This window comes from Bacillus cereus group sp. RP29, from assembly GCF_040459765.1.
Lineage (GTDB): Bacteria > Bacillota > Bacilli > Bacillales > Bacillaceae_G > Bacillus_A > Bacillus_A paranthracis.
On sequence record NZ_JARVHN010000001.1, the window covers coordinates 2,421,682 to 2,479,352 of the forward strand.

Here is a 57,671-nt window from a genome sequence, read left to right on the forward strand (position 1 = left end):
CTATGGATAATCCAAAGGCGGCAAAAGATATACATGAAAATCCAGATGCAGTTTATGGGTTTTCTCCAAATCCAAACTCGGAGAGTATAGGTGGATTTGCTGATGCACTAGACTGGACAAATCCAGAACAAGTGGCTCAGGCAACTGTAAGAAGGCAGAGTTATCATGATAAAAATGATAATATTATAGAACTAATTAATAAAATGAAGAATGAGGGAAATTCAATTGAAGAAATTGCAAGAGCGGTAAATAATCAAAGAAATCAGAATCGATTAAATGATTATATAGATGATCCAAAAGGACTAGAGCGTGTAATGGCTAGAAATGAGGTTAAATATGGTAATCCACATGGTCCAACAGCAGAATTTTCATTTAATAAGTATGGTTCATGGGAAAAAGTGATCGAAAAGTCAATGAGTGCAAACCCAGGAATGGACGCATGTTGTGGTTTATATGATAAATATTATCATTTATATAGAATTGGGAGTAAGTAATAATTTATTGTATGGTTAAAAATGATAATCTAGTAAGTATACTACTTGGGAAGGTGTGCAAGAATGAATGATACTAAAATAAATATTATTTATGAAGACTTTGATAAAGATAACATAATTATTTTTTTTGAAAAAAACGGAAGAAACATGTGCCTTACTTTTGGATTATATGAGTTTGAAAATGAGATGGAGTATTGGGATATGCCAACTAAATTAAAAAAATATAATGGGGAAATAGGATTTATTTTTGATAAAAATATTAATAGAATTGATTTAGAAATGGAAATAGCTCGATTTATAAAACATAATGATTTAAATAAACTAGATTTTTAATGTGTTTTCAGGAGAAAAATAAGGTAACTATTCAGCTGCCAAATTGATTTAGTTATTTAATATTTTTATTTACATCCGACAATAATTATACAAATCGGGATGTCTGTTTGATGAAGCGTAATAGATATGATGTTTTATTTTTAGGGAAATGAGACTCTGAGATTACAACTCATAGTGATTAGTTGATAAATATAAATATCTGGAATGGGCAAAAAACTAACGAACTCGTACAAACTCGTAAGGTTTAATGTAGTAATTGTCATAACATACAGAAGGTGTCATGACAACTACTACAAAACGTACAAATTTAATACTACTTAAAAACATATGAACTTAAAGCACTTGGTTGTCTATTTGAGACAATAAGTGCTTTTTTAATTGAAAGGTAAGCTATAAATTTATCGAAATTATTTTTATGAATTAAAGCTAACAGAATATGCATATAGGCTTCAATTGCAGGTATATAGTTTGTTTTTCAATGTCAAAAAACATTAAAAAAAACAGGGCAATATTATTAAATAGCCGGGTCCATTGTAGAAATATTTGAAGGTATTTCGCTCATAGGCGGATCTAATTTCTTAACTATCGTCGCAGAAGTAGGAACTGGTGGGTTAGCATCACCAATTGTTATTCCATTAGATATAGCAGCAACAGCTGCTGGGGCTAGTCTTTTTGCACATGGTGGATTTGTTTGGGATAAATCGATTCAAAATGCTAAGGATACTCTTCAAAGAATCCAGTCTTCTGGTGGAGGAGTTAAGGGGACTAATAATGTTGGTAAGAGCCTGAGTAAACCTAAGACAATAAATAATGTACAACAAGCTAAAATAAAGCAAAAAGAAATTATAAACGAAGTAGAAAATGGTAACGTTAAACTTAAAACTAATAAACAAAAAGGTAATTATGGAGAAATGAAAATGGATGTTCATTTCGAAAGTAAAGGTTTTGATAGAATTAGTAACGAGTTTAGATGATAAAATAGTTAAAGGAATAGACGGGGTTTATTATAATCAGGGCCCACCTCCGAAATATATAATCGGCGAAGCTAAATATGGTGGTGCTAAACTAAGTAAAACTAAAGATGGAAGACAGATGAGCGATACTTGGATAGAGGGAAAGATTAGGCTAGAGAAAGCAGTAGGAAAAGATGCTGCTGATGATATTTTGTTAGAGGGATATGATGAGATACTAGTTAATATTAAAGAAGACGGCTCTATTATAACCAAAAAGTTAGATGATGCAAGAACTATAAAAAAATAAGAAGGGTTGTTTAGAAATGCTAAGGGATACACTTAAAGACAAAGAATATTTTTTGGAGTATATTTCTGAAGAAGAAGATAGAATAAATAAATTTGAAACAAAATTACGCAATAATGAAGTGCGAGAAGATAGGATTTTAAATGTGAGAAAGAAGGTATATGATTTAGAATATCAAATTTTAATAGCTAAATATTCTATGGGGGAACCAATAGAATCCTTGATAGACGACTATAAATTAATAGCCGGAAAAATGGAGGAATTTTGGGATATTAATCTTTATGAAGATATGTTGTGGATGCTTTCTATAGGTATTATGCTGGAGATTGATAAAAATACATTTGATATTCTTGCAAAATTAGTAGAAAAGCATAAGGTGAATGATTTTTTATATAATTTTATCATTCATTATAGAAATGAAGAAGTGAACTATCAAAACAGTAATTGGTTATTTGAAAAGCCATTTAAAAGTCTAATTAATGTCATGATGTGTAATGATAATACAAAATCTTGTGAATTCATGAAAGAATACTTGTTAGAGCGATGGTATGTGGGGCATAATGATATGGGATGGTATGAATGCCATAAACACCAGGAAAAATTATATTTTGGTTATTGGAGTTTTGAAAGTGGAGCAATCGCAAAGATTTTAAAATTAGATGATTCAAGTTTAAAAAATACTTTATATTACCCTTATGATATGGTGCATTATCAAGAAAAATAAATGTAAGAATCCACAGTGATAAATTTTTTACACTGTGGATTTTTAAGTTTGTGTTAAAGTACCTATTAAGGGTACGGCTAACGGTAAACCTAGCAGTAAAAAAACACAACTGTAGATAATTTTGATGCAAAAACAGCTACAAATAAGCAAAAAGGTAATTATGGTGAAATAAAATCTAGTGACAATTTACTGAATAATCAAAGTTTAAAAGAAGCTGGATTTGATTTAAAGCCAGTCGGAAAAAGTACACCGTCAGGTATAAATGATAAAATAGTAAAAGGAATTGATGGATTATACGAAAATACAAATGCAGAATCAAAGATCAAATACGTTATAGATGAAGCTAAATTTGGTAGTTCACAATTAGGAAAAACTAAAGATGTACGACAAATGTCAAATGATTGGTTGAATGGTGCGAAAACCAAAAAAATAGAATATTTAAAGCTGTTGATGGAGATAAGAAATTGACAGATAAGATTAAAAGAGCGCTGGAAAGAAATCAAGTAGAAAGAGTACTATCACAAGTCGATAGTACCGGAAAAGTAAAAGCATATAGGTTAGATGCAAAGGGAAATATTATTGGAGAATGGCCATAATTTAGAAGCTAGGAGGAATCAAATAGAGTGAGATTTTGACAATGCTCTTATTGATTGGGGGCATATAGGGGAAAGAGAAGTTGGATATTTAAATCTAATTTGGATGATATCTCTAGGAATTTTATTAGAGACGGAGAAAAAGAATCTTGTAAGTTTAACTAAGCTAGTTGAGAAGGAAGATATGAACGACGCAGTAATTGATTTCCTCTTATGCGCTAGTGATATCGGATACACAAATATGACGAACAGATATTATAAAGAAAATCCATATGTAAAAACGAGAGAGATTATAGAACTTGCACAAATAGATAAAAAAGAAGCATCTAAAAGATTACAAACGTACATGGAGAAAGAATGGTTTAAAGGCCATTATGATTATGAATGGAAAAATGCGCATAAAGAACCTGGATATGTAGGGTATTGGAGCTTTGAGACAGCTGCAATAGTAAAGATACTCGGACTTGATGATACAAGTTTAAAAGATAATAATCATTATCCATATGATTTGGCACATTATAAAAATGAAATGAAATTCAAGCATATAGACCTAAGTGAATATCACTATGAAGATGAGACAGAAGAAATAGAGGATATAGTAGAAGGAATTGAAAATAATCCTGCACTGGAAAACATGATTCCGCCAAAATGGCATTCATTGGTCAATGAATTGATTCATGACTATGAGAATATGGATGATAGTAGTTTTTATGAAAAATACAAAAAAACGATAGAAATAGGTCAAGTGTGGTTCTTACCACAAGAGTATGAAGAAGAAAATGAGCAAAAAAATCTATTAGGAAGTTTAATTGTGTTTGCCCTGACGGTAAGAGAGTATATATTACAATTGGACTATAAAGAAGATTTAGAAGACTACATTGATAATCTAAAAAATTTCTGGAATGTTTCAGAAACAAAGTTAGTTCAATTTATGTTAGAGAATGATCAAAATTATTATGCATGGGTACCAAAAGAAGCAAACATCCCAAATATGTATGAAGTGAAGATAGAGAGTGTCGATGTAGAGGAAGTTTTATAACGAGCAAATCAAAATATTGTGCATCATGAGTAACGTTAAAAAACTAATTTATACGGAATGTAATGAATTAAGAGGTTAAAAATAGTGGTAGTTTGGAGAATCCAACTGCCACTATTTTTGTGTTTACGAATGGTTCTGTAAATTAAGTAGAGTATTTCAGAGTATATATATTATGTAGGAGAAGTAAATAAGTTAAAGGTGCTAAATAAAATCGGTCATATCGCAAAGACATCAAGTGGAGTAAGTACATTTGCTAATGCAGTAAAACTAGCAAAAGAATTGAAGCCTACGTTTGAAATGTTACAATCATTTAAGAGAAATGCTTCCTATGCATTCTCTAGTGTTGGTGGAACTATCGTAACCAAAATACCTCAAGGCGAATTGATAGAAGCTTATTATAAGTTTGCGAAGTCTAAAGATGGTAAGACTACAGAACCATACGATATAGTACCGTATAGGCCAAGGAATTCACCACTAGAAAATCATCATGGCGTTATGGATGTATGGGCTAAACATAATGTCCCCGATTATGTTAGTAGAGGGGCGAATGCTCCAACTATAGCTTTAACTAAAGAGCAACACAATGCTACTAAAGCTGTTTATAGACAATGGCTCTTTGAAAAATAGGGAAAAGGTTGGAGGTAAAGTAGATTGGAAATCTGTTTCACCAAAAGAAATACAAGAATTGACGGGAAAAATGTTTGATGCTGCGAATGTACCACGTTTAGCTAGACAAGAGTATTATAGGGCCTTTAATCAATATAATTTTAGGGAGTAATTTAGATGGAAAATATTAATCAGTTGATTAAAAAAGTAAAATCATTACCTAATTGTCGAGTTCAGGAGCCTATAGAATTACCGATAATTGATAAGAATAAGCATATGCTACCAGGTGATTTAAAAGAATTTTATAGTCTTTGTGGTGGTCTAACTTTATTTGAAAATGAGGAATATCCTATTCATATTGTTACCCCAGAGGAGTTTATTTTGGCTAATCCCGTAATTGTAGGAGAGTTATGTGAAGAAGATATTTCATCAAGTTGGTATATTATATGCAATGATGGTAAGGATGAATATTTAACAATAGATCTTAGTGAAGAAAGACTAGGTAGATGTTATGATAGTTTTTTTGATCGACATGGAATAGTTGGGGAGTCGCAAATTATCGCAACTTCATTCACTAACTTACTTGAAAAACTTATTAAGAATAATGGACAATATTGGTATTGGCTAAAGAGTGAATTTGAATCACTTGGAGATGCTTATGATGATCAAGAGTGAAAAAGAGGGCCTTTAAGTGGGATAAGAAAGTGAAAGGGTTTTTGAAAGTATGTACTCTATGATGGTTGTACCATCATGAAGTACTATGTGCAATGATAGAATAAGAAAACGAGGTACGAGCTTAGGCGAAATGACATTTTATTGGGCGATGAATATAAACACATGGAATGGGCATGAAACTAACGAACTCGTACAAACTCGTAAGTTGTAACGTAGTAGTTGGCCCGACATAGAAAAGGTGTCATACTGTTACTACAAAACTTACAAATTTATGCTACTTAAAAACGGATGAATTTAAAGCACTTGGCTGTCTATTTGAGGCAATAAGTGCTTTTTTAATTGAAAGGTAAGCTATAAATTTATAGAAATTATTTTTATGAATTAAAGCTAACAGAATATGCACATAGGCTTCAATTGCAGTTATATAGTATGCTTTTCAATGCCAAAAAACATCAGAAAAAGCAGGGTAATATTATTAAATAGCTGGGTCCATTGTAAAAATGTTTGAAGCTATTTCGCTCATAGGCGGATCTAATTTCTTAACTATCGTGGCAGAAGTAGGAACTGGTGGGTTAGCATCACCAATTGTTATTCCATTAGATATAGCAGCAACAGCTGCTGGGGCTAGTCTTTTTGCACATGGTGGATTTGTTTGGAATAAATCGATTCAAAATATTAAGGATACTATTCAAAAAATCCAGTCTTCTGGTGGGGGTAAGGGTACAGGTGATTTTGTTAAAGTTAATAATGAAACTATAATAAATACTGCAACTTCTCCTAAAAAGGGTGGAGAGACTGTTGTAGGTCATGCTTTACAAAAACATGCAGGAAGAAATCCAGATATTTGGGGGAAAGTTAAAGGTGGCCCTGACCAAATAAACCAAACTGCATTGAAACATCTTAAAGAAATAATGGATGGACCAGGAGGATTTATAAAAATTAAAAGTCCTAAAGGAATAGAGTTTTTGGAGAAAAAACTACCAGATGGACGTGGAGTTCGATTGAACCTTGATGGAACTTTTAAAGGGTTTATTGATCAGTGAAAGAGGGGGATTGTAAGTGGAAAATTTAGAGATTATATTAAGAGATTTTAATAAGAGAAGTATTGATAAGTTAATTTACGACGAACTTAAATTAAATATATTAAAAATTAAATCATCACATTTTTATGATAATATTTTAGAAAAAGATTTGGATTTTTCTCAAGTGAAAAAAATGGAAGAGATTTTAACACCGAAAGGCACAGGAAATGTATGTTTAGAAGAATTACAACTAGGTATTTCATTAAAAAATGTAGTAATAGTATTTTCATTTGATGAACAGGATGGTGATATTGTATTTAACTTTCCTGAAAATGAAATATTAAAGGATGAGAGGAATGATAATAAGTTAAGGTTAAAAAAGTTAGTGCATTATCTAGTTAATTTGAAAAAAGAGTATGATATTCCAAACGTAATAATTGGTTATGAACCTGCAACGGATGAGGATACTTTGCTAATAGAAATTAATGATAAAGTAAAAAATTATGACAAAAAAATAGAGGGAATATTTTCTTGATTTATGAGCCTTAAGGTATATGCCTTGGGGTTTTTTTAGTAACTTTGAATAAATTAGAAAATGAAGGTTTAACTTTACTGAAAGATAATTAACTCGTATGAACTTAAAGCAATTGATTGCTGATAAAAAGAAATAAGTACTTTTTATTTTGAGATTACAATATTTAGTAAGATGAATTATATATCCAAAAATATCAAAACAAAAGTTTCGAATGATGAAGTGCTTCCACAACTCTCTTTCATGATATGAAGAAGTTTTTAATGCCTGGGATTATCGCAAAAGGAGCAAAAGCATCAAGTGGAGTAAGTACAATTGCTAATGCAGTAACACTAGCAAAAGAATTGAAGCCTACGCTTGAAATGTTACAATCATTTAAGAGAGAGGCTTCCTATGCATTCTCTAATGTTGGTGGAAATATTGTAACCACAATACCTAAGGTGAATTGAAGAAGCTTATTATAAGTTTGCGAAGTCTAAAGATGGTGGTAAGGGTGCGGGTGAAACACTATCTAAAAAGAAATCAATACCCGACTTTGTGAAAAAGCAATGGGAAGCAGGGAATAGATTTAATAAGGAAAATCGTCCTCGATATCCTTATAATGAAGTAGAGTTAGAGGCAAAGGAAATCAATGGGAAGAAATATGTTGTGGATTCTTATATTCCGGGTGAAGAAATTGTCTCGAGGAAATTTATCCAATTGGCTGAAGTAAAAGAAAAGATGGCATTAAGTTATTTAAGTGAGTTTACTAAAAAGTATTCTTCCGGTTCAGAAATTTCTTCAGGTAAATTTAATCCTAATGCTTTAAAAGGTGGTCGACTAGATGGAGAATAAATTTTGGAAGTCCCTGTACAAACAAAACCAGTTCCACAAAAAATTATTGAAGAGGCGAATGAGAAAGGGATTATTATTCGTGATATTAATGGGAAGGTGTATAATTAATGGAAATTTATTATTGCGATAAGTGGTCTAATATAAAAAAGAAGCCTTGGAACATAATTGATGAGAATGTAGCGAAAACACTTCATGAAAAACGTCATTCTTATACTGCTGTTCTCAATGATGGAGAGCAGCCAAAGTATTTAGTAAATGTCACTGATAAATGGGTATCGGTAAGTTTTTTGGATGATTTTCTTCGTAAATATTTACACTACGATTTTATTGTTAAAGAAGATAATAGAATATTCCTAAGGACAATAATGTATTGGGAATATGACGGGGATACACAGTTAAAAAGTATGATTTTGGGGTATCAAGAAAATGGTCATATTGCTATGGAGCAAAAAGATTCTAAAACTGGAGAAGTAGAAGAGCGAGAGATAAAAGATGATGTATCTAGAAATTGGGATACATTCCCTGAGTTTGGCCAATACTTATATTTGTGCAAAGAAGAGAGGTAATTCTTTTGAATATAAGAACAATAACTAGGCGAGATAGCTATTAGTGGGCTAAGAATATAGAATATAAATAAATGGAATAAACATGAAACTAATGAATTCGTAAGTTTTAAAGATATTGTAAAGTTAATTGAAAATTCCCTGAAATAATCCTACTTTATAAGCAGATAAACAAAAAGCACTTGATTGCCAACAAAAAGCAACAAGTGCTTTTTGTTTCGGAATTACAATATTTGGTACGGTGAATTATATATCCCAAAATACAAAAACGAAATTTTCAAATGCTGAAGTGCTTCCACAATTCTCTTTCATGATATAAAGAAGTTTTCAACGACTGGATTATCGTAGCAGTTTACTCTACGAGACATGCCAATCAATCGATCGATCGCTAGTATAGAAGCAATCGAAGTACTTACACCAATGCCTGGAGTAGACGCAATTATTGCAGTCTTAATTGCAATGAGAAAAAAACTAGAAGAAAAACTAGAGCGTCTATATGAATTCAATCATTCGTCCAGCAACAACTACAGCACCGCCCTCCAATTAGCAGCTAGCATCACAGCCGGACTCGCTGAAGTACAAAGCGGGAAAGGATTTAGTCCTGTGAGTGGGACGTTTCATAGTGAAAAGTTAAATATGGAATGGGCAAAGCAAATTCAAATAATTATAGAAGAGAAAATACGGAAATCTGACAATGGTATTGGAAAAAGTGTAGATTTAGAGCACAATGTGTATAACGACATTGAAGGAATAAGCAGCGAAAATCAATCTATCAATAATAGATTTACAAAAGAAGAGATACAAGCGACACAAAAATACCTTGAAGGAATTAAAAATGGTACAATAAAAGGGAATATAGGTGAGGATTTCCAAGTTGAAACCGATGATTATGAAATGGAGCATAACATTTTTGGCCAGCCAGTCGGTGGTAGAAGGCCAGTACTCGATCCTTTTTTAATCGGTGTGGCGAAGTTTGGATTCGATTTTCTCTTTGGTGATCTTTTCACACTCTTTGACCCAGAAGCTACCTATGGTGAAAAACTCCTAGCAGTTGGGATGATGACTCCATATGGGAAAGGTGTAAAAATAGTTGATAAACTTCATGATTAAAAAAGGTTGGAGATGTGAAGAAAGCAACGTCTGGGAGTGCGGGTGTTGCTAAGGGTATGGGTGAAACTCCTAAGATAACTGAAATAAAAGAGAAAGATCTTGGGAAGCACATTATTAAAGGGAAAAATGGAAGGAAAGAACTTGCGCCAAACGTGCGTTATATTACTGAGGATGGTTATAAATATACAACAGATGAGCTTGGTAGAATAGTAGATGTTGAGGCAGGAGAATTAATACTTCAAAAAGGAAAACGAAACACAGGAATGCAAGTGGCTGCAGGAAGAGAAGATAGATTACCGGATGATGATGGTGGGCATTTGATAGGGACGCAATTCCATGGATCCGGTGATATTGATAATTTAGTCGCTCAAAATAAACAAATTAATCGTTCGGGTGGAGAATGGTATAACATGGAGAAAGAATGGGCTAATGCATTAGGTGGAAAGCCTCCTAAAAAAGTGACAGTAAAAATTGAACCAGTATACTTAGGTTCATCGCTAAGACCAAACTCATTTAAAATAAAATACCAAATTGAAGGCCAACGTAAGGTAATACGTGAAATACTTAATAAAACAGGAGGTTGATGTAAAAGTGTTCGAATTAGAATTAAATAAAATCTATCAAAATATAGCGCAAAAAATAAATGATACAATTCCCGTAGAATGGGATATCTTTTATTTTAATGCAGAGATTTATAACCAAGAGGGTGGGGTATTATTCTTTTTCAATACCCCAGATAGATCGGATGAATATATATATTCCCATGATATACCAGATGTATTTAATGTGAGTGAAAAAGAATATGATAAGACATATGATGAATTATTTCATTTAAGTGTAGAGTTACAGGAAATATTTATAAAAAATAATCAGGAACCTTGGTATTCTTTTGATATGATTGTGACATCTGAGGGGAAATTAAAAATTCATTATGGGTATACTAAATGGTATCAATCTACTTTTGGACCGAATGACCGAGTGGATTATTTTGAATATAAATATTTAGGGAAGAAACCTAGTAATGAAAATGAGCGAAGAAAATTCGAAGAGATGAAAGAATATGAAGAGCAAAATAAATCTTAAAATATTTTTTTGTTAAATTAAGGAATGTATTATTAGCGAGTAAATATGTAAAATATCCAAATTAACTAGCTTTAGTTGGACTATTGAAAGAAGAATAGTGACGGATTAATGTTACTTATAGAACATATGAAGTTAAAGCACTTGATTGTCGACTACAGGCAATGAGTGCTTTTTTATTGAAAGATATACTATAAATTTAAAGAAATTATTTTTATGAATTAAAGCCAACAAAAATTACTAGTATTATATAACTAGAACTACATTAGCAAAAGGTGCGGACTCCGTATCCCAAATCTTTAAAGGTGTAGAAATACTGCCAGATGGAAGTGTCGCTAGATCTGGAACGAACTATAGCGGGAAATTCCAAGAAGCCCATGATGCCTCAAAGGCGAGTATTCAGAGTAGGATCTCGAATTTGGAGAGTCCGGATCTACAATTCGATTTTATTAGAGTTGAAACAGATATAAAGATTACTGATACTGGATTCGGTGTTGATGAGTTAAAGGTAAAGGACTGGAATAAGAAAATAGATTAATTCATAGGGAGGATGCAATGATGAACCCCAAAAAGTTAGAAATGGCTTTTAAAAGATATAGTAAAAATTTTGTGGATGGAATCAAATTTGAAGATGTGAAAGATAAATATAATGTCAGTAGAAGTAAGGTTGAGAAAATTGTTAAGCAAAATGAAACAGAGAAAGATCACATCCTACTAATAAATTTAAGCAAAATTTTCTCATATCACTTGTCACTATGGAAAAACGATGTATTGATAAGCGGTGGAAACAATGTAGAAGGATTAAAGAACATGCAGAAAGTCTTATTTTACCAGTGCATGGGACAAGATCTTTATAAAATCAGATATCCAAAGATGATTTTGGGGTATACGTTTAGAGAAGTCGTCCTCACATTAGTTCATTTTGCAATGTATGGATGGGAGAAAGAAGAAAATATATTATATGATTTTATGACTCATCACTTCGGTGAACATTTAATAGATGCCAATGAAGAGGATAGACATATTTGGTTTTTGCTAGAGCTGTACTTGCAGTATAGAAATAAAACCATCATGGGAACGAATAAAAAATTGCATCTAGCTGTGAAAAATAAGTTTAAGGAAGCTGAACTGCGGTGCGGCTCAATCCCTGAAGACCTGAATATTTATGATGAAGTGCTGGAACGTTGGTCGACTGGTGATTTAGAAGAAATAGAACATCTAATTTCGATAATGTCACAGTATCATTCTGCATTAGCTTCTGAAATCGGACAGCTAGGTGAATTTGGTGATTTCAGATATGGATTTTATCCTTTTGAAATATTATTTTTAATCCATGTAAGGAAACAACTAGGGTTGCCAGTACCTACTCAAATCGATAATTTCCTGATGAATACTCCAGAAGCTAGAATGGTATTTGGGGAACATGAGTCATATCCTGAATGGGATCCCGTACTTCAGATGATCGATCAATTTTATCGTGAAAACTATCCGGAATATATTCCTAACAAGCATGGAGAATTATTTCAATAAAAGGGAGGAAGCTAAGATGCCTGATCAAGGGATAGCGCAGATTATATTTCCTGATAGCAAGGATTTGGAAACAATTTTGAAGGAACAAGGAAGTTATGACTTACATGAAGACCTATTAAAATATGGATTGACAACGAAACAGTTTTTATACGTTGACTATAAAGGTGAGCAATACCAAGAAATTGTCAATTTTATTCTTGATTACGAATTTGCCCACCAAATTGAATTAGCAACACAAGAAGAACTTGAGAGATTAGAAGCATTTAATTATGAATTTTTACCCGATAAGATCAAGATGGCCAACAAAATACTGTCACCAAAGGGATTTGGTCTGTTTTTATATCCAAATTCGGGCGACTTTTATGCATTATTCATTGGGAAAATAGAGAATATAACAAAAATCCTGCAAGAAGAGGTGTTGCTTGATGATAGAATTCCTTTTCAAGAAAGGTGTATCAAATATTATAGATAGGCCTAAGGTTGTATACCTTCACCCTTGAATCCGATCAAGATTTTTTTATAAGTTAATATCAAGATTGCATAACCACCTAGAATGTGCTATTTTTGGCCACGTACAATTTTAATAACACCATGTGTTACTACAAATGCATTTAAACTTTTCACCTCCTGAATTCGAAATAATAAAAATGTTTTGGATTTGGGAGGGTTGATAATAGAAAAATAAATTGAGAAATGTGCCTATTTTATTGGTTACTTGGACGCTGACAAAGGTACATGCTTAGTAAAGGAATTCAATGGCAACGTTAGGAGAACGTAGTGGCTATTGAATTTTTTATTTTTACAACTGTATTAGAAAGAAAAGCGTGAGAATTAGGTGAGATGATATTTTATTGAAAAGACATGGAAAGGACATAATAATAATGACCTCGTAAGTATTAATGTATTACTTGTTACCATATAAAAGGTGTCATACTGTTACTACAAAACTTACAAATTTATGCTGCTTAAAAACAGATGAATTTAAAGCACTTGATTGTCTACGAAAGGCAACAAGTGCTTTTTTAATAGATAGACATGCTATAAATTTTTAGAAAATATTTTTTATGAATTCAGGCTAACAAAAATTACTAGTATTATATAATTGAAAGTACATTAGCAAAAGTTGCGGACTCCGTATCCCCAATCTTTAAAGGTGTAGAAATACTGCCAGATGGAAGTGTCGTTAGATCTGGAACGAACTATAGCGGGAAATTCCAAGAAGCCCATGATGCCTCGAAGGCGAGTATTCAGAGTAGGATCTCGAATTTGGAGAGTGGTGGGGTTAAGGGTACTGGTAGTAACGCAAACCCAAACAAAATTAAACTAACCCCGGAAAGAGAAAAATACTATCGAATAAAAATAGATGAAGCCAAAGCACGGGGGGATTATAAGGAAGCAGATAACATTAGGTATAATCGTCATTGTGAAGAAACAAAAGAGCCTTTAGAACGTAAAGAGTGGGATGTTAAGCGTGAAAATTTAAAGAAAAGTCAAGAGCGTGGAAGAGAAGAAGAAATAAAAGGAAGAAAAGCTTTGGGAGAACACCTAAATCGTACATTAGAGGACAATAACTCTGGCAAGGTTGTTACGTATACATCCAGTGAAGGGCATCTTACGCGTCCAGATAGTATAGGTCGTAATGCTAAGGATGAAATCGATTTAGTTCATGATCACAAACACAAAATAAGTGACAAAGAACACTTTATTCATAATGACAGCCAAATGCGAGCTGAAAGAGAGATGCTCGAAGATAAAAATGGAAGTCATATTGTGACAATATCAAGCGATAAACCTGATTTGAATGGGATTCCTCCTCATCCAAGACCAAGTGGGCCTTTAGCGAAAGAGAGTGACATTTTCTATACTGATCCAAATAGTGGTAAAGTAACACATAAGTGGGAATCGCACCTAGATATCCCAGGTGGAGGTATATGGATAAAAATATAGATAAGTATGTAACTTTACTTTTTAGTATTAAGGGGGATTTAAATGAAACCTAATTATTTTACAATTGCAATGTATCCTACAGTATCGATTAATCAGGAAGAGATACTAGTTCGTCTTTTGAGCGTGTTTGATTCGAATGAAAAATTTGCTCCTACTCATTGGGGTAACAGTGAAACCGTACGGGTAGAATATAATCGTGAGGAAATTCTTGAAAAGGTGATTTTGGAACGTAAAGTATCAGAAGTACATTTGTATCGTGATAAGGCAGTGCATTATAGAGGAAGCTTTAAAGTTAACTGGAGTCATAGGTCATATCTTGAGTTTGAGTTTCATAAATCAATACCTAAAAGTTTATGGTCTGCTTTTTTTGAGTTATCCGATCAAATCGCAGAAATTGTAAAACCACGTTTTGGGGTGTCGCAAATCTTTTGGAAAGCGTCTTATCCATGGAATACGGAACGTGAACGGTTACATATGTGGATGAATATGTCTGCCTTACCTATACCGGTAAGGTTTCTTCCTAACAGTCCTTTGGGGGCAGGCGCTAAAACATATTTGAGTGGTCATATTTTAGACATGTTTGATAAGGAATTATTACTAAATAGCCCAGCTGTCGTATCAGAGCTGGATTGGGGTGGGATTTGTATAGACCTTTTACAAAAACCATTAGAAGCCGATATAGATATATTACTTGATAGTTGGTTACATGTAATGAAATACTTAGAACCAGCTCAAGTAATGGCCATGCCAAGTTTTCATGAAAGTCGAATGGTTGTAACTTATTCTCCAAATATTGCTTGGAAGGACTATCTGAAAAGCTAAATGAAAGGAGATCGTAATAATGAATGAGAATGGTAATGATAGAATAAGAGTCATGGAAATATTAAATAGATCTCAATACAATGATGAGGTTATAGATGGACTAGATATGAGTGATTTAGATCTTACTTTTTCAGATTTGTCAGAGGTGATGGCAGAGGGTATCATGGCAAAACAAGTCCATTTAAGAGCTTCTTTACTAATGAGAGCATCTTTTTTTGATTGTGATTTTGAGTTGGCTGATTTCAGGAGCTGTAATTTAGAGGAAATACATATTGCAGATTGTAGGTTTGGCGAAGCGGATTTTTCTAAAGCGAATATGAAATATGCAAAGATAAATATAAGTAGTTGTTTTGAAACATGTTTTGATGAAGTTGATTTTTCATATGGAGAATTAGTTGAAACTGTATTAAATGATGTAAATATAAAATAATTGGAAATTGCATGGAATTGTTGGAGGGGTAATGTGAAAGCTAATAAAGCATTTGAATGCGTATGTAATCTAATATCTGAAAAGTATTTAGATAATGGCTGGAAATATTCGAAGTCTGGTCATTGGATGAGTAAAAAAGATAAAAATTTCATTTATAAGGTACTCTTTTATACAAGTTGGAATAATATATCTGATAAAAACGTAGTATTTTATGGTGAATGCGCAATTCTTCCTTTAAAATCTGAAGATAAAATATTTCATATTAATACACGTCAGTGCAATGTACCAAGCGGTCAGTTATATTGGAACATAGCAAATGAGGAAGAGTGGGAGCGGACAGTTAACGAATTCACTAATTGGTTAAATAGTGTATTTATGCCAATTGTAGAAAGGTGTACGAATGATTTGAACAACTTTGTAAAAGAGGTTGTTGAAAGGGGTTTTTATCCTCAAAAGGGTTATATGGTAGATATTAATTTTATATTAACGCACGGGTCGTGTGAATTGGCAGAGGAAGCTATCAAAAGATACTATGACAGTTTGGAAGAGTCAATAAAAAAAGAATTTAAAGATAACTATGAAAGTATGGTGTGTGGTAATGAAGCAGTTAGTGCATATGGTAATAATATGATGAGAAATTACACCAATTTTAGAACTATCATAGATAATAAAATAATTGTTACTTTATAGTACATCAAATGGTTTGACTTAGTAAGCGATAATTGGTAACCCAATTATCGCTTTTGGTTTTAAATAAGGGTACGGGTAAGGATGTTAATACCGGAAGTAACTCTTCAAAATTAGTTGGTAGAGAAGTTAATCTTGATTGGTTGGGAGATAAATATAAGGCTGTTGAACTTGAAGGTAGTGTTAAAGTTGGCGGAAAAGAAATGGATGTTTCAAGGCGTGTATATCAGAGAACTGACATACAGTGGGATTATAAGCCGATGCATCCAAAGGCAAAGGGTTTATCAAATAGGGAACTAGCAGCAAAAGGACGTCCACCTTTTGTAGTTGATAAGAATGGAGTAGAGACACAGATTGAACTTCATCATTTACTTCAAAAAGAACCAGGCGATATGGTAGAAATATTTGCCACTACTCATGATGAGTATAAAAAGATTTTGCATGGTTTAATAAAAGATGGTGATAGTTTTAGAAATAGTGATATTTTAGATAAACAATACAATAATTTTAGAAAAAAATACTGGAAATGGCGTTTTAATAATTTAGATTGAGGTGATTAAGAAATGGATATGGAAATTTTAGAAATGATAAATCAATATACTGAAAAAGGAGATTTTTTTGGAGAAATATCAGACGAAAACATAGTTATGATTGAAAAAAAATTAGGTTGTACTTTTCCGCCACAATATAGAGAGTTTGTTAAAAGGTTTGGTTCAGGAGGTATTTGTGGAGTTGAGGTATTGGGAGTAGAAGGAATGGAGTATGCATCAGTAGTCGATGATACTGAAAGATATAGAAAATTAGGATTACCAGAGAATTATTTGGTTATTGAAAATGTAGATGAATTTGTTTATTGTATTAACACGAAAGGTGATTACTATGTTATAAGATGGGATGATATCAGTAAGGAAGAAATAATTAGATACTCAACTTTTGATGAGTACTTAAAAGATAGCTTTCAAGAAGCAATTGACAATTGGGATTAGAAATTAAAAACAAAAAAGCACATAAGCCAAATGAACGAGGAAGAACTTATTTTTGAAGTGGAAAGAAAAAGAATAGGTTGTTTAAAAGTACATACTCCATGATGGTTGTACCATCATAGAGTGTTATGTGCAATGATAGAATAAAAAATAAAGTACGAGCTTAGGCGAGATGACATTTTACCGGGCGATAAATATAAACACATGGAATGTATATGAAACTAACGAACTCGTACAAACTCGTAAGTTTTAACGTAGTAGTTGTCACGACATATAAAAGGTGTCATACTGTTACCATGAAACTTAAAAATTTAATGATACTTAAAAACATATGAACTTAAAGCACTTGATTGTCAATTAAAGGCAACAAGTGCTTTTTTGCGTTTTAGCGTAGAAATTTAACAGAGCAATATAATTTTATAAGTGCATTAAGTGTTAAATTTTTATTGTTGTTTTATAGATTGTAATGGCTATGTACAGTGTACGACGATAGTAGAGGAAAAAATAAAGGGTTGTATTATTTTTTGAAGTCATCGTAAAGTACGTTTTAACGGATGGACGTTATGCACACGTTATCCGCAAAAAACGGGTAAACGTTACAGGGACTTTAATTGCTGTAACGGGAGAGGACTCAATATGGAAGAGAAAGTTGTTGGTTATGTACGAGTTTCAACAGAAGGGCAAGTACGTGAAGGATACAGTTTAACATATCAAGTAGAAGAAATTCAGCGGTACTGTAACGAGAATGAACTACAACTGCTTCACATATACGAAGATAAAGGAATCAGCGGAGCGAAAGTAGATGAAGATGGATTAACAGTTGAACGTGAAGGTCTACAAGAGCTATTGTCGGATATTGCATATCATCAAGTGGGCAAAGTTATTGTATTAAATACATCTCGGTTATGGCGCTCTGATATGGCAAAAGTATTAATACAACGAGAGCTAAAGAAATACAAGGTAGATGTGAAAGCAATTGAACAACCGAATTACAGTATATATACACATGACCCCAATGACTTTTTAGTAAATGGCATGTTAGAGCTATTAGACCAATACCAACGTCTTGAAATTGCATTAAAACTAAGTAGAGGGAGAAAGAAGAAAGCGGAACAAGGTGGATATGCGGGGGGCGGTGTGATGTTTGGTTATAGAGTAAAGAAAGGGCAAAAAGTGTTAGAAGTAGATGCTAGGAAAGCGGTAGTTGTACGTAAACTATTTGAATTAAGACACTTTTTTAAAGATTGGTCGCTAACTCAATTGGCAGAACGACTGAATAGGGAAGGTTATCGTACTGAGAAAGGAAAGCTGTTTACGAAAGTACAAGTGAAACGCATGTTAGACCGAGAGAACTTTTATCGAGGGGTATATACATACGGGCAAATACAAACAAATGGGAAACATTCAGCAATTTTATAACAGTCGTACTTAAAAAAATCGCTCATTTTACTATATGTACTTATGAAATTATGAAAATGGATAGGCTTGCGTACCTATGCGCATCGAAAGATGAACGCTCGAACTAAGGTTGCCGACATTTTTATATATGACTAAATCATTGAATAGAGGGATGAGTTATGCATAATAGACAGAACTATTTGTATGTAGGAGTAGATTTACATAAGGAGCATCATACGGCTGTTATTATTAATTGTTGGCAAGAGAAATTAGGAGAAATACAATTTGATAATAAACCATCTGCATTTTCGAAGTTTTTATTAGAAGTAGAGACATATGTGTGTGATGGGATAACTGTTGTATTTGGTTTAGAGGATGTTGGTGGTTACGGAAGAGCGTTAGCGAAATATTTAGTAGATCATGAACGAATAGTGAAAGAAGTAAATCCGGCTTTATCATTTTTAGAACGAAAAAGCCAAGTGATGATACAAAAAAATGATAGTTGGGATGCGGAATGTGTAGCACGCATACTGGTAAACAAATTTAATCAATTGCCAGATGCAAAGCCGCACGATTTATTTTGGTCGATACAACAACTAGTTTCAAGAAGGAATGCATTAGTAAAAGCACAAGCAGCTTTGAAAAATCAACTACATATTCAATTGAACCACCATTATCCAAGTTATAAAAAGTTTTTCTCAGAGATAGATGGCAAAACGGCATTGGCATTTTGGCAGCAATATCCGTCACCTTCTTGTTTAGAGGGGACGAATATAAAGCGATTGACAGCTTTTTTATTAGATGTTAGCAACAATACATGCTCAGTAAAGAAAGCAAGTGACATATTAAAGCTTGTAAAAGAAGATGGACAAACAATGAAGGAGTATCAAGAAACACGAGACTTTTTAGTGAGAAGTATTGTTAGGGACATTGTATTTAAAAAACAGGAAATGAAGTACATTGAGAGAGAACTAAAACAGTTAATGAATGTATTAGATTATCAATTAGACACAATGCCGGGAATAGAACTTGTGACGGCATCAGCATTAATCGCAGAAATTGGGGATGTAAGGCGATTTCCAAATGCCAATAAATTAGCACGGTTTGCGGGGATTGCGCCTGTTTACTTTGGTTCTGGTGGGAAAGGTAAGGCACATAAAAGTAAACAAGGAAACAGGGCGCTACACGCTTTATTTTATAACTTAGCAGTACAGCAAGTGCAAGTAGCAAAAGGAAGTAAGATGCCACGAAATCCAGTGTTTCATGCGTACTATCAAAAGAAACTTAAAGAGGGAAAAACAAAAGGACAAGCATTGGTATGTATTATGAGAAGGCTTGTAAACATTGTATATGGCATGATGAAATATAAAACAGCTTATGAGTTGCCGGTAGTGGAAGAAAAAGAAGTAGTTTAATAAGGTTTACATGGTTTGTTTTTTTATTGTGAGGGTTTAAGATTACAACATAGGGTACGGGTAAAACTGGTGTTGGTAAAACGGGTGAGGGAATACCTTTAGAAAAAGTAAAGCCCGATGTACTTAAACAGATACATGCTGATGATAATGGAGCATATGGATATTTACCAAAAGAGGGTACTGCATATAATAAACCAGAATATGACTTTACAAATGTTGAATGGACAAAAGAAATGCAAAATGTAAGAAAAGATTATCTTGAAGCATCTAAACAATTAGAAAATGATATCGAAAAAATGATATCTGAAGGATTTTCTAAAGAAAAAATAGCTGAACATGTTGTAGAAGCACGTAACCAGCAAAAAAATGCAGCGAGGGAAAATATGACTGCTGAGGAGAGAGCCGGTTTAGAGGAAAGAAATATAAAAAAATATGGTAATCCAATAGGACCGACAGCTGAGAGTATGTTTAATAAGATAAGAGATTCGTACATTGATAAAGGAATTTATGAATCAGATGAACAAGTATGGAAAATTATAATTCAAAAATCAATGCAAAAAGATGATGTAATAAACACACTATTAGGATTAGAGCATTAGGAGGGACAGGATAACTTATGATAATAATGAATAATTACTCTAAGACAGGAACGTATATTATATTAGAACCTAGCGGATATTCAGTAGTTGAAAAAAATAAAGTAAAGTTGGTTAGACAAGGCGTCGGAGGATTTAGTGAAGATGGACAGGTAGTTGGTATTTATGTTAAAGATAACAAACTATTTTTTTTCTATAATGGAAAATCATTTGAAACATCTATAGAAGATCTAATTTGTACAAATAGTTATGTTTCAAAATTGAAAAGATGTTTTAGTGTAACAATAGGGGGACAAAATATCTGTAATATAGTTTATGAGCCTTTTATTGATCCAGGAATGATTTATTATGATGCAGACCCTGAAGAGTTCGATGTATTGTTATACTTAAGTGAATTATTGAAGAATGAGGATTCTATTAAGAGATTTATGAATGGGATGGAAATGATTAAAAAGCAGAATAAAGGTTAGTGTTTTAGGGGAAGAAATAAGTGTTTGAAATTACGTACTTCATGATGGTTGGCCCATCATTGGGTACTGTGTCCAATGATAGAATAGAAAAAAAGTACGAGTTTAGGTAAGATGACATTTTACAACATATGAACTTAAAGCACTTGGTTGTCTATTTGAGGCAATAAGTGCTTTTTTAATTGAAAAGTAAGCTATAAATTTATAGAAATTATTTTTATGAATTAAAGCTAACAGAATATGCACATAGGCTTCAATTGCAGGTATATAGTTTGTTTTTCAATGTCAAAAAACATAAAAAAAATAGGGCAATATTATTAAATAGCCGGGTCCATTGTAGAAATATTTGAAGGTATTTCGCTCATAGGCGGATCTAATTTCTTAACTATCGTCGCAGAAGTAGGAACTAGCGGGTTAGCATCACCAATTGTTATCCCATTAGATATAGCAGCAACAGCTGCTGGGGCTAGTCTTTTTGCGCATGGTGGATTTGTTTGGAATAAATCGATTCAAAATGCTAAGGATACTCTTCAAAAAATCCAGTCTTCTGGTGGGGGTAAGGGTGCGAGTAATCGAATACCTTCTTATGGAAAAGATTCAGTACCTAAAGGTCCATACCGTGAAGTAAATGGTTATCCAATAAAAGTGAAAGCAGGAGCTCAAGAGAAGCATATTCCCGATACACCGAACTATAAACAAGAATTAGCAAATGGAAAAAATAAGAGCATTTTCTATGGCGATAATAAAATAGCACAAGAATTGCTTGATAAGTTTGCAGGAAAAGGAACCACTGTTACCAAAAATAAAGAAAGAGTGGACTTTGGTAAACCAATAGGTAAATACTATGACACTGTGACCGGACAATATATAGAGACTAATAGAGGAATGATACATTATGGAAAAGATGGTGCCCATATAGTACCAGCAAAACCATCAGAATAAAATTAAGAAAGAGGATGTCTATGGAAGCAGATTCTTTATTTAAAACATTAACAGAGCATGAAGGTGTAGAAATCATATTAGAGTGGAACAGTGGATTGAGAATTATAGGAAAAACAGACACATTTTATGAGACAGACAATGGATTAGATGATGATGACCCCGCATACGCAGAATATTATGCAACAGCATTTCAAGTAAATCATATTTTATCTCAACCTTCTACTAATGAAGGTATTGTATATAATTGGTTGATACAAGAAAAAAGTTCATTGGTTGAAATTTCTCTCTATGATGATCCGCCAAGTGCAGTGTTTTTAACTGACGGAAAAAAAGTATGGGAAAGTGGAATATATAAATAATAGGTGGTATATAAACTGAGACCTCGATTGGCATATATGCTTTTCAAGGTTTTTCTATGTTTTTAACACCTGTAAAGGGTGTTCATCAGTGGCACGAAATTGGTTGCAAGAATAAGAGGCAGATGAGAGCATGAGTGTACTTAGGATATCTAATAGAAATCAATGTCGACTCTTTAAAGAAACAATGAGACGAACTCAAGAGATTATAGAAGTACAAGCTGGCAAACCAAGATGAAACAATTTACTTTGCAAGAACAACAATTGAACTTACAAGAGCAGGAAGACAATATTGCTGCAGCTAGAGAGGTTGGGATAGAAGTTCAAGCAACTATTAGAAACTATAATGATCCGCTTCCAGCTAATCTGATTGATAGATTTATAACTAAAAAGGGAGTACCTAAAAATTTGGGGGAAGCTCTAGACTTAAGAATTCTAAAGCAAAAGACTAGTTTTAGAATTCATAATCCAATGGGTTCATTTGAGTTAGAAAAAATGAAATAGAAAGAAGTGCTATAGCTATGGAAAAGTATTATGTTGATAAAGATATATATGTATATCCTGAATCTTACCAAAAATTCGTGGAATTGAATTTAGTTGATTTTGATGTATGGTATTTAATTGAATCTGAACAGGCTACTAGAAGGTATCATGATTTAAAGGAAAGATATCCAAAAAGGAATTTAATTCCTTTTGCTAGAAGAGATGACAACGATGATATTGCGTGTTTTGAAATTGGCAAAGGAAGTAAAGTTCAACTTATTCATGATTTTGCTTCTGAAGGTTTTGAACAAAGAAAAGAGTTTGATGATTTTTGGGAGTGGGTCGAAGTTGCTATGAAAGAAATGATTGATTACAATCGGAGTGAAGAAATTGAATAAACAAAAATTCTATATAAATTTAAGTAAAGAAGTATCTTATGCTTTACGTCATGCTCAGTGGAAATACGAATTGGAGTTAGATGAGAATGGCTGGGTGTCTGTTGAGCAACTTTTACACGCACTTCACCAATCCATTGAATGGAGAGATGTGAAGATAGAAGATTTAAAAATAATGATTGAGAAATCTGAGAAAAAAAGGCATGAGCTAAAAGAAAATAAAATTCGTGCCTTGTATGGACATTCTATTCCCATGAAAATAGTAAAGGAAGAAGGAGTTCCACCTGAATTTCTTTATCATGGTACATCTCCTCGCTTTTTAAATTCTATTGAATCAAATGGGCTATCACCTATGTCTAGACAATATGTCCATCTTTCTGAAGATATTATAACTGCTGAATTAGTGGGAAAAAGAAAAGATAAGCATCCTATTATTTTAGAAGTTAATACTGGAAAAGCTAGAGAAGAAGGCGTTAAATTTTATTTAGGAAATGAAAAAGTTTGGTTAGCAGATGAGATTCCTAGTGAGTTTATCGCAATTAATAAGAATTAATTGAATCTATTCTACTAGCTTATGACGGCAGGAAAAATTTTTTCTTTAAGGTATATATTTGAATGAACCATGTTATCTGTCTTAAAATAAACAAATAAATGGCGAGTTACTTATGGAAAATAATCAACAAGAGAGACTTCACATTTGAGGTCTCTTTTGTTGATTTCAATTGAAAATTATTATAATAGAAGTGGAGAATATTGATTTGAAAACAATAATCAAAAATATAGGTAATAAAAATATAAAAGCTAAAGTAGAAGAACCATTAAGTTTTCACGTAAAAACACTTTTTAATTTATTATCTAAAGTAGAAGATAAATTAGTAGATAGATTTTCAATACAAATTGGATGGTCTGTTTATAGTTTATATAAGTATGAAGATTATTATCAAATTATCACCCAGGATTATACTAAAAACCCTTTGAAAGATACGACGGAAGATTTAACAATTGCATTATGGGTACAACTAGAACAATCGCATTGCTTACGTCGATTAAATATAGAGGGGCAATTAATAAAATTTAACGATAAGATTGTGATAGCGAAAAATGTGTTGCAACAAGAAGAGTATTATTTACAAAGATCTAGTGGTTGTGATGAAGATGATTCGGGTTGGTATATAGGCCCTATCAATGAAGAAGTATCAGGAGAATTGGAATTTATATACGCCTATGAATTATTAAAAATAAAACCCGCAATTATTCAAGTGCTAGCCTTACCATATAATTATTTAGTAGTATTTGAGAAGGACGAAATTAAAGCGGTTTTAAATGAATGTGATGTTGATATTTGGAGTGAATTAGAAAAGAAATGAATCTAATGAAAAAGTTTCATGGAGGATTAGAAAATGAATGTTGAAATGAAACCTGAAATTAAAGAAGCTTTGAAAAAAATTAAATTTGTAGATAGATATAAGGAATTGTCTGGAAACTTTAGCTCAAATCTTAATGATTTGAATGATAGACTTGAGGATTATGATATAGAAAAGGTAAATGAAATATTTATAAGGTTGGGATATGCAGCAACTTTTGATAAGAAGGAGAAATTTTTTAAGGTAGGTGTTCTAGATCATTCTCCAAATTATATGATATGGTTTCATATAATTTTAGAACATGGAATGACAGAGTTTGTATGGGTTGTATATCATAATAATGAAGTGAGGCTAGGTAGTCCTTGGAGTGTGTATTCAAGGGTATTGATGAATGCAAGTGAAAGAATAAAAACACCAGTATATCGAAACTATATGGAGTTAGAGGGAATATTAAGAGAGGCATTTTTAATGTATGATGATTTTAAAAGTAAAATAAGTAATGTGTATGGTAAAACCCACAATTGAAAGTAGTAAGTAATAAGATACTGTAAATTATTATACATAAGTAATTCACATGCTCAAAACATTATTAGTTTGTATTGAGTATTTTTTTATTTTGATAAAAAAATACTTTATGTGAATGCAACAATCAAATGAAAATAGGATGTAATAAAAAGTACGAATAGTAATGAAGTGAATGATTCCTATTGGAAGGATGCGATTATATACGGGGCTTTCTAATGAAAATAAAGCGATATTATATGAAATAAATACTTAAACAAATAGAAGTGGATACTGTATCTACAGTTTTCAGAATAGCTGAAGGGCTGCGTATTGAAGATAAATATTTGGATTTTCAATTGACTATTAATGTTCATGATAAGCCTATAAATGGTGACTTACAGTATTTATTTTTAGAATGTGATGAAAAAAGTAGAAAATATACATCTTTTTAAGAGGTTTAGAAGGTAGGGACAATTAACTATGAAAATTTATTATTGTGACGAGTGGTCAGATATTAGAAAGAAACCTTGGAATATGATTGATGAGTGTAAAGCATATTTGTGTCATCAAAATAACGAACCATATACGGCCGTGTTAACTGAAGGTGAAAGGATTAAGTATCTTATAAATGTTACAAAAGATTGGATTTCAGTTGGGTTTTATGATGAATTAGTTCGTAAGTATTTAAATTATGATTTTGAAGTTATAAATGATAATAGAATTTTCTTAAGAACAGCTATGTATTGGGAATATAATGATACGAATGAAAAAGAAAAAACTAGCATGATTTTCAATTTCCAAGAAAATGGTTATACAGTAATGGAAAAGGTGGATGTGAATAGAGGGTTAGTTGAGGAACGAGAGAATCATGATGATCTTGAAAATAAATGGGATGTGTTTCCTGATTTTGGTCATTATATTCATTTGTGCAGAGAGGAAAGATAATGTATTTATATAAGGTGTCAAATACCCAATATGAAAATTACGTGAGTTAAGCACTTCATTGTCAACAGAGGACAATAGGTGCTTTTTTTTTACGTGGAGTAAAGTAAAAATATAAGTTTGCTTGTTGCTCTGTTTCAACTTTGTTTCATATGTTATAATTTAGAAAGTCTATATTCTTAATTTTTAGAAAATTTAAAGGTGGTAGGTTAATATATGAGTACATTAAAGAAAATTACTAACAATATTTCGAAGGTTATTATAGGAAAAGATGAATCGATAGAACTGGCAGCTATAGCTCTTATAGCAAGAGGGCATATTTTATTAGAAGATGTACCGGGGACAGGAAAAACAACATTAGCGAAAAGTTTGGCTAAAAGTGTGGACGCTAAATTTCAAAGAATTCAATTCACAGCGGATACTTTGCCTGGAGATGTTATTGGCCTTGAATATTTTGATGTAAAGGAATCGGAATTTAAAACGAGGTTAGGTCCTATTTTTGCAAATATAGTATTAGTGGATGAAATTAATCGGGCTGTACCGAGAACACAATCTTCGTTATTAGAAGTGATGGAAGAACGTACTGTTACAATTGCGAAACAGACACATTTATTACCAGAACCTTTTTTAGTAATTGCAACGCAAAATCCTCTTGAATCGGCCGGTACATTTCCTTTACCTGATGCTCAGTTAGACCGGTTTTTACTCACAATACGTCAAGGTTATCCTACGAGAGAAGCTGAAAAGGAAATGATGAATCGGTTTCAAATGAATGATCCGTTAGAAACGTTACATTCTATTATTTCAAGTGAAGAAATTATTACGATGCAAAAGCGTGCAAGAGAAGTGTTAGTAGGGAATGATGTGCAAGATTATCTTCTTGAAATTATTGAAGCAACTCGTAAGCATGAGCTAATTGAAATTGGTGTAAGCCCACGGGGAACGTTGGCATTTATGAGAGCGATTCAAGCACGGGCAATATTAAATGAAAGAGATTACTGTACGCCAGATGATATAAAACAACTTGCTGCTTCCATATGTGCTCATCGTTTAACGTTAACGATTGAGGGAGAGATGAAAACGACGAAAGAACAAATTATGAAAGAAATTCTTCATACGATTAATGTGCCAGTGGAGAATGTACGATGAATCAACACCTTGTGTATACACCTTTAGCGGAGCCTTTCGTAATGGGAGTTATGTCAGTTGTAGCCGTTATTTTATGCGTATTTTCAAGCAATCTACTGTTTTTATCTCTCGTATTTTTGTATGTAATTTTAATAGGTGCGATGCATGTATACATACGTAAAGTATCTCGTGTTGAATGGGAATATAGACAAGGGAATTCAAACGTTTTTATAGGTGAAACGAATATGTGCAAAATGAAAATTTCAAATAAGTCGATATTTCCTATTTTCAATATCGTATTTCGATTTAAATGTGAAAATAAGCTAATTTGGAATCATGATGAAATAAACAAAAATACGAATACAGGTTCAAATTATTATATGAATTTTAATTTAAAAGGAGGAGAGTCAGCTTCATTTTATTTACAAGCTGTAGCGTTAAAAAGAGGAATTGCGAAATGGGAAGAAGTTGAAATTGTTATTACGGATCCTTTTGGATTTATAACGAATCATATAACATATAAACAAGTCGATACGCCGTCCTATTTAGTTTTACCAGCTGTTCCAAAAATGCAAGCCCCTGAATTACAAGAATGGTCACGAGGATTTCGAAAAGCGATGTCTTCACCCTTATATGATGAAACGAAAGTAATGGGAGTGAAGTCTTATGAAAATGAAGATTTTCGTTCCATCCACTGGAGTGCAACAGCGAAAACAGGGACGATAACTGCGAAAAAGTATGAGCGAACGCAATCAGATAAATACGCGATTTATCTCAACTTGCAAAATAAAAGTGGCGTTTCATTGCGAAATGATATAGAAGAATTAATTGAATTAACAGCAGGCATATGTAAACAATTGCTCATGCAAAACTGTTCATTTGAAGTATGGATCAATAGTGTAAAAGATAACGGTTTACTACATATAAAAAACGGGGATAATCGGAAACATTTGCAAAATGTATTAAAAATACTTGCCTCAATATCGGATCAAGATACGCCTGTATCTTCTTCTTATTTTTACACAGCTGGATTTCGGCGAAAGGAACTGGATGCGGTTCCTTTAATCCTTGGTACTTCTCCAAAGAAATATAGTAGAACAAATAAATGGATTGTAATGAAAGAATAAGAAGGGGCTTATGTCATGGTGAATAAAGCGCGGCATATGAAAGTGAAGTTGTGGAGTGTAAGAGCTTTAATCATATTTTTCTTTGCGATTAGTGCAATAACGTTATCACAAGGTGTTGTGCATGTGCAAAGCATAGTAAAAGAACGTTTTTTTACTGAAAAGAAATCTGAAAAAGTTTATAAGGAAACTATAAACTATGGTGATACTGAAGATTACGGAACACCTATAGAAGAGAAAAAAGTAGGAGATAATGGTGAGAGAACGACAACGGGTAAAAAATTTAAAGGTTTTGAAAAGGAAAATTCATGGGGAGACGTATTTTCTGTGCTTTCAAATTCATGGATCAGTATAGTTTTTTATGTAATGATTGCAGGGGGAATTATATATTTTCTTTATAAATCCGTTAGGAAAAAGTTAACGAAACCAGAAATAGAACAGGAGAAAAAATCGGTAACAAAAGAAAATACGGTAAGAACCGAAAATAACAAGAAAGTCATTCATCAGTTAAAACAGCCATTACCGACAAATACGATAAGAAAAACGCTAGTTGAATGGGAAAGAACATTACCATTTCATGAACAGAGAAGATCCTATGAAACGATGCAACAGTGGTTAAAAAGAATTAGTAGAACGAGAAATATTACTTCGCTATATGAGTCTGTTCGTTATGGTGAAAAGACGTATACGGAGTTAGATGTGGAAAAAATAATGAAGTGGGTAGAGGGAGATGGGAAGGTGGATACGTAAATATTCACCTTTACTTTTTTGTAGAGAAGTTTGATTATCATGAATCATTTTCATATATATAACAGCCTTCAACTAAGAAAACGAAATTAACTGTAAATTAACTTTATTTACTTATACTTCATTACATGTTAACCTATACTTAATTTTTATAAATTATAATTAATTTTTAAGTTTTTTAAGGGTGTGAAAATGTAATGAAATCGGTATTAAAAAGCATACTTATTTCCTTTGTTTTTTCTGCAGTAAGTATGTGTTGGTTGCTGTTCTTATTATTCAAAGGGGACGGAGACTGGTTATTGTCTTGGGTAGGCGTATTCATGGCATATTTATCTTTGTATACTTTAATAGATTTATATTGTAAAAATACATACGATAAAAAAATAAGTAAATGGCTTATAAAAACAGCGGTGACTAGCTTTAGTTTTGCGGTATTAGGAATCTCATTTTGCATCATACACGAGCTATTAACACCATGGAGTCTCAGTTTAATGGTGTGGTATTGGCTGGTAATGTTAGTGTTATTTTTAACGACCATAATCTCATTAGTCAGTCTCGTATTTGTGAATCGTAAAAATCATAATTTCACCGGTGGATATAGAATACTTATACTTCTAAATGTACTGCTTACGTTAGGACCAGTATTATGGCCACTATTACTTTCTATTATTGGAAATGGAATGAATGCTAGTGCAGGCTGGTAAAAATGAATTTAGATTAGTTGTGTAAAGAATAGGATGAAAAGTTGATATAGAATTTTAAATGTTTATGAGAACATGTTTACATAAAAAATGAAAACATGTTCTCTTTTTATTTGCATGCATAACTCTTCCCCAGTTTACTTTATTTAAATTTAAACGTAAGTATTTCGTAAGGAATGGATAAGAAAAAAGACAGTTTTATCATATAGGATGAAAGTATAGCTTGAATCAATACGATATGAATAGGGGAGAGAAATCCTTATGAAAAAACGTAATTCAATGAAGTTAGCGAGTTTGACAGTTTTATTAGCGGGTACTACTCTATTTACACCTGGCTTCACTGTGAAAGCAGAGTCTACTCAAAGTATTTCGAATTCGTCAAAAGTACATGATCAAAAGAATCGGAATGGATGGAAACAAGTAATGCAGGAAACAATCAAAATTGGAGCACCAGGGGTATTAGCTAAGACATCTAATAAAGGAAAAATTAGTAGTTATACTGCTGGCGTAGCAGATTTAAGTACAAAGAAACCGGTGAAATCGGATTATCGCTTTCGGATTGGTAGTGTGACGAAAACTTTTACCGCCACGACTGTTCTTCAATTAGTAGGAGAAAATCGCGTACAACTGGACGATTCAATTGAAAAGTGGCTACCGGGTCTCATTCAAGGAAATGGGTATGATGGTAATCAAATTACGATACGTCAACTTTTGAAACATACGAGTGGTATCGCTGAATACTTAAAGTCAAAAGATGCTGACATAATGAATTCGAAAAAAACGTATACAGCAGAAGAAATAGTGAAAATAGGACTTGCGCTGCCTTCGGATTTTTCGCCAGGTAAAGGCTGGTCGTATTCAAACACAGGATACGTAATACTAGGAATGCTTATTGAAAAAATAACTGGTAATAGTTATGCGGAAGAAATCGAAAAGCGAATTATTGAACCTTTGGACTTGCCAAATACGTTTTTACCAGGTAATTCACCTGTCATCCCAGGAAAGAATCATGCTCGTGGATATGTGAAAATGGAAGAAACAGGCGAGTTGAAAGACATTACGTATTATAATCCGAGTTTAGCTAATGCAGCTGGAGACATGATTTCTAATGCGGATGATTTAAACAAGTTCTTTTCATCTTTACTCGGTGGTAAGTTACTGAAGGAACGCGAGCTAAAAGAAATGCTTACTACAGTTCCTATAGAAGGAAAAGGGATTGGTGATGGATATGGTCTTGGAATCTATGAGACTAAACTTCCAAATGGTGTCTCAGTATGGGGGCACGGAGGATCAATTCCTGGGTTTATGACTTTTGCTGGTGGAGTAATTGGTGGTAAACATACATTGGCTGTCAGTATTAACTCTTTAGATGAGGTCGATATTGTTTCGCAGTTTAATAAAATGATGCAAATTGAATTTAATAAATAACAGATAAAAAGAGTTCTACTATAGAGGTATATAAGGACTTGTATGTGATTTAATCGTTATTAAAATATAGTCTTAAAAAATCCCGAATCATGAGCAATTTACTTCCCATGATTCGGGGTTTTTATGTGCTGTTACAAGAAAAGTAATGATGGATTTAAATTTTTTCATTTTACTATAAATCTATTATATTTATTTGATATTTCTTATTTATAGTGACTTTTACATTTTTAAAATATTGCAACATACAAAGGTAAGTAGTTCTAGATTTCGGAGTTAATAATAAGTAAATTCTGTTTTTTGTTGAAAAATATTTAAATGTATTTCCGTAATTTACATAATAAGGTACTTTTATCGTATGAATTAATAACAAATAGAATTAAGTATACAAAAATAGATAATTATGATTTGTGCCCAAATGATTGACTATTATGAAATTAGTGATTAATATAGGTTTTATATTTTGGTTCCATTTGCATTACAAATATGTATTTTATTTCAAGTTTAAATTGTGTCTTAAACTATAATTGAATATATTGTGAAAAAGAATGGGGAGCGGGAACAGCAATAGAAAAGGCTATCTTTTCAAATTTTGTAATGAAATCAAAGGGAGGATAAATATGTATAAACAAGTAGTAGAACTTTTAGAAGAAGCGGCTATATCGTATAAATAATATACATATGAGCTAATATTAGATTATGAAACAGATAGAAAAATTAGAGAAAGGTTTAAATGTCCTATTACGGGGGTGAAGAGAAATGATTAGCATGATATTCAGTTATATATTATTAGGGATTTCATTGTCTGCACCAGTCGGTCCGATTAATGTTGCTCAAATAAATAAAGGAATAAAAAATGGTTTTTTGAGTGCATGGTTAGTAGGAGTTGGAGCAATGTCAGCAGATGTTGTAATGATGTTTTTAATTTACTTTGGTATTTCGACTTATTTAACAACTCCAGTTGCCCAGCTCTGCATTTGGATTTTTGGTTTTGTAACGATGATTTATTTAGGCTATGAAAGCATGAAAGAAGCTACTAAACAAGTTCAATATATTTCATCAGGTGAAAAAGAACATCCTTTAAAATCTTTTCTATCGGGGTTTGCTATCGCAATTTCTAATCCATTAAATATTATTTTTTGGATAGGGATATACGGATCAGTTCTAACTAGTGCTATGAATACTATTGGAAAAGAACAAGCTTTATGGTATAGTGCAGCCATTTTTGCTGGGATTATGCTTTGGGATATATTTATGGCTACATCTATTCATTTTGGTAGAAGATTTATTAATCATACAGTAATGAAATGGATTTCTATAGTAGCAGGAATTGTTTTAATTATGTTTGGAATATATTTTGGCTATGAGGCAGTAAGAGGGATTGATAGACTATTATGAAATAATTGATAATTAGAGTCGATAGTTATTTTTTAGAACTTTATTCATAGCGAACCTTTTGGTTTTTGAATTTGTTAATTGATAAGTATAGGTTAATTCCTTATAGTAAAAGACTTATAGAATCATTCTATAAGTCTTTTTATTGCTGTATAGAAAAATATATAGGCACATTCTCTTCTCACAAAGAGAAATAAAATTCTTAACAAGAACGATAAAATAAATATATAAGCAGTAAAGCAAATTTCAATAAAAGTAGCTTGTTTGCATTTGAAAAATCTAGAATGTTTTTAATTGCTATGAATTACTTTCACAACTTTTGTGGGCACTCCTGCAACGACAATGTTTGCAGGTGCATCCTTTGTAACAACTGCACCTGCAGCAATAACTGAATTGTTTCCAAGTGTCACACCAGGAAGTATGGTTGCACTAGACCCGATCCATACATTTTCACCAATTGTAACAGGGGAGGCGTATGTCGTGTTTCTTGTTTCTAAAGTTAGCCCGTGATTAAGTGTGGCAATTGTAGCATTCATACCGATTATACAATTGTCTCCTATTTGAATCCCATCTCTATCTTGAAAAGAACATCCATTGTTAAAAAATACGTTTTTGCCCTTACAAAATATTCATTATTCTTTCAAAGGTTCCAGTAAAACAACTTCACAGAAATGTTCATGTTCAAATGAGGAAGAAGTGAACAATAAAATGATTTATATTCTGAAAATTGTAATTTTTATGATTGTTAAATATAATAGTGATATATATTGAGTGGACTTAAATAGAAAATAGTTTAGTTAATTAATTATTTTTCGTCTTAACTAATATGGCATTGGAGTGAAATACATTGGGACAAAATCAGTTCAGATGGAGTAACGAGCAATTACGAGAACATGTTGAAATAATAGACGGTACAAGAAGTCCTCATAAATTATTAAAGAACGCAACATACTTAAATTCCTATATACGTGAATGGATGGAAGCAAATATTTGGATCTATGATGACAGAATTATATATGTAGGAGAAAAACTACCAGAGCAACTACATGAATGTGAAGTTATTGATTGTGATGGAAAGTATGTCGTTCCTAGTTACATAGAACCGCATGCACATCCATATCAATTATATAATCCAGAGACGTTAGCGAATCATGCGATGCAATTTGGGACAACAACTTTTATTAATGATAATTTAACTCTATTTTTCACATTAAAGCGTGAGGAATCATTTCATTTATTAGATAAATTTAAAAAGCTTCCAGCTAGTATGTATTGGTGGTGCCGTTTTGATGGACAAACTGAATTGCAAAATGGGCAATCTTTATTTAATAGTGAAGAAATAATAGAATGGCTACAGCATGAAGCAGTTCTTCAAGGAGGAGAGCTAACAGCATGGCCAAAATTATTACATGGCGATGATGAAATGCTAACTTGGGTGCAGGAAACAAAGCGATTACAGAAAAAAGTAGAAGGACATTTCCCAGGAGCATCTGAAGCAACGTTAGTAAAATTAAAACTGTTAGGTACAGACTGTGATCATGAAGCAATGACGGGGCAAGAAGTGTTAACTCGTCTTATGCAAGGTTACACTGTTTCTCTTCGAAACTCTTCCATCCGACCAGATTTAGAAGTTTTATTAAAAGAACTACTGGAATTAGGTGTGAAGCAATTTGATAGATTCTTTTTCACAACAGATGGTTCTCATCCGTCCTTTTATGAAAACGGAATGACGAATGTAATGATTACTACTGCTATAAAGCAAGGTGTTCCAGTAATAGATGCATATCATATGGCAAGTTATAATATTGCTCGTTATTATAATATGGAGCATATACATGGTTCGATTGGGACAGGGAGAATTGCAAATATCAATATTTTAGAAAGTAAAGAAAACCCAGTACCAGCGAGCGTTATTGCAAAGGGGAAATGGGTGAAGCGTGACGGTGTAAATACGCATGAAGCATTACATATAGACTGGGGTAAATGTAAAGTAACTCCATTATCATTAGATTGGTCCATAGAAAAAGAGGATATGATTTTCTCTAATAAAACGGGTATACACTTATTAAATAACGTTATTACAAAACCATATACTAGTAAAATCAACATAGAATGTAATGAATTGTCCACAGATCATGATGAATGTTTCCTTATGATGATTGCTCGTGATGGCAGTTGGCGAGTGAATACAGTTGTGAAAGGTTTTGCGAAAGAACTAGGTGGGCTTGCTAGCTCTTATTCTGGTACAGGTGACATCATTCTTATCGGAAAAAGAAAAGAAGATATGCTTATAGCTTTTCATAGAGTAAAAGAGCTTGGCGGGGGAATGGTAATAGCTGAGAAGAATGAAGTATTACATGAAATCGCATTACCATTGCTCGGAATTATGTCTAATTTAAAAATGAGTGAATTAATACAGGAAGAGAAACAGATGGTGAAATTACTACAAGAGCGTGGCTACGCGTATGATGATCCAGCATTTACAATTTTATTCTTTTCTGCGACGCACTTGCCTTTTATACGGGTAACGCCTATAGGGCTATATGATGTGAAAAGTGGAAAGGTAGTTGCTTCGCCGGTGAATTTGATAAAGTAATATTAGAAAGAACTCCTCCGCTACAGTAGTTATGTAAAGTGGGGGAGTTTTATATTTTAGATGTATTGTTATAAATAGGGTTACATATAAATAACCTCAAAAATAACCTTAAACGAGAACAAATAGATAAATTAGGAAAATATATTTTTAAAACACACTTGACGCATAGGAATTAATGGATTAATATGTGGATATTACTTATTTTACCACTCATTATTTTAATGCTAAAACAAATTGAATAGCTGATTGGATAACCAAAGGCACGTATACATTTCATAATTTTGAAATGTGTTCGTGCCTTTTTGTATTATTCATAGAGCAAGGAGCGGAGGAGATATGAATAAAACGATGCCAACATTAATCGAAGAAACAGATTGGTTGTTTCGTAAAATGGTCCGTAAGTTTGTAAAGGAACGTGACAAAATTAAGATTGAAGGTATTATGTTGCCGGGCATCTTAATATTAAACAAAATTATTCGAGATGGTGAGCAGCGTCTAACTGATTTAGCAGAAGAACTGGATTTTACATCAGGAGCGATTACGGCATTATGCGATAAGTTAGAAGAAAGAGGCTTGGCTATTCGGAAACGTCATCAGGAAGATAGACGAATCACTTTACTTGATATTACTGAAGATGGCCTGAAATTTATAAAGCGAAATAATAAAATAAGAACAAGTTTTATGTCTGTTTTATTCGATGGATTTTCAACAGAAGAATTACAAGTGCAGACCGAAATTTTTAAACGCTTAGCCCATAATTTAGAACACCTTTCGGATACAATTATGAAACTAAGCAATGAGAATACAGAGGAATAACAAAGAATACTATTACTCTAGTTATTTGGGTCTGAAAATTCAAATTGTTAAAAGGTGACTTATTAATAATATGAATAGGAGTGGAAAGAATGGGACATCCAACAATTTATCCAACAGGGGCAACAGTATATAATCCCGGGAAAGCTTGGAGTGGTTATACAATTTATCAAGCTGCAGATCATGGTGCGTTATTAATTGATATGAATGGAAAGGAAGTACACTTATGGAAAGGACTGCGTGGATTTCCAAATAAGTTATTACCAGGCGGATATGTTTTTGGTCATACAGCACAAAGAAATCCTGAGTACGGTTTTCAAGATGAAGTAGATTTAGTTCAAGTAGATTGGGAAGGAAACATAGTCTGGAGATTTAACCGTCTGGAACACATTGAAGACCCAGGCCATGATCCGCAGTGGATGGCTAGAGCTCATCATGATTATCAGCGTGAGGGAAATCCCGTGGGTTACTATGCACCAGAATTAGAACCGAAAACAGATGGTGGAAATACGTTAATTTTAGCACACAAAAATGTACATAATCCGAATATATCCGATAAGCCGTTATTAGATGATGTCATTATTGAGGTAGATTGGGAAGGGAATATTATATGGGAGTGGGCTGTCAGTGATCATTTTGAAGAACTTGGATTTGATGAAAGTGCTAAAAATGTACTATTCCGTAATCCTAATATTAGATCCTTTGGTGGTAATTCGGATGGAGATTGGATGCATATAAATTCTATGTCTACAATTGGTCCGAATAAGTTTTATGACCAAGGAGATGAACGTTTTCATCCTGAAAATATTATTTGGGATGCTAGGGAGTCAAATATAATTGCCATTATTGACAAGAAGACAGGAAATATAGTTTGGAAACTCGGTCCTGATTATTCTAGCCCAGATGTTAAGCATTTAGGATGGATCATTGGACAACATCATGCACATATCATTCCGAAAGGATTGCCTGGAGAAGGGAATTTACTTGTATTTGATAATGGTGGTTGGGCAGGATATGGTCTTCCAAACCCTGCATCTCCATACGGTTCCAAAAATGCTGTTCGTGATCACTCGAGGATTCTAGAAATTAATCCAGTAACTTTAGAAATTGAGTGGCAATATACGCCAACTGAAGCTGGATATCAAGCTCCTTTAGATTCGTATCGATTTTACAGTCCATATATTAGTTCTGCCCAAAGGCTACCAAACGGAAATACATTGATTACAGAAGGAGCAGATGGTCGGATTTTTGAAGTTACTCGTGAGCATGAGCTTGTATGGGAATATATTTCACCTTATAAAAATAACAGAAACTCCAATATGGTTTACCGTGCGTATCGTGTACCGTATGAGTGGGTACCTCAACTAGAAAAACCAGAGGAGAAAGAAATTACTCCTCTTGATATAGCAGCATTTAGAGTCCCGAATGCTGCAGAAGCTGGTACGGAATCTGTTGTGACAGTCGAAGGAACAGTATCTTACGGCACCGGAGATTTCTGTGTAGCGACATTGGAAGAAATAAATAAAATACGAGATTAACGTTAGTAATTTAAAGTGTGGGGAGAGTCATTTCCCCCACTTATTAAAATGAACTTGATAGGTTTGTTATATGACAAAACGTTTCCATTTCTTTATTTGTAATAATTTAACGTAATATTTCGGTTAAACAAATCTTACTTCAAGCTTGAACAAATTGTTATGGAGGAATGATAAATGGTGAAACTAAAGCCTTTATTTTTAAGTTTATCAATGGTTACTAGTTTAGCTGTAGCAGGATGCTCAAACTTTTCAAAAGAAAGTGCGGGAACGACAAAAAGTAATGGGAAAGAAACGGCCGCGGTGAAAATGGCTATAGATACAGCTGCTGGCGGATCTTTTCAGTTTAGAGCTGCCGAGAAACAAGGCTATTTTGAGAAAAATAGTATTAAAGCTCAACTATCGAATTTTGCTTATGGAATTGATACAGTTAATGCGGTATTAACGGAACAAGCTGATACAGGTCTTGCTGCTGATTATGCGCTTTTAAATTCGTTAGGAAAAGGAGATATGGTCGTAATTTCAACACTTACGCGAGGAAATGAAAAATCATCAAAAGACAATGAGCTTCTAGTTAGAGAGGGGATTAAAACAGAAAATGATTTAAAAGGTAAAAAGTTAGGCGTACCTAAAGGGACTGTAACGGAGTATGTTTGGGCGAAATATTTGGCAGCGAAACATATTAATGAAAAGGATATTACCTTCGTTCCATATAGTACACCAGACGAAGCTATTGTAGGAATGAAAAATGGTGATATAGATGCTGTTTGGAGTTCTGGTGCATTAAAGGATAAATTTAAAAATATAAAAGGTGTAACAAAATTAGGTGATTTAGAAAGTGCAGGCGTTACAATTGACAGCTATTTACTAGCAAAAAGATCATTCGTCGAGAAGAATCCAAAAGCTGTTGAAAACACACTTAAGGCTTTATCTGAAGGTATTAAATATGTAGATAACAATAAAAAAGAAACCGCTAAGCTTGCTTTTGAGCAATTGAAACTACCAGAGAAAGATGCGTTAAAAGATATTGAAAGACAAAACTATGTTCTTGGATTTACAGAGGAGGACGCAAAACATTTAGAAGATATGAAAGTATGATTAGAAGAGAAAGGGAAACTGAAAGATAAATATGAATTGAAAGATAAAATTAATCTTGAAGCACTTAAAAAAGCTTTCCCTGAATCTGTTACTTATAAATAGAATAGGAGTGAAGTATGGTGAGTACAGTAAGTGAAAAAGAAGTATTGAAATCTCCTGTGGCCATTTCTATTTCTGGGTTATCTAAATCATTTAATAACGAACAATTTGTTTTAGAAGATGTAAATTTAACAATTGGGAATGGTGAATTTTTTATATTACTTGGCCCAAGCGGATGTGGAAAATCTACGTTATTAAGTATGCTTGCTGGATTTGTTGAAAAGACATCAGGGAAACTAATAGTCAATAATGAAGAGGTAATTAAGCCTGATAGAAATCGTGGCGTCGTATTTCAACAAGCAGACGCAGCGCTTTTTCCGTGGCTAACAATTAAAGAAAATATTGAATTTGGTTTAAAAATGAAAAAAATGATAAAGCAGACCCGAAATGATATATCCTCTCACTATATAAAACTTGTTGGACTAGATGGGCATGAAGGAAAATATCCAAGAGAACTTTCTGGAGGAATGAAACAAAGAGTTCAATTAGCACGTGTGTTAGCCAATGACTCGCAATTTTTATTAATGGATGAACCATTTGGAGCACTCGATGCAATGACTAGAAGAACAATGCAAATAGAGTTAATTCGAATTTGGAAAGAAACAAACAAAACGATTATTTTTGTCACTCATGATATTCAAGAAGCTCTATTACTTGGGCAAAGAATAGGGGTAATGTCTAAAGGACCTTCTTCAAAAATTGAAAAGATTTACGATATTCCACTACCGTATCCGAGAACATTTACAGATAAAGAATTTAATTACTATTATCAAATGATTCAATCACACTTTGATTGAAAGGAGGTCCAAATATGAGCGTGTTGAAAGATGAGATTGCAAGAAAAGAGACTATTTATGAAACAAATAATTTCAAGATTGGTTTACAAAAGAAGCTATTACAAAGTGGAATTATCGCTTGGATACTTATCCTTACGATATGGAGTGTTGTAGCGAATTTTTCTGATCCGCAATTTTTGCCAAGTCCGATAGCAGTTTTGTATGGAGCAATTGAACTGAGTCAAAATGGTTCCTTATTTATATATATAGGAGTTAGTTTTTTAAGAGTAATAGCTGGATGGATTTTAGGGAATCTTGTAGCCATTCCGGTAGGATTATTAATTGGCCGAATCCCATGGTTAAGAGCGCTATTTGATCCAGTTATCAATTTTATTCGCTTTATTCCACCTCTTGCCTTTATAACATTATTTATGCTTTGGTTTGGTATTGGAGAGCAATCTAAAATTTTTCTCATTATGTATGCAACTTTCTTTATTGTGACGATTAACACAATTACCGGTGTGCAAGCTGTTGAAGAAGATAAAATTCGCTCAGCGAGAAGTATGGGAGCATCAGAATGGCAAATTATGTTCCATGTCATCATACCAGCAGCACTTCCTTATATTTATACGGGGGCAAAGCTTGCAATGGGATCCTCATTTATGGCCATTGTTGGAGCTGAAATGGTTGCAGCTAATGAAGGAATTGGTTATATGATTTGGAATGCAAGGTTATATTTCAAAACAGATTGGATTTTTGTCGGTCTTGTTATTCTTGGATTGATGGGCTTCTTGATGGATCGGATATTTAATAAATTCGGAAGTGTAGTTCTGAAAAGATATAATGTGGTGAAAAAATAAAAAAGAGCCATTTAGCTGACTAAAAAAGGTTAGATAAATGGCTCTTTTTTATGAAAAAAGTCGATGCGTTCTTACTTCTTATTATTTTTCTATCTTGGTTTCAATCCTCTTCACCAAATCAGCTGACACGTTATGAAAATACTCTAACACTATCTTTCTAATATCATCAGATATAACTTTCAAATCACCAGCTAAGTTTTCTGCAAGATGTTCTTTTTCTATCGGTTTTAACTTCGTATAAAATTCACCAGCCTGCGTAAAGTCATCTTGTTTCGTTATTGAAGTTCTTTCAAGTTCACCTTCAATGTATCTTCCGTCACCGCTCGTTATTTGATTAGCAGGTGTCCAATTTTGCTGTTGGTTAATCGTTAATTTCCGAAATTCGGGACCAATTCTTCTTCTTTGAGAATCACTATAAATGTTAGCTCGCCCTTGCAACATTTTATCATCTGATAATTCAGCACCGTCAAGTAAATTAGAAGGGGAGAAAGCGACTTTTTCTACTTGTTCCATATAATTTTCAGGGTTTTTATTTAATACCATTTTGCCGACTGGTATAAGAGGATACGCTTTTTCATCCCATATTTTTGTATCATCTAAAGGGTCGTAAGAAAGATGCGCTTCATCTTTCGGGTCCATGAGCTGGACATATAAACCATATTCCACTGGTTTACCGTTTGCAATTGCATCATATAAATCTTTGCCGCTATAATCAGGGTTTTCGGCAGCCAGTTTATTTGCTTCCTCGTTAGTAATGAATTGTACACCTTCAAATGGGTACCAATGATACTTTACATACTTTCGATTGCCTTCTGCATTTCTCCAAACATATGTATTTACACTATGTCCTGGGATGTGGCGAAGGCTTTTGGCCGTACCATTATCAGAGTACAAACGGACAACGAAATGTATGGATTCAGGTGCTCTAGCGACAAAGCTCCAAAATCTATTAGAGTCTAATAAGTTATTTTTAGGTGAAGGTGACAACGCTTGAATGGTTTCAGGGAAACGCATCGGATCGCGTACAGAAAAGACAGGAATGTGATTACATAATAGATCGAAAATACCTTCTTTAGTATAAAATTTTGTAGAAAAACCGCGTACATTTCTAGAAGTATCAGGTGTTCCTTTCGTGCTAACAGCTAATGAAAATCGCACCATAACGGGAACTTTCTCATTAGCATTTTGTAGGAAATTTAGTTTAGTATGTTCGGGCATTGGATAGATTGTTTGAAAATAACCGAACGCACCAAATCCTTTTACATGAACAGGTCTTTCTAAAATTTTTTCGTGAATAAATTGTTGTAACGCCTCGTGAAGCACACTATCTTGCTCTAGAACAGGTCCACGTGAACCAACTGTTTGAGAGTGAAGGATTGCTTGTTCATTACGTTCTCCATTTTCATTAAAGTCTTTCCCTAGTAAAGATTGCCTCTGTTTATCATAGTGTTCATTCATCAATATAGCCTCCAAATCTTTTTCGTCCATTGTTACTAAATATGATTTTATAGCCTTGATTATGTATAACACGCTAAGTTCAAACTAGTTACAGACCGCTAGATGAGAAAAACGCGTATGTAGTGGACCTGTTGAAATAGAAGAAATTATGGAAAAATGAATATCGGGAAGAACATTACTATTAAAATTTCAATCTTAAAAATGAATTTATACATGACTTTATAGAAAATGAACATAAATAAAACAGGGAAAATAACTAGGAGGAATGTAACATGTCGGATTGGTTTCAATTAGATAAAGAGTATATGATGTCAACGTACTGTCGTACAAAGCTTGCGATAGAAAGAGGAGCAGGGTGTAAACTGTATGATGTGGATGGTAAAGAGTATATAGACTTATTTTCTGGTGTCGGAGTAAATGTATTAGGATACAATCACCCGAAAATCGTACAAACAACAATGGATCAAGTTACGAAGTCGTTGCATTTACCGTTTCATTTTTTAAATCCAGTTGCGATTGAATATGCAAAGAAATTAGTTGATTGCTCTTTAAAAAACGGAAAGGTCTTTTTTACAAACTCAGGTACGGAAGCGACAGAAACGACGTTAAAATTAATTGATAAATATAGAGCTATTATGCATGAAGAACGTGAAGGAATTGTAGTGTTGAAGAATAGTTTCCACGGGCGTACGTTGGGGGCACTTCATTTTACAAGACAAGAAAGTGTATATCAAAATTTCCCGAAAACATCGATCCCAGTATATGAAGTTGAGCGCGAGAATATAGAGCAATTAGAAGAGACAATAATTCATGAAAATCCAATTGCAATTATGTTAGAACCTGTATTAGGAAGCGGGGGAATTTATCCATTATCGGGTGAATATTTACATGGTGTTCAAAATTTATGTGAGAAATATAATGTACTACTTATCGTTGATGAAGTTCAAAGTGGTATGGGGAGAACGGGAAAACTATTTGCTTATCAAAATTTCAATATTACACCACATATTATTCAAATTGGTAAAGGAGCAGGAGGCGGGATACCACTTGGCGGAATTATTGTAGGTGAAAAGTTATGTGATGTATTTGCGCCAGGAGATCACGGCACCACATTTGCTCATTCATCAATAGGAACGGCTTTAGGTTTAACTGTATTAAATACATTACTTGACGATGGTTTAATGCAAGAAGCATATGAAACGTCACTATATTTGAATGACAAACTGCAAGACATTCAGAAAGAAAATTCTTATTATATTCAGGAAGTGCGTCATGCGGGGATGATGTTTGGGATAAGTGTGAATGACACGAATGAAAATGTGAAGAAATTACAGATTGAGTTAATGAATAAAGGAATGTTGGTCGATGTAACACAAGGGAATATTATTCGATTACTTCCGCCGTATATTATTACGAAAGAGGAAATTGACGCATTCATTTATGAGTTTATTTCTTGTGTTCATAACATAGCTGCTACAGCAAGTATTTAAAAAAATATAAAAAAATATAAAAAGCTGAAGAAGTCTCTATTTTAGCGGCTTCTTCAGCTTTTTAAAATAGTAAATTACTTAACCTAGAGAGCATCTCATTGGACAAATAATTAATTATGTGAAACAATAATAACAGATAAGGAGACGTTAATTTTCCTTAAGTGCTTCGAATTAATTTTATTCAATAAGAGAAGGTGTGCTTAAAGAAGTTAAATTAAATAAGGAGCTGTTTTATTATATGCAACAAAATAATGATTTGAATTTTGAACCTCAAGACGTTAATATTGTCAATCCTAAACAAGCCAGGAAAGCAGTAGTTGCTACTGGTATAGGGAACGCAATGGAGTGGTTTGACTTCGGATTATACGCGTATTTAGCGGTAATTTTAAGTCAATTATTCTTCTCAGGTGTTGATAATAGTGGATTGCAACTTGTACTTACATTCGGTACATTTGCAGCGGCCTTCCTCGTTCGACCAATCGGAGGTGTATTCTTTGGTAGTATAGGAGATAAGTACGGCCGAAAAATCGTGTTAAGTACTACTATTATTTTAATGGCACTTTCTACATTATTCATCGCATTACTACCAACCTATGAACAAATTGGTGTATGGGCACCAATACTACTTTTAGTTGCCCGAATGATTCAAGGCTTCTCTACAGGCGGCGAATATTCAGGAGCAATGGTTTATATCGCAGAATCTTCTCCAGATAAAAAGCGTGGTATACTCGGTAGTGGTCTTGAAATTGGAACACTCTCAGGTTACATTGCTGCATCGGTAATTGTTACCATTTTGACGTTATTGTTAACAGATGAACAAATGCTCAGCTGGGGCTGGCGTATTCCTTTCTTAATAGCTGCACCAATTGGTTTGGTCGGTTTATACTTACGCCGTCATTTAGATGAATCTCCCATCTTTGAAGAGATGGAAAAAGCACAAGAGGAATCTGAAGACAATGAACAATTTTCATTTATGGATATTATGAAATACCACAAAAAAGACTTCTTATTAAGCACAGTAATTGTCGCCTTCTTTAATATTACAAATTATATGATTCTTTCGTATATTCCTTCTTATCTAACTCAAGTACTTAAAGTCGAAGAAACAACAGGCTTACTAATTATTTCTATTACGATGGCACTTATGATTCCACTAGCACTATATTTCGGTAAATTAAGTGATAAAATTGGTAATAAACGCGTCGTGCAAATTGGTTTACTTGGTTTAACTGTATTTGCAATTCCAGCATTTTTACTAATAGGTAACGGGCATATTGCAGCTATATTTGCAGGTATTTTCGTATTAGGTTTCTTCCTAAGTGTATATGAAGGAACATTACCTTCATTATTACCATCACTCTTTTTCACTGATGTACGTTATCGAGCACTTTCAATCTCATTTAATATTTCTGTATCGATATTTGGTGGTACAACACCACTTGTATGTTCATACTTAGTTCATGCAACCGGTAACCCGCTTGCACCGGCATTTTATTTAACAGGTGTAAGTATTATTGGATTAGTTGTATTTAGTGTACTATTCGTTACAACATCAGGACGTGCGCTAAAAGGTTCATATCCTACAGTAGAATCGAAAAAAGAAGCACACCAAATTGCTAAAGAAGATCCTGAAGAAACACTTTGGTGGCATGAAGAGTCATTAGAGATTGAAGCAGGGAAAAACGCCTCAATTTAAAAAGTAAGGTAGAAGTATAAAAAGACTCCTATGAAAATAGGAGTCTTTTTGTTGTATTATTTTTTCCTTTTCTTTAAATCCTTCTGATACATGTAAAGCTTATGAATTTCATCCTTAAATTCCTGCAAAAGTACGATGTTTTCCTCATTTGAATAACGCACTGTATTATAAGCATTACTAATAATATGACTCTGAATATTTACATCTTCTTCACTATTTATTCTATCTAACCATGCCTCAATAGTTTCTCCTCGATTTCTATTTAAAGGGGGAGTTAACTTACTTTCAAGCTTAAAAATCTCTTTTCGAATTTCGTTATGTGGCGGTTTGTTTCGTTTCAAACGTTTTTGGCTCATTCCTTCTTTATCAGTGATGATAGTAGATTCAAAGACAGGTATATTTGGTAAACTTAATTGTTTTCGTTTTTTTATTATTTTCCAAACGACATAAATAGCAATGAGTGTACAAACTAATATGGTAATGCTATTTATAAGAGTTGGATCAAAAGAACGTGGCTCCAAATCATCCTTAATTGTAGGGTCTTTTAGATTTCCTTTATTCGACCAAAAATCATCTGTTTCTTTTAACACGGCTGCTGAAAATAATGGATTGATAGCGTATCCGAACCCTAATGCAACTGCTTCTATGATAAATGAAAAAACAAGCCGAATGAAAGGAAACACTTGAATAAGTACTATACTCATTACACCAATCGTAATAATAGAAGCGAAACGTAATAACTGTTGATTACGATTTGCTCCAGTTAACCAAAATGTAATCATAATGTGTATAACTAATAGTAATAGTTTCCCGAGTGGTGGAAAAGGCGCATAAAATATAGCTGAAACACCAAACCAAACAATACCACCTAACGATTTTTGAACTGGGTATCCTGGTCCAACTACATGTACGATAAAGAAGAAAAGCGGTAACATAATTGTGCCAAATAGAGAGAACGGGAGAAAGATAGAACAACCGATTATTTGAGTCATTAACAGTATGACAAATCCAGTCGTTTTTTTCTTCGTGAATGTATGGATTAGAAATACACCAATATAGCTTAGTGCTAAAAATATAGCAATAGCAACAAGTTCGTCCCTTTCTGTTAATAACGAAAGGAGGAGCAGCAGAATAAAGTCATTAACGTGATAGAGCCAAGTTTTCAAGCTTTTCCACCATCCCTTCGTTATTTATGAGAAACGTAGGTTGCGATAGAAGAGAGAGGTCATTCTTCTGCAAGCCAATGTAAATCATTGTAGATGATCGTTCTCCTTTTCTATTTGTATAATGGAGAAATCCTTGTTTCGGAATTAGTGTGCTATCGTCTGAAATACGTGCCAATTCCTCTAAAGCTTTTGCGTAATGTGTTTGTCCTTCATTTAATGGTAAGTGCAGAGGGCCACCTTCAGCTAATACACTAATAAATAATTCAAACGGTATTTGATGCTTCGTAGCATATTGACAAATGTATGTTGCAAATGAAATAAGGTCTTCTATATTATCTTTCCAACCAAACCCGCGATCAGCAGCTAATGAAAGACAAATTGTCCAACTATAATTTTTAACAGGCTCATATTGCTTTGCTTGTAATTCCTGCATTTTGGCAGATGCTTTCCAATGAATGGAACGGAAAGACTCACGTTCGTACCGTTTCACACCGATAATAGATGTTTCATCATTGTAAAAAGAAAAATTCGTTCGATAAGCTCCATTTAAAAGTTGCTGAAGTTCTTGCAAATCTGCTACTTCTTTAGGTGATGGATACACAATAATTTCAGTTCTTAATTTATCAAATACAGGTAAATGTACAGATAATAAATGAAAAGGATCTTTCAAAACACATTCGAACTGTTCAATTTGAAACACGCCACGCTTCGTTGCAGTTAATGATAAATCCCATTTTTGCGCTGAATGAGCAGGTTGTGAAAATGGGAAAGAGAATAGTGTTTTTGATATTTGTTCAATTCCTTGATCTTTATTCGGTAGTAGGGACGGGTCTAAATGAAAATAACAAACACCGTTAACGAGTGGTATGTTTGCTCCATTTTTTAAATGAATAAAAAACTGTCCAGATTCATTAGGAAATAAACGAGTTGTTTGTTTCTCGTTTAGCACTTGAAACTGTTTCTCTATATATGCGACATATTTATAAATGAAAATCGCAAATAAATAGTAGAAGAAAAAGAAAAACATAATGATTCGTTGCGGCATAAAAAATGTAAATAGTATCGCGCCTGGAACAGATAGTTGAATAATATGAAGTTGAAAAAATAAAGGTACAGTTACAACGCGCTGTCCATTCATGTTTGCTCAATCTCCACTGGTACGTCAACCTCTTTTAAAATCTTTTGCATCATTTCATTTTTTGTCGTACGTAATGCGCCTTCCATTGATAAGATGATACGGTGATTCCAAACAGAAGGAACTAACAATTGTATATCTTCTGGTGTGCAATATTCTCTCCCGCGTAAAAAGGCTAGCGCTTGAACTGCACGTACTAAAGCAAGTGTGGCACGCGGACTTACACCGTTAGCGATATAATCATGATTTCTTGTAGCATGAGCAAGTTTAATAATGTAATGTTCTAACGGTTCTGATACGAAAATCTCTTTTACTCGTTTCTGTGCCTCTAAAATATCATCTAAAGTAATAACAGATGTGACACTTTCTAGTGGTGCATCGTTACGAAAACGTCGCATCATTTGTAGTTCATCTTCAGAATTCGGATAACCTATAGAAATTGTCATTAAAAAGCGATCAAGCTGTGCATCTGGAAGAGGGAACGTTCCTTGTGATTCAATTGGATTTTGCGTCGCAATAACAAAGAACGGTTTTGGAAGAGGAGTTGACTGCTTTTCAAGCGTCACTTGTCGTTCTTCCATCGCTTCTAATAAACTAGACTGTGTTCTCGGCATTGCACGGTTAATTTCATCTGCCAGTAGAATGTTTGCCACGACTGGTCCGAGTCTTAACTCGAATTCGCTCGTTTTCGGATTGAAATATTCAATACCTGTCACATCACTCGGAAGTACATCCGGTGTAAATTGAACGCGAGAAAAATTACCACCAATACTTTTTGAAAGTGTTTTCGCAAGTAACGTTTTCCCAGTACCAGGTACATCCTCAAGAAGTACATGACCGTCAGCAAGCAAGGAAACAATTAATAGATCGATAACATTTTCTTTACCTACAAAAACTGATCCTATATTTTCCTTCAATTTATTTATCATATATATCATTCCTTTCAAAATATAAACGGATATTTCTATATTTTAACAAATTATTCAGAAAATTTATATGATTTTTCAATTCAAAGAAATAAATATTCAATTATTAAATTATAATCTTGCATATTTTGGAATGTGAATATACAATATCGGTATACGATGTATCGCAAGTCGATATATCATGAAGCGATGTATCGGAGGTGGTTATAATGAATACGAAAGCGAGAAAATATATTCCGTTAACTGAGGCGACATATTACATATTGTTATCACTAGTGAAACCAATGCACGGTTATGGAATTATGCAAATGGTAGAAGAGATGACAAATGGAGAAGTAAAACTCGGTCCTGGAACTTTATACGGGAATACGACGAAGTTATTAAAAGAGAAATTAATTATTGAAGTTGCCTCAACAGATAGAAAGAAGTGCTATGAGTTAACGCCACTTGGTAAAGAAGTGTTAGAGCTAGAGTATAACAGGTTGCAGAGATCTGTAAGGAATGGGAATAGTATATTAGGGGAGTGAATGGAAGATGGAGACAAAAAGGGTATTCAAATTTTTTATGGCATGGAATTTAGAAAAAGAAGAAGCTTTTTTACGAAAGATGCATCAGCAAGGTTGGGCATTACAAAAATATAATTTAATGTATACGTTTCAGAAAACGGAGCCAAAAGATGTAATGTACAAAGCTGATTTTAGATTGGTTTATAGAGATTCGAAAGAACAACAACAAGAATATTTCGAAATATACGAAATGTCAGGTTGGAAACGCGTAACAAGTTTCACAAGATGGAATTATTTTTGTAAAGAAGTAGAAGAAGTAAATGAATTGCCTGATATTTACTCAGAAAAGGAGACGAGGATACAAAAACTAAATGAATTATTGTTATTCCTTGTTATTATATCAGCAAGTTTATTACCATCAATGTATAATCTGTTTTTTAAGCCCGATGGAATCAAGAGTGCCAATGTGGGCGAAAGTTATGACCGGTCTTACAGGTGGTATGTGGATGTACTTCTTTATAAGACTTTCTTGGAAAATCAAGAAATTAAAAAGTGAAATATTATAATAAAAAGTGGAGTTGAAAAGAAGTTGATTTTGTAAAGAGGTAATTAAATATGGGAATCAACTTCTTTTGTTTCTATATAATCGTATTTTTGCTCACTCTTTTTTATATAATAAAAATCTATATGAAGGCATAAAATTAACAATATCAAAGCCGCAATAATTTACCCTGAAAATAATAAATGAAGAAAAAAGATTCATATTGAGGATCAAAAAATAAAAGATGACTAAAAAGATGTGGGGTGTAACTTATAATAAGGAAGAAACACGTTTTTTATTAAAGTATAAAACGAAAAAATCCCTTATAGAAAAATCTATTTCTACAAGGGATAATCATGTTTTTATTAGAAAGACTGATTTTGAGCAGGTTTAATAAATTGTTCAGGATTTTCAACAAGCCCACATACAGCGCATTGGACTCTGTAAGTAGGTCCTTGATAGGCCATATGAAAAGCGTTCATCGTTTCATTTGTATATTCTTCTTCTACTTGACCAGTTTGTGGATTTAATTTGACTGGTTTTACTTGTTGCTCAAGAATATTAAAGCGAGTGCGGTTCGTTTTACAACTTGGACATAGCATTGGTTCCATATGTATACACCTCCATTTGTAGCATTTCTTAAACTCATTAATTTTATGCAAGCGAAAAAACTTTCTCAATATAAATAGGTGTTTAATGTATTTAAAATTCAGAAAAAATAAAATATAATAAGAGTACGAACTGGTTATGTCCAAACCAAATCTCCTGTTTTATGCCAATAAGCTGGGAGGCCGAGAAATCGGCCTCATTTTTTTGTGCTCGTTACTATAGGAAACAAGGTTTTTATGAGACTTTTGTCGAAATTTTAAGGATGGATATAAAGGGGGATGTAAAATGAATTTGAAAATGAAGTACATCATTTTATATGTAGAAAAGTTTGAGGAATGTTTAAAATTCTATAAAGATATTTTACAGTTACCTATAAAATCAGAGCACGGTACATATATTGAATTTAATACGGGATCTACAATATTAGCAATGAATACGCGGCAAGATGTGAAAGAATTAACAGGATTACCACTTACAGAAGGCGAGTTACAATCTTCTCATTTTGAATTAGGATTCGTTGTCAAAAATGTACAAGAAACGATTGAGCAACTTAGAGAACAAGGTATTACGGTTTTAGTTGAACCAATTGTAAAGCCGTGGGGCAAACCATTGCATATATTGCTGATCCAGATGGAAATTATATTGAAATTTGCAGTTCATTAGAATAGAAGGAGAAAAAGAGATGGGATTTCCGAAACTAGAAACAGAACGTTTACAATTAAGAGAACTAACACTGTTAGATGCAGAAACGATGTTCCATTATTTTTCAAAAGAATCTGTAATACGTTATTTCGGAATGGATTCTTTCGAAAATATTGAGCAAGCGAAAACAACGATTCAAACGTTTAAAAATCGTTATGAAGAGGGAAGTGTATTTCGCTGGGGAATAGAGAAAAAGGGGACGGGCCAATTAATCGGAACGTGCGGTTTTCATTTAATTAACCATCATCATAAGCGAGCTGAAATTGGTTATGAATTAGACGATACATATTGGGGACAAGGATACGCCTCGGAAGCGTTACAGGCGATTTTAGCTTACGGGTTTGAAACGTTGCAACTTATAAGAATTGCTGCTGTTGTATATGTAGAGAATAAAGCTTCTCAAAAATTATTAAGTAAAGCAGGATTTCAAGAAGAAGGATTACTTCGAAAACATATGATTCAAAATGGAGTTGCGCATGATACGATTTTATATTCTTTATTAAAAGAAGAGTGGAAGAAATAATGAGTACGAGTGAATTGATAAATGTTATGAAGAAGCATAAAGAAAATAGGTTCATTTTAGGTATAGATGGTTTAAGTCGTTCAGGAAAAACAACATTTGTTGCAAATTTAAAGGAAAATATGAAACAGGAAAGCATTCCGTTTCATATTTTTCATATTGATGATCATATAGTGGAGCGTAATAAACGCTATGATACCGGATTTGAAGAATGGTATGAGTATTATTATTTGCAATGGGATATTGAGTGGCTTCGGCAAAAGTTTTTTCAAAAGTTACAAAATGAAACGAGACTGAAATTACCGTTCTATAATGATGAGGTAGACTCATGTGAAATGAAGAAAGTACAGATTCCCATAGTAGGCGTAATTGTAATTGAAGGTGTTTTTCTACAGCGAAAAGAATGGAGAGATTTCTTTCATTATATGGTGTACTTGGATTGTCCAAGAGAGACAAGATTTCTACGCGAGAGTAAGAAAACACAGAAAAACCTTTCAAAGTTTGAGAATAGGTATTGGAAAGCAGAGGATTATTACTTAGAAACGGAATTGCCGAAGGATTGGGCGGATTTAATCATCAAATGATTTGAAAATAGAAGGTGGGCATAATGAATATTTTATGGGATTTTGATGGTACGTTATTTGATACGTATCCAGTTTATACAAAACTTCTTTCTGAAATATTAGGTGATACAGTAGATAAACAAGAAATATACAAAAACTTAAAAACATCCTATTCTCATGCAATTCAGTATTATAATATTTCATGCGAACAGGAAGAACAGATTAAAATTTTGAAGGGGAAAATCACTCCAAAAGATATGAAACCTTTTGGAGGTGTTGAAGAGATTTTGAAATATGCGGATAAAAATGTGATTATGACTCATAAACATAGGGCGGGGGTTATGGAAATTTTAGAATATTACGGCTGGGACAAATACTTCGTCGACATGGTTACAATTGACGATGGATTCCCCCGAAAACCGAATTCGTTAGCTTATGATCATCTGCATAAAAAGCATAATATTGATTTAGCTACTGGAGACAGGGAGTTAGATTTAATACCTGCAAAAGAGTTAGGTATTTCAACATGTGTGTTTCAAGGGAGTTGTGATGTAGCAGATTATTCTTTATCGCATTACTCGGAATTTTTTCAGGTAGTGATTGATAGAGAGTTTTTTTTAAAAATAAGTGATTATTAAAGACTGTATCTTTCCATTTGAAGATACAGTCTTAATTTTTTAGAGTATTGCATCTTTATTTTCTATACACTTCAATACGTTCGTTCTCCCATGTATTCAACAAGCTTTCTATATGTACCAATTGCCATGGATTAAAAAATGATTGTCCATTTTTATTAAAGAAATAGCCGCCGCCTAGATGAAAAGAGGCATGTAGTACTTTGTTCTTTTCATTTTTCCAAACAAGGATATCGCTAGGTTGTAAAGAATCGATAGAAGCTGATTTTAATCGATACTGTTTTATTTGTAAACCTTTTAGAAAGCTATTATCATGTACCCATTTCGTAATAATCCATTTTGCCTCAGATTTTTCACTACAAATACTCGCTAAAGTAGCTGCAAGACAATTTGCTCCGTTTACACTTGAAAAACTATTAAAATAGGGAGCGATATGGGGGAAACTATTTTCGAATTTTTTGATTTGCTCTTTACTTAATGAAGTTTGATAAACAAATTGTTTTGTTAATAAAAGTAAAAATTTATATTGAAACTCTTTATGTAAGTTATCCCATAGTGATTTTTGCATACTTATATAACGCTTCGAATCATATGTAAATGAATAAGGAGATACATGTTGTAATATGGCCGTTTTACTTGAAGGAGATGGTATATCCTCTAGTACACATTCAATCATATCCCATTCATAAATAGAGCCTCTATTAACTTCAAATTGAATTCGGAAAATACTTTCGCGTGTTTCTTTGTCCCATTGCATAATCAAACTAGGGTTTGCTACACAAACAAATTGAATGTCCTTATGAATATTCCATACTTGATAACTATTTCTGCTATTAATATTGTTAAAAATGGTATGGTTAGAAAATTCCTCTTTAGGCATTAGTAAAGTATTAGAAGTGAAATGTTTTACTACTGCTCCATACTTTTTAGGGAAAAAGAATAAATCATATTCAGGTAGAAATTGTTTAATCCATTTATTTAGTATATTTATTTCGATTTGTATACTATTCATTAAAAATCACCTCTAATCTATATTCTATACTAGTACTTTAAATGCCTTTCTAATATATAGAAAAAGCGATATTAATTATCATTGGATATGAAAATATAGGGAATATTATTCAGTATTTGTAAGTAGTCATGTTATTCTAATAATAGATTTCAATAAAGCGAGTGATTACATGAGTATTTTCATTTTAGAAGACGATGTCATACAAGCACAGCAAATGAAGCGGTTAGTTGAAGAGATTTGTGAGAAATATATGTTGCCTTTTGATTTTATTGAGGTGACTAGTAAAAGTGAAAATATTATTACTAATATTCCGAAGGCGAAGTATGTTCCAATCTATTTTTTAGATATAGAGATTAAAAGGGAAGAGCGTAAAGGGTTACAAGTAGCACAAGAGATACGAAAGTATGATACGCAAGGAATTATTGTGTTTGTAACGACGCATTCTGAATTTGCACCTATTTCATATCAATACATGGTATCAGCTTTAACTTTTATTGATAAAGGGTTGCCATACGAGGAGAGATATAAAGTTTTTGAACAATGTTTACTTCAATATGAAGCAAGAAATAAGCATATTATTCCGTCGGATGACTTTATCGTTGCAAATAGTAATGCCACTGTGCGGGTTCCTTTTCATGAAGTTGAATATGTTATGACTGATGAACCGCACCGGTTAGCATTAGTGACGTTAGATCGAATCGTTTATTTTTATGGAGCATTAAAGGAGATAGAAATAATAGATGAACGTTTATTTCGTTGCCATCAGTCATATATCGTGAATACGAAGCAAATGTCTTCTTACGATGCGAAACAAAAAATGATAGTTTTAAAAAGCGGGAAACGCATTCCAGTGTCACGGCGTTTAGTGAGTAAAGTACGTAACATGTTAAAGGGTGAGATGTAATGTATATTTATGATTTATTTGCAATACTGCTTACTAGTATGTGTCATGCGTTTTTATATATACAATTAATCCGATACAACAGATTGTCAGTTAGAATGTTAATAGCTTTAAGTACGGTATTCATTATTTTACTTGCTATTGTCGTAACAGTAACGAGATATCCAGAATTGAATAGTACGATTGTGTTATTTTTAATAAGTTTAGGATTAATGCAAAATGAATTGAAATTTAAGCATAATGTATATTTTGCACTGGTGAGTATGGTGATTATAACGTTAGTGAAAATGTTGCTATTAGATTTAGGGATGAAAATCTTTATGTTAACGCCATTCAATTTATATTTATGGACAGGTAGTATTATTCATCTTATCGTATCAATCCTTACTTTTATCGGTATTTTAGTAGCGCGAAAAAGAATTCAAAAAATCGCTCAATATATAGTAAGTAGTCCGTTATACTATGTAACTTATATATTATTAATGATCGGGTTTATTATTGAATTAATTTTAACTCAGCCGTCAACTGAGTTTTTAGCAAAAATAAATCAACAATACAGTGAAGTAAGTTATAATTCAGCGATTATTATTTTTTTATTATTACTAATCATCGTACTAATAAGCTCACATTTATCGAAAGAAAAGTTACGAGAAGAGCATGAAAAACGTTTAGATAAAGAGTTATTAGATTATGTGGAAAAATTAGAGGATATGCATGATGAGCTTGCTAGTTTTCGTCATGATTATATGAATGTATTACTATCGTTAGAAGAAGGAATACGTACAAAAAATGTGAAAGAAATTGAGCAAGTGTACTACGATGTTATTGCTCCCACATTAAAAACAATAAATGATCATGAACTTGATATCGCAAAATTATCTCGCATACAAATTCCTGAAGTAAGAAGCGTATTAAGAGCAAAAGTTAGCACTGCTCAGCAGCAACAAATAAAAGTAATGCTTGATATACCAGAGAACATTGAAAGTGTTTCGATGACGATTATTTCATTTATTCGTATCATTTCAGTTTTAGTAGATAATGCAATTGAGGAAGCAGTATGTAGTGAGGAAAAGATATTACAAATCGCATTCTTTGAAATGGATTCACGACAATATTTTATCGTGCGTAATAGTTCAAAGGGGGAAGCAATTGATTTACAAAAAATTTATGAGAAAAACCATTCAAGTAAAGAAGGTGCTAGAGGGTACGGGCTATTTTCGTTAAAACGAATCATAAATAAAACAAATAATGCGACGTTAGAAACAACTTATGTAAGTCCTTATTTCACACAAACATTTATATTAAATGAGATGAAATGACCATCTATGATGAAAAGGAAACCGAATAAGAAATAACTACATACTTTCTTCACTCAATTTTATACACTTCAAGTAAGAGGTGAAGCGAGATGAATGGTCTTATTTTTACAACAATGATTAGCTTTGGTTTACCGCTTATAGCACTTTTATATGCTTTTTGGAAGAAACGCTATATTCCATATATGTTAGGTATATTGGCTTTTGTTGTATCACAAATATTGATTCGCATACCAATGCTAAATTATTTAAATGGAACTAGCACAGATTTTCAAATGTTTTCTGTTATGCAGCCTATACTATTTGCAGTTTTGCTTAGTATATCAGCTGGAATTTTTGAAGAGATAGCTCGTTTTATCGCAATGCGTTATTTTATGAAGCAACGAGATTGGCAGTCTGGTTTTTTATTTGGAGCAGGGCATGGTGGTATTGAGGCGGTGTTGATAGTCGGTATCCCAGTAATATCCCTATTATTATCACAAACAGTCATTCAAAATGGTGACAGTTATTATCTCGGTGGTATTGAACGCATCTTTGCGATGGTATTGCATGTTGGGCTTTCTTTCATTGTATTGCAAGCTGTTGTCCAAAAGAAATTTCGTTATGTTGTATATGCAATTCTCATCCATGGGACTGTAAATGCATTAGCTGGCATTATATCGCTATATGTGCCAGGGAAAAGCGGGATTATTATGTCAGAAGTTTCAATAGCAATTTTTGCGTTACTCACTTTTAGTTATAGTTTCATTTTAAAAAGAAAGGGTGTATTAAAATGAGAAGAATGTTACTTATTATTATAAGTGCTATCGCGGCGTTCGCGCTCGCAGCATGTACCGGTAATAAAGTAGATGAAAGTACGTCAAAAAAGTTTATTCCAAAGGCGGAAGAAATTGTATCATTATTAAATGAGGCAAAGTATAAAGACGTGCGTGAAAAATTTGATAGTAAAATGAAAGCTGCATTGTCAGAAGAAAAGATGAAAGATCTTACACCTATAATAGAGAAAGCTGGTACATTTGAAAAAATTGAAAAACAATCGATTGAAGAAAAAGATGGCTTATATACTGTTATTCTTGTAGCAAAATATAGTAAAGAACAACGGACATTCATTATAACTTATAATGATAAAGAAGAAATAGCGGGTTTAGTTATTAAATAAAAAAGAGATACAGTGGAAGTTTCCGCTGTATCTCTTTTTTGTTTTAACTAAATTATGGTTATTTGTGCTAATATGAACTTATAGCTATATAGAAGGGGGGATTAGTATGAAAACTGAAATAGTTCCTAAAAAGAAGTACAGTATAATAAGCTACATATCTTTACTCATCGGCATTTTATGTTTTCTGTTCGTTTTTATTACACCGACAAGGATAGCGAATGCAGGTAATATAGTGGGAGATTATGTTACAGTTGCCCTAACAGTTGTAGGTATCATATTTTCTATCATTACAATGACGAAAAAAACAGAGAAGAAGGGGATTGCGATTCTTTCATTCATACTGTCCTCATCATTTTTTATATTTTGGATTATCGCAATTATCTTATTGTTTACTGGTCAAATTAGCTTTGCGCCGTAATGTACAATAAAAAGAGTCCTTCTCGTATGAAGGACTCTTTTTATTCGGTATCTTCAGGGCGATATTCTAAAATATCTCCTGGTTGGCATTCTAATGCTTTACATATTGCTTCTAAAGTTGAAAAACGGACTGCTTTTGCTTTTCCATTTTTCAAGATCGAAAGGTTAGCCATTGTAATTCCAACCTTCTCCGAAAGCTCTGTTACACTCATTTTTCTTTTCGCTAACATTACATCAATATTAATAATAATTGCCATATTATTCACCTCAGACCGTTAAATCATTTTCTGATTTTATATCTATCGCATCTTTTAATAGTCTTTGGAGTACGGCAGCAAAGACCGCGATTACCATTGAAGCAAAAATTATAATCATTCCAATAACAATAATACCAGGGGCGTCATCTCTCTCTGCCACAAGATAGAAAAGTGGCATACCTAATACATATAATACACTAATGGCTAGTGCGCTGTACTTAATATTTTTTAAAGCTTTAACA

59 protein-coding genes and 14 pseudogenes (2 of these 73 only partly in view) are annotated in these 57,671 nt (G+C 33.1%); 64 read left to right on the plus strand and 9 right to left on the minus strand.

Annotated features, from left to right (window positions below; genetic code table 11):
- The 45 genes and pseudogenes from QCI47_RS12845 to QCI47_RS13060 all read left to right on the plus strand — a co-directional run.
- On the plus strand, positions 1–494 hold the 3' end of the coding sequence (locus QCI47_RS12845) for a T7SS effector LXG polymorphic toxin (protein WP_353811810.1). Its footprint begins 1,288 nt before the window's first position; only the last 494 of its 1,782 coding nucleotides appear in the window; its start codon lies beyond the left edge, outside the window; it ends in the stop codon at positions 492–494.
- Positions 495–557: 63 nt separating this feature from the next.
- Entirely contained in the window at positions 558–827 is a 270-nt protein-coding gene (locus QCI47_RS12850; RefSeq protein WP_001000171.1) for a hypothetical protein, read from the plus strand.
- Between the two features lie 518 nt (positions 828–1,345).
- Positions 1,346–1,601 (plus strand): annotated as a pseudogene (locus tag QCI47_RS12855) (hypothetical protein); the annotation flags it as partial.
- A 171-nt stretch (positions 1,602–1,772) separates the two neighbouring features.
- The gene (locus QCI47_RS12860; protein WP_353811811.1) at positions 1,773–2,087 is read left to right on the plus strand and encodes a cytosolic protein; all 315 of its coding nucleotides are present in this window, start codon (positions 1,773–1,775) and stop codon (positions 2,085–2,087) included.
- Positions 2,088–2,103: 16 nt separating this feature from the next.
- Entirely contained in the window at positions 2,104–2,808 is a 705-nt protein-coding gene (locus QCI47_RS12865) for a PoNe immunity protein domain-containing protein (protein WP_000943014.1), read from the plus strand.
- A gap of 67 nt (positions 2,809–2,875) precedes the next feature.
- Positions 2,876–3,404 (plus strand): annotated as a pseudogene (locus tag QCI47_RS12870) (hypothetical protein); the annotation flags it as partial.
- Between the two features lie 31 nt (positions 3,405–3,435).
- A pseudogene (locus QCI47_RS12875) lies at positions 3,436–4,440 on the plus strand (PoNi-like cognate immunity protein); the annotation flags it as partial.
- Positions 4,441–4,635: 195 nt separating this feature from the next.
- Positions 4,636–4,863 (plus strand): annotated as a pseudogene (locus tag QCI47_RS30285) (internalin); the annotation flags it as partial.
- A pseudogene (locus QCI47_RS12880) lies at positions 4,840–5,218 on the plus strand (sugar-binding protein); the annotation flags it as partial. The pseudogenes QCI47_RS30285 and QCI47_RS12880, both read left to right, overlap by 24 nt.
- A 5-nt stretch (positions 5,219–5,223) precedes the next feature.
- The gene (locus QCI47_RS12885; RefSeq protein WP_000427918.1) at positions 5,224–5,721 is read left to right on the plus strand and encodes an SMI1/KNR4 family protein; all 498 of its coding nucleotides are present in this window, start codon (positions 5,224–5,226) and stop codon (positions 5,719–5,721) included.
- Between the two features lie 479 nt (positions 5,722–6,200).
- Positions 6,201–6,764, plus strand: a pseudogene (locus QCI47_RS12890) (hypothetical protein); the annotation flags it as partial.
- Positions 6,765–6,780: 16 nt separating this feature from the next.
- The gene (locus QCI47_RS12895) at positions 6,781–7,278 is read left to right on the plus strand and encodes a hypothetical protein (protein ID WP_000429178.1); all 498 of its coding nucleotides are present in this window, start codon (positions 6,781–6,783) and stop codon (positions 7,276–7,278) included.
- 266 nt (positions 7,279–7,544) lie between these two features.
- Positions 7,545–7,774, plus strand: a pseudogene (locus tag QCI47_RS12900) (hypothetical protein); the annotation flags it as partial.
- Between the two features lie 38 nt (positions 7,775–7,812).
- Positions 7,813–8,109 carry a hypothetical protein gene (locus QCI47_RS12905; RefSeq protein ID WP_309423301.1) on the plus strand — a complete coding sequence of 99 codons (297 nt, stop codon included), beginning with the start codon at positions 7,813–7,815 and terminating at the stop codon, positions 8,107–8,109.
- A 107-nt stretch (positions 8,110–8,216) separates the two neighbouring features.
- Positions 8,217–8,675, plus strand: a complete 459-nt coding sequence (locus tag QCI47_RS12910; protein WP_061130268.1) for a hypothetical protein — start codon at positions 8,217–8,219, stop codon at positions 8,673–8,675.
- Positions 8,676–9,044: 369 nt separating this feature from the next.
- A pseudogene (locus QCI47_RS12915) lies at positions 9,045–9,850 on the plus strand (hypothetical protein); the annotation flags it as partial.
- Entirely contained in the window at positions 9,839–10,366 is a 528-nt protein-coding gene (locus QCI47_RS12920) for a DNA/RNA non-specific endonuclease (protein ID WP_076875092.1), read from the plus strand. The pseudogene QCI47_RS12915 and the gene QCI47_RS12920, both read left to right, overlap by 12 nt.
- Before the next feature lie 7 nt (positions 10,367–10,373).
- Positions 10,374–10,865, plus strand: a complete 492-nt coding sequence (locus QCI47_RS12925; protein ID WP_016124921.1) for an immunity protein YezG family protein — start codon at positions 10,374–10,376, stop codon at positions 10,863–10,865.
- A gap of 247 nt (positions 10,866–11,112) precedes the next feature.
- Positions 11,113–11,289 (plus strand): annotated as a pseudogene (locus tag QCI47_RS12930) (hypothetical protein); the annotation flags it as partial.
- Between the two features lie 128 nt (positions 11,290–11,417).
- Positions 11,418–12,392, plus strand: coding sequence for a hypothetical protein (locus tag QCI47_RS12935; protein ID WP_061182621.1), 975 nt, complete (start codon positions 11,418–11,420; stop codon positions 12,390–12,392).
- A 16-nt stretch (positions 12,393–12,408) separates the two neighbouring features.
- Positions 12,409–12,864 carry a hypothetical protein gene (locus QCI47_RS12940; protein WP_061182620.1) on the plus strand — a complete coding sequence of 152 codons (456 nt, stop codon included), beginning with the start codon at positions 12,409–12,411 and terminating at the stop codon, positions 12,862–12,864.
- Positions 12,865–13,535: 671 nt separating this feature from the next.
- The gene (locus QCI47_RS12945; protein ID WP_483299111.1) at positions 13,536–14,339 is read left to right on the plus strand and encodes an ADP-ribosyltransferase; all 804 of its coding nucleotides are present in this window, start codon (positions 13,536–13,538) and stop codon (positions 14,337–14,339) included.
- A gap of 42 nt (positions 14,340–14,381) precedes the next feature.
- Positions 14,382–15,161, plus strand: a complete 780-nt coding sequence (locus tag QCI47_RS12950) for a hypothetical protein (RefSeq protein WP_061130305.1) — start codon at positions 14,382–14,384, stop codon at positions 15,159–15,161.
- A 19-nt stretch (positions 15,162–15,180) separates the two neighbouring features.
- A pseudogene (locus tag QCI47_RS12955) lies at positions 15,181–15,588 on the plus strand (pentapeptide repeat-containing protein); the annotation flags it as partial.
- Positions 15,589–15,624: 36 nt separating this feature from the next.
- Positions 15,625–16,281: a hypothetical protein gene (locus QCI47_RS12960; protein ID WP_061130307.1), complete on the plus strand. Its 657-nt coding sequence runs from the start codon at positions 15,625–15,627 to the stop codon at positions 16,279–16,281.
- A 32-nt stretch (positions 16,282–16,313) separates the two neighbouring features.
- Positions 16,314–16,829 carry an HNH/ENDO VII family nuclease gene (locus QCI47_RS12965; protein ID WP_076872564.1) on the plus strand — a complete coding sequence of 172 codons (516 nt, stop codon included), beginning with the start codon at positions 16,314–16,316 and terminating at the stop codon, positions 16,827–16,829.
- A gap of 12 nt (positions 16,830–16,841) precedes the next feature.
- Complete coding sequence (locus tag QCI47_RS12970; RefSeq protein ID WP_065212026.1) at positions 16,842–17,264, plus strand: SMI1/KNR4 family protein; 423 nt, start codon at positions 16,842–16,844, stop codon at positions 17,262–17,264.
- Positions 17,265–17,897: 633 nt separating this feature from the next.
- The gene (locus QCI47_RS12975; RefSeq protein ID WP_240814248.1) at positions 17,898–18,680 is read left to right on the plus strand and encodes a recombinase family protein; all 783 of its coding nucleotides are present in this window, start codon (positions 17,898–17,900) and stop codon (positions 18,678–18,680) included.
- A 158-nt stretch (positions 18,681–18,838) separates the two neighbouring features.
- Entirely contained in the window at positions 18,839–20,074 is a 1,236-nt protein-coding gene (locus QCI47_RS12980; protein WP_076872565.1) for an IS110 family RNA-guided transposase, read from the plus strand.
- Between the two features lie 233 nt (positions 20,075–20,307).
- Positions 20,308–20,673 (plus strand): hypothetical protein, encoded by a 366-nt coding sequence (locus QCI47_RS12985; protein ID WP_061130310.1) that lies wholly within the window; start codon positions 20,308–20,310, stop codon positions 20,671–20,673.
- 17 nt (positions 20,674–20,690) lie between these two features.
- Entirely contained in the window at positions 20,691–21,140 is a 450-nt protein-coding gene (locus tag QCI47_RS12990; protein ID WP_000585090.1) for a hypothetical protein, read from the plus strand.
- A gap of 573 nt (positions 21,141–21,713) precedes the next feature.
- A pseudogene (locus QCI47_RS30290) lies at positions 21,714–22,079 on the plus strand (polymorphic toxin type 50 domain-containing protein); the annotation flags it as partial.
- A 20-nt stretch (positions 22,080–22,099) separates the two neighbouring features.
- Entirely contained in the window at positions 22,100–22,438 is a 339-nt protein-coding gene (locus tag QCI47_RS13000; protein ID WP_000387011.1) for a hypothetical protein, read from the plus strand.
- Between the two features lie 231 nt (positions 22,439–22,669).
- Positions 22,670–22,939: a hypothetical protein gene (locus QCI47_RS13005; RefSeq protein WP_353811813.1), complete on the plus strand. Its 270-nt coding sequence runs from the start codon at positions 22,670–22,672 to the stop codon at positions 22,937–22,939.
- A gap of 17 nt (positions 22,940–22,956) precedes the next feature.
- Entirely contained in the window at positions 22,957–23,316 is a 360-nt protein-coding gene (locus QCI47_RS13010; protein ID WP_000417647.1) for an SMI1/KNR4 family protein, read from the plus strand.
- On the plus strand, positions 23,309–23,866 hold the full coding sequence (locus tag QCI47_RS13015; RefSeq protein WP_309423194.1) for an RNA 2'-phosphotransferase: 558 nt from the start codon (positions 23,309–23,311) through the stop codon (positions 23,864–23,866). Before QCI47_RS13010 ends, QCI47_RS13015 begins: the two co-directional genes overlap by 8 nt.
- 205 nt (positions 23,867–24,071) lie before the next feature.
- A complete protein-coding gene (locus tag QCI47_RS13020) occupies positions 24,072–24,680 on the plus strand; it encodes an immunity protein Imm33 domain-containing protein (protein ID WP_353811814.1) in 609 nt (202 codons plus the stop codon).
- A 33-nt stretch (positions 24,681–24,713) separates the two neighbouring features.
- Positions 24,714–25,202, plus strand: coding sequence for a hypothetical protein (locus QCI47_RS13025; RefSeq protein WP_061130309.1), 489 nt, complete (start codon positions 24,714–24,716; stop codon positions 25,200–25,202).
- 459 nt (positions 25,203–25,661) lie between these two features.
- Entirely contained in the window at positions 25,662–26,126 is a 465-nt protein-coding gene (locus QCI47_RS13030) for a hypothetical protein (RefSeq protein ID WP_076868702.1), read from the plus strand.
- Between the two features lie 213 nt (positions 26,127–26,339).
- Positions 26,340–27,272, plus strand: a complete 933-nt coding sequence (locus QCI47_RS13035; RefSeq protein WP_240814247.1) for an AAA family ATPase — start codon at positions 26,340–26,342, stop codon at positions 27,270–27,272.
- Positions 27,269–28,378 (plus strand): DUF58 domain-containing protein, encoded by a 1,110-nt coding sequence (locus QCI47_RS13040; RefSeq protein WP_098671660.1) that lies wholly within the window; start codon positions 27,269–27,271, stop codon positions 28,376–28,378. Before QCI47_RS13035 ends, QCI47_RS13040 begins: the two co-directional genes overlap by 4 nt.
- A 15-nt stretch (positions 28,379–28,393) precedes the next feature.
- Positions 28,394–29,125, plus strand: a complete 732-nt coding sequence (locus QCI47_RS13045; RefSeq protein ID WP_076868698.1) for a hypothetical protein — start codon at positions 28,394–28,396, stop codon at positions 29,123–29,125.
- A gap of 194 nt (positions 29,126–29,319) precedes the next feature.
- Complete coding sequence (locus QCI47_RS13050; RefSeq protein WP_000843849.1) at positions 29,320–29,826, plus strand: DUF3902 family protein; 507 nt, start codon at positions 29,320–29,322, stop codon at positions 29,824–29,826.
- A gap of 258 nt (positions 29,827–30,084) precedes the next feature.
- Complete coding sequence (locus tag QCI47_RS13055; RefSeq protein ID WP_353811815.1) at positions 30,085–31,251, plus strand: serine hydrolase domain-containing protein; 1,167 nt, start codon at positions 30,085–30,087, stop codon at positions 31,249–31,251.
- A gap of 756 nt (positions 31,252–32,007) precedes the next feature.
- A complete protein-coding gene (locus QCI47_RS13060; RefSeq protein WP_000624904.1) occupies positions 32,008–32,646 on the plus strand; it encodes a LysE family translocator in 639 nt (212 codons plus the stop codon).
- A gap of 287 nt (positions 32,647–32,933) precedes the next feature.
- On the opposite strand, the gene QCI47_RS13065 is transcribed toward QCI47_RS13060, so the two are convergent.
- A complete protein-coding gene (locus tag QCI47_RS13065) occupies positions 32,934–33,272 on the minus strand; it encodes a DapH/DapD/GlmU-related protein (protein WP_109629746.1) in 339 nt (112 codons plus the stop codon).
- Positions 33,273–33,490: 218 nt separating this feature from the next.
- On the opposite strand from QCI47_RS13065, the gene QCI47_RS13070 reads away from it, so the two are divergent.
- The 6 genes and pseudogenes from QCI47_RS13070 to QCI47_RS13095 all read left to right on the plus strand — a co-directional run bounded on the left by QCI47_RS13070 (position 33,491) and on the right by QCI47_RS13095 (position 40,420).
- Complete coding sequence (locus QCI47_RS13070; RefSeq protein ID WP_000531397.1) at positions 33,491–35,239, plus strand: adenine deaminase C-terminal domain-containing protein; 1,749 nt, start codon at positions 33,491–33,493, stop codon at positions 35,237–35,239.
- Positions 35,240–35,575: 336 nt separating this feature from the next.
- Complete coding sequence (locus QCI47_RS13075) at positions 35,576–36,055, plus strand: MarR family winged helix-turn-helix transcriptional regulator (RefSeq protein ID WP_076867641.1); 480 nt, start codon at positions 35,576–35,578, stop codon at positions 36,053–36,055.
- Positions 36,056–36,144: 89 nt separating this feature from the next.
- Positions 36,145–37,590, plus strand: coding sequence for an aryl-sulfate sulfotransferase (locus tag QCI47_RS13080; RefSeq protein ID WP_309423187.1), 1,446 nt, complete (start codon positions 36,145–36,147; stop codon positions 37,588–37,590).
- 174 nt (positions 37,591–37,764) lie between these two features.
- Positions 37,765–38,787, plus strand: a pseudogene (locus tag QCI47_RS13085) (ABC transporter substrate-binding protein).
- Positions 38,788–38,801: 14 nt separating this feature from the next.
- The gene (locus QCI47_RS13090) at positions 38,802–39,581 is read left to right on the plus strand and encodes an ABC transporter ATP-binding protein (RefSeq protein ID WP_000255349.1); all 780 of its coding nucleotides are present in this window, start codon (positions 38,802–38,804) and stop codon (positions 39,579–39,581) included.
- Between the two features lie 14 nt (positions 39,582–39,595).
- Positions 39,596–40,420, plus strand: coding sequence for an ABC transporter permease (locus QCI47_RS13095; RefSeq protein WP_000114664.1), 825 nt, complete (start codon positions 39,596–39,598; stop codon positions 40,418–40,420).
- A gap of 81 nt (positions 40,421–40,501) precedes the next feature.
- Here the strand turns inward: QCI47_RS13095 and QCI47_RS13100 are convergent, their stop codons facing one another.
- On the minus strand, positions 40,502–41,878 hold the full coding sequence (locus QCI47_RS13100) for a catalase (RefSeq protein ID WP_309423184.1): 1,377 nt from the start codon (positions 41,876–41,878) through the stop codon (positions 40,502–40,504).
- Between the two features lie 272 nt (positions 41,879–42,150).
- On the opposite strand from QCI47_RS13100, the gene QCI47_RS13105 reads away from it, so the two are divergent.
- Together QCI47_RS13105 and QCI47_RS13110 are read left to right on the plus strand one after the other, a co-directional pair.
- Complete coding sequence (locus tag QCI47_RS13105; RefSeq protein ID WP_001286490.1) at positions 42,151–43,368, plus strand: aspartate aminotransferase family protein; 1,218 nt, start codon at positions 42,151–42,153, stop codon at positions 43,366–43,368.
- A 238-nt stretch (positions 43,369–43,606) separates the two neighbouring features.
- Positions 43,607–45,064, plus strand: coding sequence for an MFS transporter (locus QCI47_RS13110; RefSeq protein ID WP_309423182.1), 1,458 nt, complete (start codon positions 43,607–43,609; stop codon positions 45,062–45,064).
- A gap of 56 nt (positions 45,065–45,120) precedes the next feature.
- On the opposite strand, the gene QCI47_RS13115 is transcribed toward QCI47_RS13110, so the two are convergent.
- The 3 genes from QCI47_RS13115 to QCI47_RS13125 are packed head-to-tail and all read right to left on the minus strand — an operon-like array spanning position 45,121 to position 48,294.
- Positions 45,121–46,230, minus strand: coding sequence for a DUF4018 domain-containing protein (locus tag QCI47_RS13115; RefSeq protein ID WP_353811816.1), 1,110 nt, complete (start codon positions 46,228–46,230; stop codon positions 45,121–45,123).
- The gene (locus tag QCI47_RS13120; protein WP_074543281.1) at positions 46,205–47,368 is read right to left on the minus strand and encodes a DUF58 domain-containing protein; all 1,164 of its coding nucleotides are present in this window, start codon (positions 47,366–47,368) and stop codon (positions 46,205–46,207) included. Before QCI47_RS13120 ends, QCI47_RS13115 begins: the two co-directional genes overlap by 26 nt.
- The gene (locus QCI47_RS13125; protein WP_048557995.1) at positions 47,365–48,294 is read right to left on the minus strand and encodes an AAA family ATPase; all 930 of its coding nucleotides are present in this window, start codon (positions 48,292–48,294) and stop codon (positions 47,365–47,367) included. The genes QCI47_RS13120 and QCI47_RS13125 overlap by 4 nt, the downstream gene beginning before the upstream one ends.
- Before the next feature lie 206 nt (positions 48,295–48,500).
- On the opposite strand from QCI47_RS13125, the gene QCI47_RS13130 reads away from it, so the two are divergent.
- Together QCI47_RS13130 and QCI47_RS13135 are read left to right on the plus strand one after the other, a co-directional pair.
- Positions 48,501–48,818: a PadR family transcriptional regulator gene (locus QCI47_RS13130; protein WP_001092638.1), complete on the plus strand. Its 318-nt coding sequence runs from the start codon at positions 48,501–48,503 to the stop codon at positions 48,816–48,818.
- A gap of 7 nt (positions 48,819–48,825) precedes the next feature.
- Positions 48,826–49,363: pseudogene (locus tag QCI47_RS13135) on the plus strand (DUF2812 domain-containing protein).
- 340 nt (positions 49,364–49,703) lie between these two features.
- On the opposite strand, the gene QCI47_RS13140 reads toward QCI47_RS13135, so the two are convergent.
- Positions 49,704–49,949 carry a hypothetical protein gene (locus QCI47_RS13140; protein ID WP_000433609.1) on the minus strand — a complete coding sequence of 82 codons (246 nt, stop codon included), beginning with the start codon at positions 49,947–49,949 and terminating at the stop codon, positions 49,704–49,706.
- Between the two features lie 283 nt (positions 49,950–50,232).
- Between QCI47_RS13140 and QCI47_RS13145 the strand changes: the two are divergent.
- From QCI47_RS13145 to QCI47_RS13160, 4 genes and pseudogenes are all read left to right on the plus strand, one after another.
- A pseudogene (locus tag QCI47_RS13145) lies at positions 50,233–50,615 on the plus strand (VOC family protein).
- 14 nt (positions 50,616–50,629) lie between these two features.
- On the plus strand, positions 50,630–51,172 hold the full coding sequence (locus QCI47_RS13150; protein WP_000506659.1) for a GNAT family N-acetyltransferase: 543 nt from the start codon (positions 50,630–50,632) through the stop codon (positions 51,170–51,172).
- Positions 51,172–51,753, plus strand: a complete 582-nt coding sequence (locus tag QCI47_RS13155; RefSeq protein WP_000107741.1) for a kinase — start codon at positions 51,172–51,174, stop codon at positions 51,751–51,753. Before QCI47_RS13150 ends, QCI47_RS13155 begins: the two co-directional genes overlap by 1 nt.
- 23 nt (positions 51,754–51,776) lie before the next feature.
- Positions 51,777–52,370: an HAD-IA family hydrolase gene (locus QCI47_RS13160; protein ID WP_048557992.1), complete on the plus strand. Its 594-nt coding sequence runs from the start codon at positions 51,777–51,779 to the stop codon at positions 52,368–52,370.
- Between the two features lie 55 nt (positions 52,371–52,425).
- On the opposite strand, the gene QCI47_RS13165 is transcribed toward QCI47_RS13160, so the two are convergent.
- Positions 52,426–53,379, minus strand: a complete 954-nt coding sequence (locus QCI47_RS13165; protein ID WP_001084811.1) for a hypothetical protein — start codon at positions 53,377–53,379, stop codon at positions 52,426–52,428.
- Positions 53,380–53,548: 169 nt separating this feature from the next.
- Between QCI47_RS13165 and QCI47_RS13170 the strand changes: the two genes are divergently transcribed.
- The 5 genes from QCI47_RS13170 to QCI47_RS13190 all read left to right on the plus strand — a co-directional run bounded on the left by QCI47_RS13170 (position 53,549) and on the right by QCI47_RS13190 (position 57,173).
- Positions 53,549–54,283, plus strand: a complete 735-nt coding sequence (locus QCI47_RS13170; protein WP_000021630.1) for a response regulator transcription factor — start codon at positions 53,549–53,551, stop codon at positions 54,281–54,283.
- A complete protein-coding gene (locus QCI47_RS13175; RefSeq protein ID WP_076867647.1) occupies positions 54,283–55,599 on the plus strand; it encodes a GHKL domain-containing protein in 1,317 nt (438 codons plus the stop codon). The genes QCI47_RS13170 and QCI47_RS13175 overlap by 1 nt, the downstream gene beginning before the upstream one ends.
- Positions 55,600–55,688: 89 nt before the next feature.
- Positions 55,689–56,372 carry a YhfC family intramembrane metalloprotease gene (locus QCI47_RS13180; RefSeq protein ID WP_001013700.1) on the plus strand — a complete coding sequence of 228 codons (684 nt, stop codon included), beginning with the start codon at positions 55,689–55,691 and terminating at the stop codon, positions 56,370–56,372.
- Positions 56,369–56,755 (plus strand): DUF3887 domain-containing protein, encoded by a 387-nt coding sequence (locus QCI47_RS13185; RefSeq protein ID WP_001253792.1) that lies wholly within the window; start codon positions 56,369–56,371, stop codon positions 56,753–56,755. The genes QCI47_RS13180 and QCI47_RS13185 overlap by 4 nt, the downstream gene beginning before the upstream one ends.
- Before the next feature lie 106 nt (positions 56,756–56,861).
- The gene (locus tag QCI47_RS13190) at positions 56,862–57,173 is read left to right on the plus strand and encodes a hypothetical protein (protein ID WP_000845552.1); all 312 of its coding nucleotides are present in this window, start codon (positions 56,862–56,864) and stop codon (positions 57,171–57,173) included.
- 40 nt (positions 57,174–57,213) lie between these two features.
- On the opposite strand, the gene QCI47_RS13195 is transcribed toward QCI47_RS13190, so the two are convergent.
- Both QCI47_RS13195 and QCI47_RS13200 read right to left on the minus strand, forming a co-directional pair.
- On the minus strand, positions 57,214–57,429 hold the full coding sequence (locus tag QCI47_RS13195; RefSeq protein WP_000974625.1) for a helix-turn-helix domain-containing protein: 216 nt from the start codon (positions 57,427–57,429) through the stop codon (positions 57,214–57,216).
- Between the two features lie 10 nt (positions 57,430–57,439).
- Positions 57,440–57,671 carry the 3' end of a DUF2975 domain-containing protein gene (locus QCI47_RS13200; protein WP_076874392.1) on the minus strand. 251 nt of this gene lie beyond the right edge of the window, so 232 of the gene's 483 nt are visible here — the last part of the coding sequence; its start codon lies beyond the right edge, outside the window — the gene reads right to left on this strand; it ends in the stop codon at positions 57,440–57,442.

Bases quoted from the DNA above. Each gene is read 5' to 3' on its own strand.
- QCI47_RS12850 (WP_001000171.1), top strand. From the start codon at position 558: ATGAATGATACTAAAATAAATATTATTTATGAAGACTTTGATAAAGAT.
- QCI47_RS12865 (WP_000943014.1), top strand. From the start codon at position 2,104: ATGCTAAGGGATACACTTAAAGACAAAGAATATTTTTTGGAGTATATT.
- QCI47_RS12885 (WP_000427918.1), top strand. From the start codon at position 5,224: ATGGAAAATATTAATCAGTTGATTAAAAAAGTAAAATCATTACCTAAT.
- QCI47_RS12910 (WP_061130268.1), top strand. From the start codon at position 8,217: ATGGAAATTTATTATTGCGATAAGTGGTCTAATATAAAAAAGAAGCCT.
- QCI47_RS12920 (WP_076875092.1), top strand. From the start codon at position 9,839: ATGGGTGAAACTCCTAAGATAACTGAAATAAAAGAGAAAGATCTTGGG.
- QCI47_RS12935 (WP_061182621.1), top strand. From the start codon at position 11,418: ATGATGAACCCCAAAAAGTTAGAAATGGCTTTTAAAAGATATAGTAAA.
- QCI47_RS12940 (WP_061182620.1), top strand. From the start codon at position 12,409: ATGCCTGATCAAGGGATAGCGCAGATTATATTTCCTGATAGCAAGGAT.
- QCI47_RS12950 (WP_061130305.1), top strand. From the start codon at position 14,382: ATGAAACCTAATTATTTTACAATTGCAATGTATCCTACAGTATCGATT.
- QCI47_RS12970 (WP_065212026.1), top strand. From the start codon at position 16,842: ATGGATATGGAAATTTTAGAAATGATAAATCAATATACTGAAAAAGGA.
- QCI47_RS12975 (WP_240814248.1), top strand. From the start codon at position 17,898: ATGGAAGAGAAAGTTGTTGGTTATGTACGAGTTTCAACAGAAGGGCAA.
- QCI47_RS12980 (WP_076872565.1), top strand. From the start codon at position 18,839: ATGCATAATAGACAGAACTATTTGTATGTAGGAGTAGATTTACATAAG.
- QCI47_RS12985 (WP_061130310.1), top strand. From the start codon at position 20,308: ATGCAAAATGTAAGAAAAGATTATCTTGAAGCATCTAAACAATTAGAA.
- QCI47_RS12990 (WP_000585090.1), top strand. From the start codon at position 20,691: ATGATAATAATGAATAATTACTCTAAGACAGGAACGTATATTATATTA.
- QCI47_RS13000 (WP_000387011.1), top strand. From the start codon at position 22,100: ATGGAAGCAGATTCTTTATTTAAAACATTAACAGAGCATGAAGGTGTA.
- QCI47_RS13005 (WP_353811813.1), top strand. From the start codon at position 22,670: ATGAAACAATTTACTTTGCAAGAACAACAATTGAACTTACAAGAGCAG.
- QCI47_RS13010 (WP_000417647.1), top strand. From the start codon at position 22,957: ATGGAAAAGTATTATGTTGATAAAGATATATATGTATATCCTGAATCT.
- QCI47_RS13025 (WP_061130309.1), top strand. From the start codon at position 24,714: ATGAATGTTGAAATGAAACCTGAAATTAAAGAAGCTTTGAAAAAAATT.
- QCI47_RS13030 (WP_076868702.1), top strand. From the start codon at position 25,662: ATGAAAATTTATTATTGTGACGAGTGGTCAGATATTAGAAAGAAACCT.
- QCI47_RS13035 (WP_240814247.1), top strand. From the start codon at position 26,340: ATGAGTACATTAAAGAAAATTACTAACAATATTTCGAAGGTTATTATA.
- QCI47_RS13040 (WP_098671660.1), top strand. From the start codon at position 27,269: ATGAATCAACACCTTGTGTATACACCTTTAGCGGAGCCTTTCGTAATG.
- QCI47_RS13045 (WP_076868698.1), top strand. From the start codon at position 28,394: ATGGTGAATAAAGCGCGGCATATGAAAGTGAAGTTGTGGAGTGTAAGA.
- QCI47_RS13050 (WP_000843849.1), top strand. From the start codon at position 29,320: ATGAAATCGGTATTAAAAAGCATACTTATTTCCTTTGTTTTTTCTGCA.
- QCI47_RS13055 (WP_353811815.1), top strand. From the start codon at position 30,085: ATGAAAAAACGTAATTCAATGAAGTTAGCGAGTTTGACAGTTTTATTA.
- QCI47_RS13060 (WP_000624904.1), top strand. From the start codon at position 32,008: ATGATTAGCATGATATTCAGTTATATATTATTAGGGATTTCATTGTCT.
- QCI47_RS13075 (WP_076867641.1), top strand. From the start codon at position 35,576: ATGAATAAAACGATGCCAACATTAATCGAAGAAACAGATTGGTTGTTT.
- QCI47_RS13080 (WP_309423187.1), top strand. From the start codon at position 36,145: ATGGGACATCCAACAATTTATCCAACAGGGGCAACAGTATATAATCCC.
- QCI47_RS13090 (WP_000255349.1), top strand. From the start codon at position 38,802: ATGGTGAGTACAGTAAGTGAAAAAGAAGTATTGAAATCTCCTGTGGCC.
- QCI47_RS13095 (WP_000114664.1), top strand. From the start codon at position 39,596: ATGAGCGTGTTGAAAGATGAGATTGCAAGAAAAGAGACTATTTATGAA.
- QCI47_RS13100 (WP_309423184.1), bottom strand. From the start codon at position 41,878: ATGAATGAACACTATGATAAACAGAGGCAATCTTTACTAGGGAAAGAC.
- QCI47_RS13105 (WP_001286490.1), top strand. From the start codon at position 42,151: ATGTCGGATTGGTTTCAATTAGATAAAGAGTATATGATGTCAACGTAC.
- QCI47_RS13110 (WP_309423182.1), top strand. From the start codon at position 43,607: ATGCAACAAAATAATGATTTGAATTTTGAACCTCAAGACGTTAATATT.
- QCI47_RS13120 (WP_074543281.1), bottom strand. From the start codon at position 47,368: ATGAATGGACAGCGCGTTGTAACTGTACCTTTATTTTTTCAACTTCAT.
- QCI47_RS13125 (WP_048557995.1), bottom strand. From the start codon at position 48,294: ATGATAAATAAATTGAAGGAAAATATAGGATCAGTTTTTGTAGGTAAA.
- QCI47_RS13130 (WP_001092638.1), top strand. From the start codon at position 48,501: ATGAATACGAAAGCGAGAAAATATATTCCGTTAACTGAGGCGACATAT.
- QCI47_RS13140 (WP_000433609.1), bottom strand. From the start codon at position 49,949: ATGGAACCAATGCTATGTCCAAGTTGTAAAACGAACCGCACTCGCTTT.
- QCI47_RS13150 (WP_000506659.1), top strand. From the start codon at position 50,630: ATGGGATTTCCGAAACTAGAAACAGAACGTTTACAATTAAGAGAACTA.
- QCI47_RS13155 (WP_000107741.1), top strand. From the start codon at position 51,172: ATGAGTACGAGTGAATTGATAAATGTTATGAAGAAGCATAAAGAAAAT.
- QCI47_RS13160 (WP_048557992.1), top strand. From the start codon at position 51,777: ATGAATATTTTATGGGATTTTGATGGTACGTTATTTGATACGTATCCA.
- QCI47_RS13165 (WP_001084811.1), bottom strand. From the start codon at position 53,379: ATGAATAGTATACAAATCGAAATAAATATACTAAATAAATGGATTAAA.
- QCI47_RS13170 (WP_000021630.1), top strand. From the start codon at position 53,549: ATGAGTATTTTCATTTTAGAAGACGATGTCATACAAGCACAGCAAATG.
- QCI47_RS13175 (WP_076867647.1), top strand. From the start codon at position 54,283: ATGTATATTTATGATTTATTTGCAATACTGCTTACTAGTATGTGTCAT.
- QCI47_RS13180 (WP_001013700.1), top strand. From the start codon at position 55,689: ATGAATGGTCTTATTTTTACAACAATGATTAGCTTTGGTTTACCGCTT.
- QCI47_RS13185 (WP_001253792.1), top strand. From the start codon at position 56,369: ATGAGAAGAATGTTACTTATTATTATAAGTGCTATCGCGGCGTTCGCG.
- QCI47_RS13190 (WP_000845552.1), top strand. From the start codon at position 56,862: ATGAAAACTGAAATAGTTCCTAAAAAGAAGTACAGTATAATAAGCTAC.
- QCI47_RS13195 (WP_000974625.1), bottom strand. From the start codon at position 57,429: ATGGCAATTATTATTAATATTGATGTAATGTTAGCGAAAAGAAAAATG.